General features: G+C 64.1%; 61 protein-coding genes (2 of these 61 running past the window's edge). 26 read left to right on the top strand and 35 right to left on the bottom strand.

Annotation, left to right across the window (positions count from 1 at the left end; all coding sequences use genetic code 11):
- The 4 genes from LB547_RS12370 to LB547_RS12355 all read right to left on the bottom strand — a co-directional run.
- Positions 1–248: the beginning of a histidine phosphatase family protein gene (locus LB547_RS12370; protein WP_140498047.1), read on the bottom strand. It extends 340 nt beyond the left edge of the window; 248 of the gene's 588 nt are visible here — the first part of the coding sequence; its start codon is at positions 246–248; the stop codon falls past the left edge of the window.
- A 51-nt stretch (positions 249–299) separates the two neighbouring features.
- A complete protein-coding gene (fabI, locus tag LB547_RS12365; RefSeq protein WP_140498045.1) occupies positions 300–1118 on the bottom strand; it encodes an enoyl-ACP reductase FabI in 819 nt (272 codons plus the stop codon).
- A 105-nt stretch (positions 1119–1223) separates the two neighbouring features.
- Positions 1224–2171: a DnaJ C-terminal domain-containing protein gene (locus LB547_RS12360; RefSeq protein WP_140498043.1), complete on the bottom strand. Its 948-nt coding sequence runs from the start codon at positions 2169–2171 to the stop codon at positions 1224–1226.
- A 99-nt stretch (positions 2172–2270) separates the two neighbouring features.
- Positions 2271–2732, bottom strand: coding sequence for an RT0821/Lpp0805 family surface protein (locus LB547_RS12355; protein ID WP_140498041.1), 462 nt, complete (start codon positions 2730–2732; stop codon positions 2271–2273).
- Positions 2733–2772: 40 nt separating this feature from the next.
- Between LB547_RS12355 and pdxH the strand changes: the two genes are divergently transcribed.
- Positions 2773–3390, top strand: a complete 618-nt coding sequence (pdxH, locus tag LB547_RS12350) for a pyridoxamine 5'-phosphate oxidase (protein ID WP_140498039.1) — start codon at positions 2773–2775, stop codon at positions 3388–3390.
- Between the two features lie 140 nt (positions 3391–3530).
- Here pdxH and LB547_RS12345 read toward each other — a convergent pair whose 3' ends face one another.
- Together LB547_RS12345 and LB547_RS12340 are read right to left on the bottom strand one after the other, a co-directional pair.
- Complete coding sequence (locus tag LB547_RS12345) at positions 3531–4280, bottom strand: crotonase/enoyl-CoA hydratase family protein (RefSeq protein ID WP_140762426.1); 750 nt, start codon at positions 4278–4280, stop codon at positions 3531–3533.
- A gap of 19 nt (positions 4281–4299) precedes the next feature.
- Positions 4300–6069 (bottom strand): acyl-CoA dehydrogenase, encoded by a 1770-nt coding sequence (locus tag LB547_RS12340; protein ID WP_140762429.1) that lies wholly within the window; start codon positions 6067–6069, stop codon positions 4300–4302.
- Positions 6070–6296: 227 nt separating this feature from the next.
- Between LB547_RS12340 and LB547_RS12335 the strand changes: the two genes are divergently transcribed.
- The 4 genes from LB547_RS12335 (at position 6297) to LB547_RS12320 (ending at position 8614) form a co-directional block, all read left to right on the top strand.
- The gene (locus LB547_RS12335) at positions 6297–6545 is read left to right on the top strand and encodes a hypothetical protein (RefSeq protein ID WP_140514793.1); all 249 of its coding nucleotides are present in this window, start codon (positions 6297–6299) and stop codon (positions 6543–6545) included.
- Between the two features lie 38 nt (positions 6546–6583).
- Entirely contained in the window at positions 6584–6871 is a 288-nt protein-coding gene (locus LB547_RS12330; protein WP_140762432.1) for a DUF1778 domain-containing protein, read from the top strand.
- A gap of 8 nt (positions 6872–6879) precedes the next feature.
- Positions 6880–7371: a GNAT family N-acetyltransferase gene (locus LB547_RS12325; RefSeq protein WP_224655918.1), complete on the top strand. Its 492-nt coding sequence runs from the start codon at positions 6880–6882 to the stop codon at positions 7369–7371.
- Between the two features lie 127 nt (positions 7372–7498).
- Positions 7499–8614, top strand: coding sequence for a glycoside hydrolase family 25 protein (locus LB547_RS12320; protein ID WP_140580949.1), 1116 nt, complete (start codon positions 7499–7501; stop codon positions 8612–8614).
- A gap of 24 nt (positions 8615–8638) precedes the next feature.
- On the opposite strand, the gene purD is transcribed toward LB547_RS12320, so the two are convergent.
- Both purD and LB547_RS12310 read right to left on the bottom strand, forming a co-directional pair.
- Complete coding sequence (purD, locus tag LB547_RS12315) at positions 8639–9922, bottom strand: phosphoribosylamine--glycine ligase (protein ID WP_140564271.1); 1284 nt, start codon at positions 9920–9922, stop codon at positions 8639–8641.
- Between the two features lie 159 nt (positions 9923–10081).
- On the bottom strand, positions 10082–10903 hold the full coding sequence (locus LB547_RS12310; RefSeq protein ID WP_140762440.1) for a phytanoyl-CoA dioxygenase family protein: 822 nt from the start codon (positions 10901–10903) through the stop codon (positions 10082–10084).
- A 91-nt stretch (positions 10904–10994) separates the two neighbouring features.
- On the opposite strand from LB547_RS12310, the gene LB547_RS12305 reads away from it, so the two are divergent.
- Positions 10995–11906: a LysR family transcriptional regulator gene (locus tag LB547_RS12305; RefSeq protein ID WP_140762443.1), complete on the top strand. Its 912-nt coding sequence runs from the start codon at positions 10995–10997 to the stop codon at positions 11904–11906.
- A 69-nt stretch (positions 11907–11975) separates the two neighbouring features.
- Complete coding sequence (gene ubiA / locus LB547_RS12300; protein WP_140558222.1) at positions 11976–12959, top strand: 4-hydroxybenzoate octaprenyltransferase; 984 nt, start codon at positions 11976–11978, stop codon at positions 12957–12959.
- A gap of 75 nt (positions 12960–13034) precedes the next feature.
- Here the strand turns inward: ubiA and LB547_RS12295 are convergent, their stop codons facing one another.
- From LB547_RS12295 to LB547_RS12285, 3 genes are all read right to left on the bottom strand, one after another.
- Positions 13035–13601 (bottom strand): DUF6101 family protein, encoded by a 567-nt coding sequence (locus LB547_RS12295; RefSeq protein ID WP_140498020.1) that lies wholly within the window; start codon positions 13599–13601, stop codon positions 13035–13037.
- A 182-nt stretch (positions 13602–13783) separates the two neighbouring features.
- Positions 13784–15214, bottom strand: coding sequence for an FAD-binding oxidoreductase (locus tag LB547_RS12290; RefSeq protein WP_140558224.1), 1431 nt, complete (start codon positions 15212–15214; stop codon positions 13784–13786).
- Positions 15215–15224: 10 nt separating this feature from the next.
- Complete coding sequence (locus tag LB547_RS12285; RefSeq protein ID WP_140762446.1) at positions 15225–16199, bottom strand: L-threonylcarbamoyladenylate synthase; 975 nt, start codon at positions 16197–16199, stop codon at positions 15225–15227.
- A 160-nt stretch (positions 16200–16359) separates the two neighbouring features.
- Between LB547_RS12285 and LB547_RS12280 the strand changes: the two genes are divergently transcribed.
- Positions 16360–16809, top strand: a complete 450-nt coding sequence (locus LB547_RS12280) for a hypothetical protein (RefSeq protein ID WP_140762448.1) — start codon at positions 16360–16362, stop codon at positions 16807–16809.
- Positions 16810–16897: 88 nt separating this feature from the next.
- Here the strand turns inward: LB547_RS12280 and glyS are convergent, their stop codons facing one another.
- From glyS to LB547_RS12265, 3 genes are all read right to left on the bottom strand, one after another.
- The gene (gene glyS / locus LB547_RS12275; RefSeq protein ID WP_140762451.1) at positions 16898–19198 is read right to left on the bottom strand and encodes a glycine--tRNA ligase subunit beta; all 2301 of its coding nucleotides are present in this window, start codon (positions 19196–19198) and stop codon (positions 16898–16900) included.
- A gap of 307 nt (positions 19199–19505) precedes the next feature.
- On the bottom strand, positions 19506–20186 hold the full coding sequence (locus LB547_RS32505) for an endonuclease domain-containing protein (RefSeq protein ID WP_224702906.1): 681 nt from the start codon (positions 20184–20186) through the stop codon (positions 19506–19508).
- A 129-nt stretch (positions 20187–20315) separates the two neighbouring features.
- Positions 20316–21236, bottom strand: coding sequence for a glycine--tRNA ligase subunit alpha (locus LB547_RS12265; protein WP_181165179.1), 921 nt, complete (start codon positions 21234–21236; stop codon positions 20316–20318).
- Positions 21237–21446: 210 nt separating this feature from the next.
- On the opposite strand from LB547_RS12265, the gene LB547_RS12260 reads away from it, so the two are divergent.
- A complete protein-coding gene (locus LB547_RS12260) occupies positions 21447–21908 on the top strand; it encodes a GNAT family N-acetyltransferase (RefSeq protein ID WP_140498002.1) in 462 nt (153 codons plus the stop codon).
- Between the two features lie 62 nt (positions 21909–21970).
- Here LB547_RS12260 and LB547_RS12255 read toward each other — a convergent pair whose 3' ends face one another.
- The 5 genes from LB547_RS12255 to LB547_RS12235 all read right to left on the bottom strand — a co-directional run bounded on the left by LB547_RS12255 (position 21971) and on the right by LB547_RS12235 (position 26857).
- Entirely contained in the window at positions 21971–23743 is a 1773-nt protein-coding gene (locus LB547_RS12255; RefSeq protein WP_140514774.1) for a tetratricopeptide repeat protein, read from the bottom strand.
- Positions 23744–23902: 159 nt separating this feature from the next.
- The gene (locus LB547_RS12250) at positions 23903–24370 is read right to left on the bottom strand and encodes a DUF1284 domain-containing protein (protein ID WP_140762457.1); all 468 of its coding nucleotides are present in this window, start codon (positions 24368–24370) and stop codon (positions 23903–23905) included.
- A gap of 8 nt (positions 24371–24378) precedes the next feature.
- Positions 24379–24960 carry a biotin transporter BioY gene (locus LB547_RS12245; protein WP_140497991.1) on the bottom strand — a complete coding sequence of 194 codons (582 nt, stop codon included), beginning with the start codon at positions 24958–24960 and terminating at the stop codon, positions 24379–24381.
- 105 nt (positions 24961–25065) lie between these two features.
- Positions 25066–25734: a GntR family transcriptional regulator gene (locus tag LB547_RS12240; protein WP_140497988.1), complete on the bottom strand. Its 669-nt coding sequence runs from the start codon at positions 25732–25734 to the stop codon at positions 25066–25068.
- Between the two features lie 106 nt (positions 25735–25840).
- Positions 25841–26857: a polyprenyl synthetase family protein gene (locus LB547_RS12235; protein ID WP_140497986.1), complete on the bottom strand. Its 1017-nt coding sequence runs from the start codon at positions 26855–26857 to the stop codon at positions 25841–25843.
- A 165-nt stretch (positions 26858–27022) separates the two neighbouring features.
- Here LB547_RS12235 and LB547_RS12230 point away from each other — a divergent pair, with 165 nt between their 5' ends.
- The 7 genes from LB547_RS12230 (at position 27023) to LB547_RS12200 (ending at position 31359) form a co-directional block, all read left to right on the top strand.
- Positions 27023–27247, top strand: coding sequence for a DUF2007 domain-containing protein (locus LB547_RS12230; protein ID WP_135901951.1), 225 nt, complete (start codon positions 27023–27025; stop codon positions 27245–27247).
- Entirely contained in the window at positions 27247–28047 is an 801-nt protein-coding gene (locus LB547_RS12225; protein ID WP_140520826.1) for a methyltransferase, read from the top strand. The genes LB547_RS12230 and LB547_RS12225 overlap by 1 nt, the downstream gene beginning before the upstream one ends.
- A gap of 87 nt (positions 28048–28134) precedes the next feature.
- Complete coding sequence (locus LB547_RS12220; protein WP_140629202.1) at positions 28135–28998, top strand: S49 family peptidase; 864 nt, start codon at positions 28135–28137, stop codon at positions 28996–28998.
- A 137-nt stretch (positions 28999–29135) separates the two neighbouring features.
- On the top strand, positions 29136–29321 hold the full coding sequence (locus tag LB547_RS12215) for a hypothetical protein (RefSeq protein WP_140497980.1): 186 nt from the start codon (positions 29136–29138) through the stop codon (positions 29319–29321).
- A 50-nt stretch (positions 29322–29371) separates the two neighbouring features.
- Complete coding sequence (locus LB547_RS12210) at positions 29372–30250, top strand: 4-(cytidine 5'-diphospho)-2-C-methyl-D-erythritol kinase (protein ID WP_140629199.1); 879 nt, start codon at positions 29372–29374, stop codon at positions 30248–30250.
- Positions 30237–30791, top strand: a complete 555-nt coding sequence (moaB, locus tag LB547_RS12205) for a molybdenum cofactor biosynthesis protein B (protein WP_140564282.1) — start codon at positions 30237–30239, stop codon at positions 30789–30791. Before LB547_RS12210 ends, moaB begins: the two co-directional genes overlap by 14 nt.
- 142 nt (positions 30792–30933) lie before the next feature.
- Positions 30934–31359 (top strand): GFA family protein, encoded by a 426-nt coding sequence (locus LB547_RS12200; RefSeq protein WP_140629197.1) that lies wholly within the window; start codon positions 30934–30936, stop codon positions 31357–31359.
- Between the two features lie 148 nt (positions 31360–31507).
- Here the strand turns inward: LB547_RS12200 and LB547_RS12195 are convergent, their stop codons facing one another.
- Positions 31508–32032 (bottom strand): glycosyltransferase, encoded by a 525-nt coding sequence (locus tag LB547_RS12195; protein ID WP_140514953.1) that lies wholly within the window; start codon positions 32030–32032, stop codon positions 31508–31510.
- 150 nt (positions 32033–32182) lie between these two features.
- On the opposite strand from LB547_RS12195, the gene LB547_RS12190 reads away from it, so the two are divergent.
- Together LB547_RS12190 and LB547_RS12185 are read left to right on the top strand one after the other, a co-directional pair.
- A complete protein-coding gene (locus tag LB547_RS12190; protein WP_140559479.1) occupies positions 32183–33337 on the top strand; it encodes a PA0069 family radical SAM protein in 1155 nt (384 codons plus the stop codon).
- 142 nt (positions 33338–33479) lie between these two features.
- Positions 33480–34175 (top strand): ribonuclease HII, encoded by a 696-nt coding sequence (locus LB547_RS12185; RefSeq protein ID WP_140497970.1) that lies wholly within the window; start codon positions 33480–33482, stop codon positions 34173–34175.
- A 291-nt stretch (positions 34176–34466) separates the two neighbouring features.
- On the opposite strand, the gene LB547_RS12180 is transcribed toward LB547_RS12185, so the two are convergent.
- From LB547_RS12180 to LB547_RS12150, 7 genes are all read right to left on the bottom strand, one after another.
- A complete protein-coding gene (locus LB547_RS12180) occupies positions 34467–34958 on the bottom strand; it encodes a F0F1 ATP synthase subunit B (RefSeq protein WP_140497968.1) in 492 nt (163 codons plus the stop codon).
- A 10-nt stretch (positions 34959–34968) separates the two neighbouring features.
- On the bottom strand, positions 34969–35568 hold the full coding sequence (locus LB547_RS12175; RefSeq protein WP_140497966.1) for a F0F1 ATP synthase subunit B: 600 nt from the start codon (positions 35566–35568) through the stop codon (positions 34969–34971).
- A 94-nt stretch (positions 35569–35662) separates the two neighbouring features.
- Positions 35663–35887, bottom strand: coding sequence for a F0F1 ATP synthase subunit C (locus LB547_RS12170; protein WP_140497964.1), 225 nt, complete (start codon positions 35885–35887; stop codon positions 35663–35665).
- A gap of 84 nt (positions 35888–35971) precedes the next feature.
- A complete protein-coding gene (locus LB547_RS12165; protein WP_140497962.1) occupies positions 35972–36730 on the bottom strand; it encodes a F0F1 ATP synthase subunit A in 759 nt (252 codons plus the stop codon).
- An 87-nt stretch (positions 36731–36817) separates the two neighbouring features.
- Positions 36818–37216 (bottom strand): AtpZ/AtpI family protein, encoded by a 399-nt coding sequence (locus LB547_RS12160; protein ID WP_140498124.1) that lies wholly within the window; start codon positions 37214–37216, stop codon positions 36818–36820.
- Between the two features lie 256 nt (positions 37217–37472).
- Positions 37473–38654: a cell wall hydrolase gene (locus tag LB547_RS12155; protein WP_140514754.1), complete on the bottom strand. Its 1182-nt coding sequence runs from the start codon at positions 38652–38654 to the stop codon at positions 37473–37475.
- Between the two features lie 100 nt (positions 38655–38754).
- The gene (locus LB547_RS12150) at positions 38755–40083 is read right to left on the bottom strand and encodes an MFS transporter (protein ID WP_140762460.1); all 1329 of its coding nucleotides are present in this window, start codon (positions 40081–40083) and stop codon (positions 38755–38757) included.
- A gap of 116 nt (positions 40084–40199) precedes the next feature.
- Between LB547_RS12150 and LB547_RS12145 the strand changes: the two genes are divergently transcribed.
- Positions 40200–41120, top strand: a complete 921-nt coding sequence (locus LB547_RS12145; RefSeq protein ID WP_140520833.1) for a LysR substrate-binding domain-containing protein — start codon at positions 40200–40202, stop codon at positions 41118–41120.
- A gap of 74 nt (positions 41121–41194) precedes the next feature.
- Here LB547_RS12145 and der read toward each other — a convergent pair whose 3' ends face one another.
- Complete coding sequence (gene der / locus LB547_RS12140; RefSeq protein ID WP_140520834.1) at positions 41195–42628, bottom strand: ribosome biogenesis GTPase Der; 1434 nt, start codon at positions 42626–42628, stop codon at positions 41195–41197.
- A gap of 3 nt (positions 42629–42631) precedes the next feature.
- Positions 42632–43297, bottom strand: coding sequence for a tetratricopeptide repeat protein (locus tag LB547_RS12135; protein WP_140514747.1), 666 nt, complete (start codon positions 43295–43297; stop codon positions 42632–42634).
- Positions 43298–43488: 191 nt separating this feature from the next.
- Between LB547_RS12135 and LB547_RS12130 the strand changes: the two genes are divergently transcribed.
- Complete coding sequence (locus LB547_RS12130; RefSeq protein WP_140514949.1) at positions 43489–44502, top strand: polysaccharide deacetylase family protein; 1014 nt, start codon at positions 43489–43491, stop codon at positions 44500–44502.
- A 36-nt stretch (positions 44503–44538) separates the two neighbouring features.
- Here LB547_RS12130 and sbmA read toward each other — a convergent pair whose 3' ends face one another.
- The 3 genes from sbmA to LB547_RS12115 form a co-directional block, all read right to left on the bottom strand.
- Positions 44539–45798 carry a peptide antibiotic transporter SbmA gene (gene sbmA, locus LB547_RS12125; protein ID WP_140497950.1) on the bottom strand — a complete coding sequence of 420 codons (1260 nt, stop codon included), beginning with the start codon at positions 45796–45798 and terminating at the stop codon, positions 44539–44541.
- Between the two features lie 115 nt (positions 45799–45913).
- Positions 45914–47074, bottom strand: coding sequence for a YbfB/YjiJ family MFS transporter (locus LB547_RS12120; RefSeq protein WP_140514745.1), 1161 nt, complete (start codon positions 47072–47074; stop codon positions 45914–45916).
- A 76-nt stretch (positions 47075–47150) separates the two neighbouring features.
- Positions 47151–47351 carry a hypothetical protein gene (locus tag LB547_RS12115; protein ID WP_140497946.1) on the bottom strand — a complete coding sequence of 67 codons (201 nt, stop codon included), beginning with the start codon at positions 47349–47351 and terminating at the stop codon, positions 47151–47153.
- 93 nt (positions 47352–47444) lie between these two features.
- Here LB547_RS12115 and LB547_RS12110 point away from each other — a divergent pair, with 93 nt between their 5' ends.
- From LB547_RS12110 to LB547_RS12100, 3 genes are read left to right on the top strand one after another with little or no spacing between them, the layout of a single operon-like run.
- Complete coding sequence (locus LB547_RS12110) at positions 47445–48437, top strand: LysR substrate-binding domain-containing protein (protein WP_140762462.1); 993 nt, start codon at positions 47445–47447, stop codon at positions 48435–48437.
- A complete protein-coding gene (locus LB547_RS12105; protein WP_140564288.1) occupies positions 48434–49690 on the top strand; it encodes an aminopeptidase in 1257 nt (418 codons plus the stop codon). The genes LB547_RS12110 and LB547_RS12105 overlap by 4 nt, the downstream gene beginning before the upstream one ends.
- Positions 49691–49713: 23 nt before the next feature.
- Positions 49714–50067 carry a DUF488 domain-containing protein gene (locus tag LB547_RS12100; protein ID WP_140564289.1) on the top strand — a complete coding sequence of 118 codons (354 nt, stop codon included), beginning with the start codon at positions 49714–49716 and terminating at the stop codon, positions 50065–50067.
- A 186-nt stretch (positions 50068–50253) separates the two neighbouring features.
- Here LB547_RS12100 and LB547_RS12095 read toward each other — a convergent pair whose 3' ends face one another.
- The 3 genes from LB547_RS12095 to LB547_RS12085 form a co-directional block, all read right to left on the bottom strand.
- On the bottom strand, positions 50254–50607 hold the full coding sequence (locus LB547_RS12095) for an ArsC family reductase (RefSeq protein ID WP_140629186.1): 354 nt from the start codon (positions 50605–50607) through the stop codon (positions 50254–50256).
- Between the two features lie 217 nt (positions 50608–50824).
- Positions 50825–51178 (bottom strand): nuclear transport factor 2 family protein, encoded by a 354-nt coding sequence (locus LB547_RS12090; protein ID WP_140497937.1) that lies wholly within the window; start codon positions 51176–51178, stop codon positions 50825–50827.
- A 131-nt stretch (positions 51179–51309) separates the two neighbouring features.
- Positions 51310–52089, bottom strand: coding sequence for a 2'-5' RNA ligase family protein (locus tag LB547_RS12085; protein ID WP_224655981.1), 780 nt, complete (start codon positions 52087–52089; stop codon positions 51310–51312).
- 127 nt (positions 52090–52216) lie between these two features.
- On the opposite strand from LB547_RS12085, the gene LB547_RS12080 reads away from it, so the two are divergent.
- The 3 genes from LB547_RS12080 to LB547_RS12070 form a co-directional block, all read left to right on the top strand.
- Entirely contained in the window at positions 52217–53374 is a 1158-nt protein-coding gene (locus LB547_RS12080) for a fumarylacetoacetate hydrolase family protein (RefSeq protein ID WP_140762465.1), read from the top strand.
- 272 nt (positions 53375–53646) lie between these two features.
- On the top strand, positions 53647–54582 hold the full coding sequence (locus LB547_RS12075; RefSeq protein WP_140497931.1) for a substrate-binding domain-containing protein: 936 nt from the start codon (positions 53647–53649) through the stop codon (positions 54580–54582).
- 119 nt (positions 54583–54701) lie between these two features.
- Positions 54702–55212, top strand: partial view of an ABC transporter permease gene (locus tag LB547_RS12070; RefSeq protein ID WP_140558252.1) — the 5' portion only. It continues 476 nt past the right edge of the window; the window shows 511 of its 987 coding nt (coding positions 1–511); it begins with the start codon at positions 54702–54704; the stop codon falls past the right edge of the window.

The raw sequence follows: 55212 nt of genomic DNA, 5'->3' as shown, positions 1-55212 counted from the left end.
CCATAGGCAGCCGGGTCGAGCTTCATGGCGGCGCGAATGCGCTCCATGGTCTCGCGCGTGCGCCGCATCGGGCTGGCGACGAAATCGAACTCTGCGGGATTGGAGATCAGGTCAGCCAGCCGATGCCCGTTTGCGCTCGCCTGCTCGCGGCCGAGCGCGTTGATGTCGGTATCGGCCTGCCCCTGAAGCCGGAATTCGGCGTTCCACGCGGTCTGGCCGTGGCGCACGATATAAACCAGCGGGTACATCAGGTCTTCCGGAGGTCGGGCCAGGGCCTGGGCGGAGGATAGGCGGAGGAGTTAATCCTTGACTGTCGAAATGTCAGGTGCGTCGACCGCCTTCATGCCGACGACGTGATAGCCGGAATCGACATGATGCACTTCGCCGGTGACGCCGCGCGACAGGTCGGACAGGAAATAGACGCCGGAATCGCCGACCTCTTCCTGGGTGACCGTCTGCTTCAGCGGCGAATTGTACTCGTTCCACTTCAGGATGTAGCGGAAGTCACCAATGCCGGAAGCGGCCAGCGTCTTGATCGGGCCCGCCGAGATCGCGTTGACGCGGATCTTCTTGGCGCCGAGATCGACGGCGAGGTAACGCACGCTGGCCTCGAGTGCGGCCTTGGCGACGCCCATGACGTTGTAATGCGGCATCACCTTTTCGGCGCCGTAATAGGTCAGCGTCAAAAGCGAACCGCCATCGGTCATCAGCGCCTCGGCGCGCTTGGCGATGGTGGTGAAGGAATAGACCGAAATATCCATCGTGCGCAGGAAATTATCGCGCGTCGTCTCGACATAGCGGCCGGTCAGTTCGTCCTTGTCGGAAAAAGCGATGGCATGGACGAGGAAGTCGAGCTTGCCCCAATGATTGGCGACATTGGCGAAAACCTCGTCGAGGCTCGCCGGATCGGTCACATCGCAATGGCCGGCGACAAAGGCGCCGAGTTCCGCAGCCAGTGGCTCGACCCGCTTCTTGAACGCTTCACCCTGATAGGTCAGCGCGATCTCGGCGCCGTGGTCGACGCATGCCTTGGCGATGCCGTAGGCAATCGACCTGTTGTTGGCGACGCCGAGGATCAGGCCGCGTTTGCCGGCCATCAGGCCCTGTCCACCCGCCATATGCGTGCTCTCCGCAAGATTTCTTATTTGTGGAGAGCCCTATCGCACAGGCACAGAGCCCCTTCAAGCGCTCAAACGGGACAGTTCGGGGACAAGAGCCGCCAATCAGCCTTTTTGGCTGCGCAACAGCCCTTCGAGCGCGCTGTCGCCGCCTTCTGGCAGCATGATGCGCACATGGGCGTAGAGATCACCGTGGCCGCCGGCCTTTTCCGGCAGGCCCCTGCCCTTCAGGCGCAGGACCTTGTCCGAACTCGACCAGGCGGGAACGTTGACCGCGAGCTTGCCGGTCGGCGTTTCGACGGCCACCTTGGCGCCAAGCACGGCATCGGCCAGCCCCACCGGCAAATCGGCATGCAGGTCGCGGCCCTCCAGGCGGTAGCGCGGATGCCGGCGGAAGCGGATCTTGACCAACGCGTCGCCGGGCTGGCCCGGCCCTTGCTCGCCCTGCCCCTTCAGCCGGATGGTCTGCCCGTCCTCGACATAGGCCGGCAGCTTGACCGCCACCTTGCGGCCGTCAGGGAACATCGCCGTGACCTTTTCAGCGTTCGCCGCTTCCTCGATGGTAATGTCGAGCGTGACATTGAGGTCGGCGGCGGTTGCCGGCTGGCGGCGGTCACCCATTCCTGCCCCGCTTTGGCCGGGGCCGCGCGAGCCGGAGAAGACGTCGCCAAAAATCTGGCTGAAGATATCGCTGTTGCCATCGAACGGATCGCCGCCAGGGCGTCCGGAGCGGAACTCGAATCGCGAACCGCCGGCTCCCTGCTGCTGGCGGCGAAAACCGCCGAAGGGGTCACCGCCACCGGGGGCGCCCTCGAAGCCCTGGAAACGCGGCTTGCCGTCGGCGTCGATCTCGCCGCGATCGAAAGCGGCACGGGTCTTCTCGTCGCCGACGATCTCATAGGCCTGATTGGCCGCGGCAAAACGGTCCTTCGCCTTGGGATCATTCGGATTCTGGTCCGGATGATGCTTCTTGGCGAGTTTGCGGTACGCCGATTTTATGTCCTTGGCCGATGCGTTCTTTGCAACGCCCAGCACCTCATAGGGGTCGCGCATGCTTCCTGCCCTGGAGAAAGAGTGAGTCCATAGTCGCCTCTTATATGCGCTCGCATAGGAAGAAATTCCAGTGCTGGACGTTATTTCAGAGGTGGAAGATCAAAGCGCCCTGAAGTCCTGCATACGCCAGCCGCCGGCGCTGGCCAGGCAAAGTTCGCCCGCGAACATGGCAACGCCGTCAAAGCTTTCGCGCGAAGCCTTGAAGCGGCGGCAGGTCTGACCCCCGTCCTTCAATTCCGCCAGTTCGGTGATGGAGCCGCGCGAACCCGTACCGGCATTGGCCCACGGCACGGCTTGACCGCCGAGCTGCTCGATGTCGGCGGAGGACACCGCGTTGCCGATCGTCGTCTGGTCGGAATCGCGGTCCGAATCGGCCGATGCGGCTGGAGCCGAAATGCTGCCGGTCAGGATCGAGCGATCGACCTCGGCTTTTTGCAGGCTGAAGCCGCCCGCGCCACATGCGGCAAGCGGCAAGGCAATCATCACGATCGCGGCTTTGGCGCTGGCTGAAGCAAATAGGCTGCCTTGCCTGCTGTCAAAAGCTTGCGCGATACGCGACAATCGGCAACCTCCCCTGTTTGATGAAAATTTGAGAAAAACTATGAGTGAGACTGAGTTAACAAGCGGTGACTTTACCGAGGCCGCCGAGCCGTTTCGCCTTTTTGCCGCATGGCTGGACGACGCCACCAAAAGCGAAATGAACGACCCCAACGGCGTGGCGTTGGCAACCGTCGATGCCGAGGGCATGCCGGATGTGCGGATGGTGCTGCTCAAGGGCTTCGATGAGAGCGGCTTTGTGTTCTACACGAATTTCGAAAGCGCCAAGGGCCGGGAGATCCTAGGCAGCATGAAGGCGGCGATGTGCTTCCACTGGAAATCGCTGCGCCGCCAGGTGCGCGTGCGCGGGCCGGTGGAGATCGTCAGCGATGCCGAGGCCGACGCCTATTACGCGACACGGCCGCGCGGCAGCCGCATCGGCGCCTGGGCCTCGAAACAGTCGCGGCCGCTGGAAAGCCGGTTCGCGCTGGAAAAGGCGGTGGCCGAATACACGGCCCGCTACGCCATCGGCGAGATTCCGCGCCCAAAACACTGGTCGGGTTTCCGCATCGTGCCGAAGACGATCGAGTTCTGGCACGACAGGCCGTTTCGGCTGCATGACCGCGTGGTGTTTTCGCGCAATGCCGGGGGCGGTTGGGAGAAGACGCGGCTTTATCCCTGAGTTTGTAAACTAGCGCCGACATCCTCACTGCGCCTAGCCCGGGCTGGCCAGTGGCGACCGAGGCACGCGGGATAGGTCGGCGCTCCACCCCACCCGACCCTGCGGGCCGACCTCCCCATCTAAGGGAGGCGGGGGCCGAACTATTTTTTTCTGGTCATGAATGCCGTCAGTGCAGCGCGGGCTTCGTCCGATTTCAGCCGCTCGCGAAAATGCTCGCTTTCCACGTTGATGCGGGCGACGAGGTCCTCGCGAGAGCCGCGCATCAGGTCGCGCGCGATCCTGAGCGCCTGCGGCGGCTTGGCGGCGATCTGGCCGGCGGCCGCCAGAACCGACGCCTCCAGCGCTCCTTCCTCGACAACTTCGTAGATCAGACCAGCGGCCTTGGCGCGTTCGGCCGAGAAGCCTTCGCCAAGGCCGAGCAGCGCGAACGCGCCCTGCTGGCCCAGGATGCGCGGCGCCAGCAGGCTCGATCCCGCTTCGGGCACAAGGCCGAGGTCGACGAAGGGTGTCCTGAACACGGTGCGCGGCGTGGCGAAGGTCAGGTCGCAGTGCAAATTGAGCGTGGTGCCGATGCCGACCGCGATGCCGTCGACACCGGAGACGATGGGTTTTGCGACCCTGGCCAGCGCCATCAGGAAATCCCAGACTTCCGTGCCGCCTTCGCCGCCAGTGGCGACGACCATGAAATCGGCGAGGTCGTTGCCGGAGGAGAAGGCACCGGGCACGCCGAGAAAGACATGGACGCGAATTGCCGGATCCGCATCCCCTTCGGCCAAGGTTTGCGACATCTTGGCGTACATGGCGCGCGTCAGCGCGTTCTTCTTGTCCGGGCGGTTTATGCGGATGATCTGCATGGCGCCCTGGCGCTCGACGAGGATATGGTCTGTCACGGTTCTTTCCTTGTGAACGTCAGGCGGAAATCAATGTCCTGCCGGCAGCGGCGAGGCTTGCGGCGCCGTCGACAACGCGCTCCTTCAAGGCACTTGTCTCGCCGAGCAGGTTTTCGGCGAAAAAGCGGCAAAGGGCGACGCGGCCGTGATCGGCAAGGGCGCCCCGCGCCAAGTAGGCGCCGCCGGCTGCAAGCGAGACCAGCCGGAGATAGGGTGTCGCGCCGGCAAGCGCCTCGCCAGTCCGGCCATCGGCCGACAGTCTTTGCAGGAAACATGTCGCTTGCGTCAGATCGTCGAGCCCGCGGTCGAGAGCATCGGCCGTATGGCCAAACCCTTCGAGATTCGATGTCCGCACGGCGCTGGCGACAGCGGCAAGCTCGGCGATGAAGCCGTGCACATGCTCGCCGCCGCCGAGCGGCAGTTTTCGGGTCACCAGATCGATCGCCTGGATGCCGTTGGTGCCCTCGTAGATCGGCGCGATGCGGGCGTCGCGATAGAGTGCCGCAGCCCCCGTCTCCTCGATGAAACCCATGCCGCCATGGACCTGGACGCCAAGCGAGGCGACCTCGACGCCGATATCGGTCGAAAAAGCCTTGGCAAGCGGCGTCAACAGGTTGGCCCGGTCGCGCCAATGCGCCGCCTGGTCACCAGACGATACGCGCGCCAGGTCGATGGCATGGGCACAGGAATAGCTGATCGCCCGCGCGATCTGCGTCAGCGCCTTCATGGTCAGGAGATTGCGCTGCACGTCGGGGTGATGGACGATCGGCGCCATGCCGGCGCCGGCGTAATCCGCCGCCTTGCCCTGGCGGCGCTCATTGGCATAGGCGATCGCCTTCTGGGTCGCGGCTTCCGCGACCGCCACGCCCTGCATCCCGACGGCGAGGCGGGCATTGTTCATCATGGTGAACATGCAGGCCAGCCCCTTGTTCTCCTCGCCGATCAGCCATCCGATGGCGCCGGGCTTGGCGCCCTGAAAACCGTCGCCATAGATCATGGTGCAGGTCGGCGAGGCATGGATGCCGAGCTTGTGCTCGAGGCCCGAACAGAAGACGTCGTTGCGTGCGCCAGGCGAGCCGTCCGCGCCGACCAGGAATTTCGGCACCAGGAAGAGCGAGATGCCGCGCGTGCCCGCAGGCGCGTCAGGCAGCCGCGCCAGTACCAGATGGACGATATTGTCGGTGAGATCATGCTCGCCATAGGTGATGAATATCTTCTGGCCGAAGATGCGGTAGGTGCCGTCGCGGGCCGGTTCGGCGCGCGTGCGCAAGGCAGCGAGGTCCGAGCCGGCCTGCGGCTCAGTCAGATTCATCGTGCCCATCCACTCGCCGGAGACGAGCTTTGCGAGATACTTGGCCTTGAGCTCTTCCGAAGCGTGCTTGTCGAGCGCCTCGACCGCACCCATGGTCAGCGTCGGGCCAATGCCGAAGGCCATGGCGGCGGAATTCCACATTTCGAGCGCGGCGACGCCGGGCATGGTCGGAAGCGCCTGCCCGCCATATCCTTCCGGGCCGGAGAGCGCGTTCCAGCCGCCGTCGATCCAGCGGCGATAAAGTTCCTTCCAGCCCGGCGGCATGGTCACTGCGGCGTCCTTCAGCACCGCGCCGTGCTCGTCGCCGATCTTGTAGAGCGGAGCGACCTCTTCGGTGGCGAAGCGGCCGGCCTCGCTAAGAACGGCGTCGACGAGATCCTCGCCGAGATCGCCGAACGTGCCGTCATCGAGGGCAGGCTTCAGGCCGGCCACATGCTTGAGGGTGAACGCGATGTCCTCGACCGGTGCCAGATACATGCCGCTCGCTCCTCCTGATGCATCGGCCAGGCTGATCCTAGGATCTGAGTGGGACCTGCTTGCCACACACCGTATTCGCCTTTGGGCGATCGCCCATCTTCTTTTTACGTAAACGTCAAATTTTGTCACGCTGATTTTGCAATCGCGCCGGCTCGTATTAAATGCGATGGACGCCGGGTCAAAATCGACCGGCAACAGACCAGAACCAGCCGACTGGAAACCAACTCATGCTTGCCAGACCTGACGCCTACCGTTGTATCGAGTGCGGCCTGCCCTACCGGGCGGCGGGGTTCTCATATTATCACGGTGAATTGGAAAACGGCGCCGCCTATTGGTCGGATCGCGGTATATTGTGCTCGCCGAAATGCTCGATCGCCCATCATCGCAAACGCGCGGCCGAAGGCACGCTGCCGCAACAGCCCGCGCCGGATCCGTTTGAAGTTCAGCCATTCGGCCGCGCTGACCGTCGCACTTGATATGTATTCCCGTACATACCGTGCTAGAGGTGATCGAAATGACAAACCAACTGACCCGTACCTCCCGTCTCGAAGCTCGGATATCCCCGGATATGCTGAGTGTGATGAAACGTGCCGCCGAAATCCAGGGCCGCAGCGTCAGCGACTTCCTGGTCTCCGCAGCGCAGGAAGCTGCACAACGCACCATTGAGGAGATCGCTATCATCCGCCTGTCCATCGAGGATCAGCTCGCTCTGGTAGAGGCCATTCTCAATCCGCCCGAACCTAATGAAGCGCTGCGCAAAGCCGCCGACGCCTACAAGCGAGTTGTCGTCGAATCCCGGTGAGTCTAGGCTTGATCATCGAGCCGCTGGGCGGATCGTATGATCGTAAGACATTCAGCTGTGGCGTGCTGGCACTCGACCAATATCTACACGAGCTGGCAAGCCAGGACGTCAAACGCCGAGTTAGAAACTGCTTTGTCGCCGCGGACCGTGATGTCGATCTCATTGCCGGATACTACACTCTTGCAGCGTCAAGTGTGCCCATCACTTCTCTGCCGGAAGACCTGACAAGACGCCTACCGCGTTACCCGGTCCTGCCCGCCATATTGATCGGAAGGTTGGCAGTCGATACCCGATATCAGGGACAAAGAGTAGGATCGATACTGATCGTGGATGCACTTCGGCGCTGCGCCCAAGCTGCTCCTGCTTCCTTCGCACTGATCGTCGACGCAAAGGACGACAAGGCCGCCGCCTTCTATTGCAAATATGGTTTCAGGCCATTTCAAGACCGGCGGTTGTCGCTGTTCCTATCGGTAGCGACGGCGTTGAAGCTGTTCGGCTGACGGACCGCATTGCCTTGAAAGCGAATCCTTAACCATAGCGGTCCAGGATTTGCCTTTGATCAACGGGGATTCCTGTTTGAAGAGAACGGCGCATCTTCTTCGCCGCCCAGCGATCGCTCTCGCGGCGATGATGGCGCTGACAACGGCGGCAAGGGTCTCGGATTTCTCCGAGCCGTGGAAAAGTGCCGACCGGGCGCTTGTCGTCGATGCTTACGAATACAATTCCATCGACTGGGCGCAGCTTGCCACGGACAAGCGCGTCGTCGGCTTCATCAACAAAGCCTCCGATGGCATGTCGCCGCCCTATTCCTGCTCCGGAGACGATACCGAGGTCAAACTCTGCAAGGCACTGTGGAAACGCCATGCGGTGACGCGCGAACTGTTCCAGACGCGCAAGGTGGTCGCCAAGGCGCTCGGCCTGAAATGGGGCGCCTATCACCTCGCCCGCCCCGGCAATCCGGTCGAGCAGGCCAATAATTTCCTCGATTTCGCCGATCCCGCGCCGGACGACCTCATGGCCCTCGACATCGAAGGCATTGATCCCGCGCAATGGATGTCGCTCGACGACGCCGAGGCGTTCGTGCGCCAGGTGCATCGGCGCATCGGCCGCTTCCCGGTACTCTACACCAATGGCAAGACCGCCCAGTATATCGCCGACAACAGCTACAAATACCGGCTGCTGTCGCGGCTGCCGCTCTGGTACGCGCGCTACAAGCCTGACATCGACGTGCATTTTCCCATCGGCAACTGGCAAGGCTATGCGCTCTGGCAGTTTTCGGCGCAGGCCAATTGCGGCCGCTTCCGGTGCCCCTACAGGGTAGCCGGCACGCCCGACGACATCGACGTCAACGTCGCGCCGACAGATGCCGCCACGCTGCGCCAGCAATGGCCGTTCGGCGGGCTGATCGACGTGCCCGCGGATTATCTCGCCAGCGTACCGGTGCCGCTCTCGCGCGAAGCCGCTTTGGCCGGCAAGACCACCCTCATCTACGCCGATGTGGCGACGCCGCCGAGTTTCGGGGAAATGGTCGCGGTGCTTGGTTCGCGCTGGTCGAAATTCCGCGACGGGTTCCGCATGCCTGTCGTGAAGACGGTGCCGCGGCGGCCGATCTTCGGCATCGTCCAATATGTCTCCTGGAAGCGCACCGGGCAGCGTACCCCAGCGCAACTCGACGCCGCCTTCGCTGCGGCGGCGGACCCGGTGAGCACCGCTTCTACCGAACCCGACCGCGGCAAACGCTGAATTTGTGCGACCGGATGCTTGCGGTCAGCTTGCTCCTGCCGCTTCGCGCGCCACGGCCTGCCAGCCAATGTCGCGGCGGCAGAAGCCCTGCGGCCAGTCGATACGGTCGAGCGCGGCATAGGCCTTCTCCTGCGCCTCGCCGACAGTCGCGCCGACCGCGGTGACGTTCAAGACGCGACCGCCATTGGCGACCAGCGCACCGCCATTGATGGCGGTGCCGGCATGGAAAATCTGGGCGCCCTGGCTGGCAGCCTCATCGAGCCCGCGAATGACCGAGCCTTTTTCGGGCGTCCCGGGATAGCCCCTCGCGGCCATGACGACGGTCAGTGCCGCCTCGTCGCTCCAGCGCGCCGATATGTGCGCGAGCTGGCCATCGACGGCGGCATTGAGCAGCACCAGCAGGTCGTCCTTCAGCCGCATCATCAGCACCTGGCATTCGGGGTCGCCGAAGCGGGTGTTGTATTCGATCAGCTTCGGCCCTTCGTCCGTTATCATCAGCCCGGCGAAGAGAATGCCGGCGAAGGAGGCACCCGTTAAAGCCATGCCGCGCATGGTCGGTTCGATGATCTCGCGCATGGTGCGCTCTACCATCTGCGGCGTCATTACCGGGGCCGGCGAATAGGCGCCCATGCCGCCGGTGTTGGGGCCGACATCACCGTCGCCGACGCGTTTGTGATCCTGCGCGGTGCCGAAGGGCAGTGCTGTAGTGCCGTCGCACAGGCAGAAGAAGCTGGCCTCCTCGCCGGTCAGAAACTCCTCGATCACCACTTCCGCGCCGGCCGTGCCGAAAGAGCCGTCGAAACAGGCGTCGAGCGCGGCCAGCGCCTCATCCATCGTCATTGCGACCGTGACGCCCTTGCCCGCGGCAAGGCCATCGGCCTTGATGACAATCGGCGTGCCCATCTTCTCGACATAGGCCTTGGCCGATGCCAGGTCTGAGAAACGGCCATAGGTGGCGGTGGGGATGTCATATCTGGCGCAGAGATCCTTGGTGAAGCCCTTCGATCCTTCGAGCCGCGCCGCCGCACGCGACGGGCCAAAGACGCGGATGCCCCAGCCACGCAGATCGTCTGATATGCCGGCGACCAGCGGCCCTTCCGGCCCAACCACGACGAGGTCGATCTGCTTGTCCTTGCAGAAGGCGGCGACAGCGGAATGATCGGCGATGTCGAGCTTGACCAGCTCCGCCTCGCGGCCGATGCCAGGATTGCCGGGCGCAGCATAGAGCTTGGTCAGCAACGGCGACGCGGCGATCTTCCAGGCGAGCGCATGTTCGCGGCCGCCGGAGCCGAGAAGAAGAACGTTCATGGCCACCTCTTGATGCCTGTAATCTTCCAGAGAACCCGCTATTGCTCTCTGGACGACGGGTCAAGGCATCCGGGCGCTTTGGTCGAAATTGCGCACGGGAACGTTACCCCTGCCCAAGAATCGGCGGCGGAGACCGTCGCCGATTTTCTGGCAAGCGCTTCAGCTCTGGAAAACGATCGGGAACCAGTCTTCGCGCAGCTTCTGCCCCGACTGCATGCCATGGCCATGATAGGGCGGGGAGGTGCGCCCCGGCCGTTCGACATAACGGGCGTCGTCACCAACCCAGCGCAGCGATAGCGCACGCCGCCGCGCCGCGGTCAGGTTGCCGCGCGCGCCATGCGCGGTCCTGAAATCGAACAGGATGGCATCGCCCGGCTCCATTTCCCATTCAAGCACCTCCAGCGAGGGGTCCGTGTCTGGATCCGGCACCGGCAGGTAGTCGCCCTCGTCGGCATAGAAATTGCTGTCGTCGAGCCAGCGCACCGGCAGGATCATCTTGTCCCATTTGTGCGAGCCGGCAATCAGCCGCAGCGTTGCCTCCTTTACAGGGTCGATAGGGATCCAGAAGCTCACCGTCTGCCGGCCGTCGACGAAATAATAGGGGATGTCCTGATGCCAGGGCGTCGGCTTCTGCGTGCCCGGTTCCTTGACAAGGACATGATCGTGGAAGAACTGCGCCGTGCGCGACCGCATCACCGCGGCCGCCAGTTCAGCCGCCGGCGATTCGCCCACCAGCTCGACGAATTCTGGAATGCGTTCCCAGTTGCAGTAGTCGTCGAAGAAGCTGCCTCGCCCATTGGCGATATCCGACGCGGTGGCGCTGCGGTTTTGCATGTTGCGCTCGATGCCGGCGGCGATCGTTTCGACCCAGTCCTTGAAAGCGCCGCGGATGCAGACAGCGCCGTCGCGCTGGTAATCCGCTATTGTCCGCGCATCGATCAAGCCTGTGTCGATCGCGCGAGGTGCGGTCTGGGAAGCCATGGCATTCTCCTTTCAGGGATCGATGCCACTATCGCAAGCCTCTTTCATTCAGTAAAATAATAACTTCTCATCTGTCACATAGTGCCACTCTATGAGTCTGACCCTAACGCAGCTGCGCTATCTGGTTGCCGTCGCTCGCCAGGGCAGCGTTACCGGCGCGGCCAGGTCGCTGAACGTCTCACAGCCGTCCATTTCGGTGGCGATCGACGCGGTCGAACAGGATTTCGGCCAGAAACTCTTCGTGCGCCAGCGCGGAAGCGGCGTTTCGCTGACATCCTTCGGCCGCGCCGTGGTGACCAAGGCGAAACAGGTCCTTGCCGAGACGGACGATCTCATCGGTCTCGGCTCGCGCAAGTCGGCGCTCGGGGGCGAACTGGTGCTCGGATGCTTCGAAGATCTGGCGCCTTATTTCGCGCCGGCCCTGATCCGCGCCTTCTCGGAACGCCATCCTGAGGTTGCAGTGATCGTGCGCGACGAGACCTTCGAGACGCTCGGGCGGCGCCTCGGCGATGCCGCCGTCGACCTCGGGCTCACCTATGATCTTGGGCTGCCTTCGCATTTCGCCCGCATCCTGCTGCATGAGCTCAGGCCGCACGCGCTTTTGCCGGCTGGACACGCGCTGGCGGATCGTCCCAATGTCAGCCTGGCCGATCTGGCCGCCTATCCGCTGATCACGACGGACCAGCCGCATAGCTGGCAGCACATGCTGGACCTGTTCCGCAGCCGTGGCCTGTCGCCGGTCGCCGACAGGCAGACAAGCTCGTTCGAACTCCAGCGCAGCATGGTGGCCAACGGCTTCGGCGTCGCCGTCAGTTACACGAGGCCGCATGGCGACCGCAGCTATGACGGCTTGCCTCTCGTCTGCAAGCCGCTTTCCGATCCGCTGCCCATGCAGCGCATCATCCTCACCCATGACACGCACCAGCGCCTGCCCAATGCCGTGCTGGCCTTCGTCGACGTGGCAAAGAGCTGGTTCTCCGCCCGCGACATCTTCGCCTCCTGAAGCGCTGACGAATGCCACTGCCCTGCTCGCCGCTTGACGGTTTGCGCGGCTGCTGCCACTCCATCGTTCATGGAAACGGTTCAGTCGAAAGCAGCCCAGGGCCGCGTCGCCGACGCGCCGAACGGCCATTGGGTGTACCGCGTGCTGCCGCGGCCGATATGGCCCTATGCGCAGCTTGCCCGATGGGACAGGCCGATCGGCTGGCAGTTGCTTCTGTGGCCGTGCTGGTGGTCCGCGGCTCTCGCGGCCAGCGCCTACCCGCGCCCGGGCGATCCGCTGCCTTCGCTGCTGCCGGCGCCCTTGTATCTCGTGCTGTTCCTGGCCGGCGCCATCGCCATGCGCGGCGCCGGTTGCACCTACAACGACCTGGCTGACGAAGACATCGACAATCAGGTCGAGCGCACGCGCTCGCGGCCGCTTCCGTCGGGCAAGGTCACGCGGCGGGGGGCATGGCTGTTTCTCATCCTGCAGGCACTGGTCGGACTTGCCGTGCTCTTGCAGTTCAACAGCTTCGCCGTCCTGCTCGGCGTCTGTTCGCTGGCCATCGTCGCCATCTATCCATTCATGAAACGGATCACCAACTGGCCTCAACTGGTTCTCGGCCTTGCCTTTTCCTGGGGCGCGCTGATGGGATGGGCGGTTGAGTTCGGCGACCTGGACGGGCCGGCCGTCATGCTCTATCTCGGCTCGATCCTGTGGGTGATCGGCTACGACACGATCTATGCGCACCAGGACAAGGAAGACGACGCCATCGTGGGCGTACGCTCGACCGCGCGCCTGTTCGGCGACAATACCAAATCGTGGCTGGCCGGGCTTTATGGCGGCGCGCTTGTCTGCTTCGCCATCGCCTTCGCTTCGGCGCAGGCCCCTGTCGTGGCTCTGGCCGGACTTATCGCCGCCGGCGCCCACATGGCGCGGCAGATCCTGGTGCTGGATATCGACAATCCGGATCAATGCCTGCGGCTGTTCAGGTCGAACAACCAGGTCGGCTGGCTGATCTTCCTCGGCCTCATCGGCGGCGCGCTGTGGGTGGCGCTGAAGCCGCTGGTATAGTTTTCTTTCCCTTCTCCCCGTTTACGGAGAGAAGGTGGCGGCAGCCGGCGCCAGCCTTCCAGACAGAATTTCAGCCTATTCGCGCGCGATGATCTCCTCGCCGCCGATCACCAGCCTGAGACCGAGGTCACCCGCCCTGCGGCGGGCGAGGAAGCGCGGGCGGCGCATGGTCGAAACGCGGCCCTTGCGGCGATCCTGCGGCGGCAGCGTCTTGATGGCCGCGCCGAGCGATTCCTCCAGCGTGCGGGCGATGCCGTCCGATTCGATCAACAGCATCGGCAGGCGATAGGCGTCGGCCCAGGCGCGCCAGTCGGCGGCGACGTCGTCGAGATCGTCGGCCACCAGCAGCGGCACCGACAGCATCGGATCATTGTGCAGGAGTTCCAAAGTCACCGTGACGTTACCTTCCGGGTCCTCCATCGCGCGGGCGGCAACGCCGCGGAACGCATTGGCGGGCAGAGCGATGATCGCCGGTACGCCGCTCATCTCGAGCAGGCGGCGGATCACGGCGCCACGGTGGTCGATGGTGAAGGTCACGTCGCCATAGTCGTCGCGCGTGGCGTAGCTTACCACCTGCGGCAGGCGGAATGGGTCGAGGCGCATGTTGCGTCCCGCCCAGACTGGCTTCAGTCCAGTGTTCATTGAATGCCTTCCTGTTTCTCCTGAGAGCCGGTGTCCGGTTCTCTCCGGGCCAGTTTTCCCGGCCTCGTTATGGGGAAACAGTAGCGCGGCCTCCTTACCGCCGCGCTTAAGAAAGTCGGTTAAATTTTGCTGATCACGGGGATGGTTATCGGAATGCGACCGAGCGCTTGAATCCGAAAGGATCAGATAACCTTACCAGGATTCATGATGCCGGCCGGGTCGAAGGCCTGCTTGACCCTGCGCATCAGGTCTATCGCCATCGGCGGGGCGGTGGCGATCAGTTCGTCCCGCTTCAACTGGCCGATGCCGTGCTCGGCCGAGATCGAGCCGTGGAAGGAGCGCACGACGTCGTGCACGGCCTTGTTCATGGGGTGGTAGAGATCGAGGAACGCCTGGTCGTCGCCGTCGACTGGCCGCGAGATGTTATAGTGGAGATTGCCGTCGCCCATATGGCCGAAGCAGACCACGCGCGCTCCGGGGCTGACCGAAGCCACCGCGCCGGCGGCCTCTTCGATGAAACGTGGGATCGATGCCACCGGGACCGAAATGTCATGCTTGATCGAGGCGCCCTCGGGCTTCTGCGCGTCGGGCAGCACCTCGCGAAAATTCCAGAAGGCATCGCCTTGCGCAAGGCTGGCCGCGATCACCGCATCGCCGACGACTTCCTGTTCCAGCCCGGCCCCGAGCACGTCCTCGATCAAGGCCCTGGCATCTTCCGGTGAACGGCCGGACGAGATCTGCATCAGCACATACCACGGCCAATCCTGCGCCAGCGGCCGCACCACGCCCTGGGCATGCGCCAGCGTGAAATCGTAGGGCCGCTTGCCGATCAGTTCGAAGGCGGTGAGCGCGGCGCCGGCGCGGTCCGTCGCCAGGCTGAACAGCGACAGCGCCGCCGCGGCCGACGGCAGGCCGACGAACGCGACCTCGCGACCTTTCGGCTTCGGGAACAGTTTCAGCACCGCGGCCGTGATGATGCCGAGCGTGCCTTCGGCGCCGACGAACAGGTTCTTGAGGTCGTAGCCGGTATTGTCCTTCTTCAGCTTGCGCAGATCGTCGAACACTTCGCCCGTCGGCAGCACCACCTCGACGCCAAGGCAAAGCTCGCGCGCATTGCCATAGGCCAGCACGCCGGTGCCGCCGGCATTGGAGGAAAGGTTGCCGCCGATCTGGCAGGAGCCCTGCGCGGCCAGCGACAGCGGAAACAGCCGGTCGGCGGCATCGGCCGCTTCCTGCAACGTCTGCAAGATGACGCCGGCCTCCGCCGTCACGGTGTTGGACAAGACATCGATCTCGCGGATGCGGTTCAGCCGCGACAGGGACAGCACGATCTCGCGGCCGGAGTTGTCCGGCACCTGGGCGCCGACCAGCCCGGTATTGCCGCTTTGCGGCACGACCGGCGTTGCCGTCTCGGTCGCCAGCCGCATGATCCGGCTGACCTCCTCCACACTGCCTGGCCGCAGCACAAGCGATGTCGCGCCATGCCACAGCCCGCGCCGTTCGGTGATGTAGGGTGCTATATCGCGCTGGTCGCGCAGCGCGTATTTCTCACCGACGATCGCCGCGAAGCGGTCGATGAGAGCGGTGTCGGGAATCTCGGCGATGTCGGTCATGTGCGCGAAACTATGTTGGCGGCAAGCTATTGTCACGCGGCGCGGCGGCCCGCGAAAGCCGATCGTTGATCGCTTCGCCGAGCCCGTCGAAGGGAACGGGTTCGACGGCGATGATCCGCGCGCCGCTGCGATCGAGTTCCTGCATGTAGGCGAAAAGATTGCTCGCCGCTTCGCGCAGGTCGCCAGCCTCGGACAGATTGAGGCAGGCGGCCGCGTTTTGCCAGCCTTCAGCGCGACGTTTGCCGAAGGCCAGCAGCGCCTCGCCTTCGCCGACGGTCCCGGCGTTGAGCCGCACCGCGGCGTCAGGCGCATAGTGCGAGGCAAGCATGCCCGGCGCCTCGACACCGGCGTCGGCGCCGCGCAACAACTCCATGCCGACGACCGCCTCGATTTCCTGGGCGGCAATCCCGCCGGGCCTCAGCAGACGCAATTTTCCCTCTTCGGCCTTGACGATGGTCGATTCCAGCCCGACCGGCGTCGCCCCGCCATCGACGACCAGCTTTATGCGTGCGCCGAGATCAGCCGCCACGGCTTGCGCCGTCGTCGCGCTGATCCTGCCGGAGGAATTGGCGCTGGGGGCCGCAAGCGGCCGGCCGAGCCTTGCAATCAGGTCGCCGCCAAAGCCCCTCGGCATGCGCAAGGCGATCGTGTCGAGCCCGGCGGTGACCAAAGGATGGGTGCCGTTGCCGGGCCGCTGCGGCAGCACCAGCGTCAAAGGACCTGGCCAGAACGCAAGCGCCAATTTCCTCGACAGCGGATCGAACACAGCGATGCGCTCGGCCATCTCCATATCGGCGATATGGGCGATCAGAGGGTTGAAGCGCGGCCGCCCCTTGGCCTCGAAGATGCGCGCCACGCCGATGCCGTTGGTGGCGTCGCCGGCGAGCCCATAGACGGTCTCGGTCGGGATGGCGACCACCTCGCCGCTTTCAAGCAGCGCCAATGCCCGTTCCATCGCCTCGCCGACGGCAAGAATTTCAGCCACTCTGGTCACCTCACGAATGCCGGCTGCGTAGTACGATGGCGTTCAAGGGGCAAGCCCGCCCCTGGCGATTTAACAATTCCTAAAATGCTACGGTTCCGCGAAAGCCGGCATCAATTCCGACCCGCTATCGTGCGGCTTCGGGTAATGGGGAGCTTTCATCGTGTCTGTGCGTATTTGGGGAACGCTGGGTGTAACTCTGGCGGCGATGGCCGGCGGGGCCCAGGCCTCGTCACTGGTCTTTCCTGGAGCGCCGTCCGCAACGCCGTCCATTGTCGCGCTGAAGGCAGCCGACGCTGCCCAGGCAGGCGATACGCCGTCTGTCACCGAGCTCGGCGACCCTGACGTCACCTATGAAAAGGTGGCGGCGATCCCGAACGCGCCTGAGGCGCGGCACGGCTTCCTGCAAAACCCGACGATCATTCGCGGCGGTATCGTCGGCAGCGCCTTCTCGACGCCCACGCAGGCCAAGGCGCCGGCCACTGCCCCTGCAACCGCCACCGCTTCGGCGGCACCAGCGGCGAATGGGCAGAAGATCCCGGCGACATCACCGGCAGCCGCGCCGGCGGCGGCAGCGCAGCAGCCCGTCCCTGGGGTCGGCAAGCTCAAGTAGCGGCTGTCTTGACGTCGGTCCGGCGCCCGGCACCATTGCCGGACGGCCGCTTTTGCGCCGTGGACGAGTGTCGCCGCCTGAAGTCTCTTTAGCCCGCGATCTTGGAGAAATCCACAACCTGGTCGGTGGCCGCGCGGATGCGGGCGAGCAGCGCCAATCGATTGGCGCGCACGGCCTGATCCTCATCATTCACGAGAACGCGTTCAAAGAATGAATCAACCGGTTCGCGCAAAACGCTAAGCGCCAGCATGGCGGCGGAAAAGTCTTCGTTTTGAATCGCTTCGCCGGCTTGCTTCTCGGCCTGATTCACCGCTGCGAACAGCGATTTCTCGGCATCCTCGCGGAACAGCGCGGGCTCGACGGTTTCAGCGATCGCCGTTTTCTTCTTCTCCTCGGCAGCCAAAATATTGGCCGCGCGCTTGGTGCCGGCAAGCAGGTTCTTGCCGTTCTCGGTGTCGAGGAAAGTGCCGAGCGCCTCGACGCGGCGTACGATCTGCAGCAGGTCATCCGACTGCGGCGTGATGACCGCGTCGATGAGGTCGTGGCGGGCGCCCTGATCGCGGAGGTAGACTTTCAGGCGGTCGTGGAAGAAGGCGAGAAGGTCTCGGACCTGATCTATGTTGCCAACCGTGTAGTTCGTGGAAGCGCTGCCGAAGATCGTCGTCAGCCCCAGTCGAATGCGGTTCTCGATCAAAATCCTCACGACGCCGAGCGCAGCGCGACGTAGCGCGTAAGGATCCTTCGAGCCTGTCGGCTTTTCATCGATGGCCCAGAAACCGACAAGCGTATCCAGCTTGTCGGCGAGCGCGACGGCGATCGACACCGGATCGCTCGGCACGTAATCGGACGGCCCCTGAGGTTTGTAGTGTTCCTCGATGGCCGCAGCCACGGACGGATGCTCACCCTGAAGCAGCGCGTATTTGCGGCCCATGGCGCCCTGCAATTCCGGGAACTCTCCGACGACTTCGGTGGTCAGATCGGCCTTTGCGAGAACCGCGGCGCGAGCGGCGAGCGCGGGATCGGCGCCGACGAGCGGCGCCAGTTCCTCCGCCAATCGCCTGATCCGCACCACGCGCGCGCCCTGCGTGCCAAGCTTGGCATGGAAGGTCACATTGAGGTGGTCGAGGCGCGCGGTGCGCTGGTCGAGAGGCTTCTTCAGGTCAAGCCCGAACTTTTTCGCCGACGCCTCGAGCTCGGCGAGATCGGGCAGATCGCCCTGGTCGGTCGTCCAGAAATAGAGCGCGTCGGAGAGGCGCGCGCGCACCACCTTGCCGTTGCCCTGGGCGATCTCCTTGCCGCCGTCGCTCGCCTCTATGTTGGCGGTGAGGATGAAGCGGTTGGAAAGTTCGCTGATCTCCCCCCTTGAGGGGGAGATGCCCGGCAGGGCAGAGGGGGTCGTCTCATGTGGAGCGCCGGCGTCCTCTGTGTGCGAAAGGGAGTCGCGTCCCGTCGTGCCGACCCCCTCTGTCGGCTTCGCCGACATCTCCCCCTCGAGGGGGGAGATTGGGCGCGATGTCACAAAGCACTTCTGGTTGGCGCGGATGGTCAGGCGGATCACCTCGGCCGGAATGGCCAGGAAAGCGTCTTCGAACGCGCCCATCAGCACGACAGGCCATTCCACCAGCCCGGACACCTCTTCCAGAAGCCCCTCGTCCTCGACCAGATCCAGCCCGTTGGCGAAAGCGAGGTTGCGGGCATCGGCAAGGATGATCTCCTTGCGCCGGTCGGCGTCGAGCACGACCTTGGCCGCTTCCAGCTTGCTTACATAATCGTCGAAGCGGCGCACGGTGATTTCGCCGGGCGCGTGAAAGCGGTGGCCGTAAGTGACATTGCCCGAACGGATGCCGTCGATCTCGAAATCGACCACGACCGGCTCCTCGGTTTCCGGACCGAAGGTGCACAGGATCGATTGCAGCGGCCGCACCCAGCGCAGCGAGCCGGGCTTGGCCGAGGCCGGCCCCCAACGCATCGATTTCGGCCACGGGAAATTGCGGATGATGTCAGGCACCAGTCCGGCGATGATCTCTTCCGCCGCCCTGCCCGGCTTCGAGACATGGGCGACGTAGAAATCGCCTTTCTTCGGGTCGGAATGGACGTGTGCCTCGGCGACCGAGGAAAGCCCGGCCTTGCGCAGGAAGCCCTGGACCGCCTGTTCCGGCGCCGTCGTCGACGGCCCCTTGATCTCCTCGCTGATGTCCTTCGAGCGCGCGGTCAGGCCCCTGATGTCGAGCGCCAGTCGCCGCGGTGTCCAGTACTCGCGCGCCGCCTCGTAGGTCAGCCCTGCCTCGACCAGGCCGTCGGTCAGCATCTTCCTCAGATCGCCAGCCGCCTTGCGCTGCATGCGGGCCGGGATTTCCTCGGAGCGAAGTTCGAGCAAAAGATCCGGCATCAGAGTGTCTCCGCCCGCATGCCATTTTCCTGTTCGCGCGTCCTCGCGCCTCCCGCGTTGCGGGCGCGCGGCTGGGCCGGGATTTCCTCGGAGCGAAGTTCGAGCAAAAAATCCGGCATCAGAGTGCCTCCGCCCGCATGCCATTTTCCTGTTCGCGCGTCCTCGCGCCTCCGGCGTTGCGGGCGCGCGGCTGGGCCGGGATTTCCTCGGAGCGAAGTTCTAGAAGCAGGTCAGGCATGGATAGCTCCTCACCCTCCCCTCGATGGGGAGGGTCGGCGCGTCAGCGCCGGGGTGGGGTGGCGGCGTCTCAATCTCTGGCGCCTTCGGCGTCTGGCGGGCGAAGGTCTGGTTTTCGTTCTTCCACCGCCGCATAGATCGTATCGAGCACGGAATCCAGTTCGTTTTTGATTTCGTGGTTCCAGAAACGGATGACACGATAGCCCTGACTTTCGAACCATTTTGTCCGAACTTCATCGTGTCGTTGCTGACGATCGAAACTGTGGTGAGCGCCGTCCACCTCGATGATCAGCTTCAGGCGGTGCGAGATGAAATCAGGGAAGTAAATACCGACCGTCGCCTGCTTGCGAAATGAGTGCCTTTCCACCGGGATGCGCCATAGGTGCCGCCACAAGATGCGTTCTTCGTCGGTCATCGCCGCACGAAGCCGTTGCACCGACCGCAGTTTGAACCGATCGAGTTTCGGCATGAGAAGTCGCGCTGTCACCCCCACCCGCCGCTTCGCGGCGACCTCCCCCATCCAGGGGGAGGTAAAGAGGCCATAGCAACTCGGCTGGCCGCTGTCACCCTTTCCAGAAATTTTGGGCGTCCTGTCGGGACGGGATGATCCCACCCGTCCTTGGATCAAAGATTTCCATGAACCGAACGCAGCGCTGAAGCGACCCACGCTCAGGCAGAGAGCTATTGGCTGAACGACCATGAAAACGGTATCCAGACTTTTGCAAATCCTGGCGCTCAGCGCCTGCTTCACCGCTCAGGCCCATGGCGCCTTCTCGATGCCGGGCGTGCGCCAAGCATTGCGCATTATGGCCGGCCCGAGCGGCCAGATTCTATCGCCGATCAACGCTTCCCTCGATTTGATGAGGGAGGGTGCCTGAGATCAGGCCGCCAATCCGCCGGCCTGCGTCTTCAAGAACGCCTCGCCACAGGCTTTCGCCAGATTGCGCACGCGCAGGATATAACTCTGCCGCTCGGTGACGGAGATCACGCCGCGCGCGTCGAGCAGGTTGAAGACGTGACTGGCCTTGATGCACTGGTCGTAGGCGGGAAACACCATGCGGTGCACAGGCAGATTGTCGTTCGATGCGGGCGCACCGGCATCGAGCAGTGCCTTGCATTCGGCCTCGGCATCGTCGAAGTGGCGCAGCAGCATCGTCGTGTCGGCGTATTCGAAATTGTGACGCGAATATTCCTGCTCGGCCTGCAGGAAGACATCGCCGTAGGTGACCTTGTCGGCGCCGTCGCGGCCGTTGAAATTGAGGTCGTAGACATTGTCGACGCCCTGCACATACATGGCCAGCCGTTCCAGACCATAAGTGAGCTCGCCCGCAACCGGCGCGCATTCGATGCCGCAGACCTGCTGGAAGTAGGTGAACTGCGACACCTCCATGCCGTCGCACCAGCATTCCCAGCCAAGGCCCCAGGCGCCCAGCGTCGGGCTTTCCCAATCGTCTTCGACAAAGCGGATGTCATGCAGCAGCGGGTCGATGCCGATCGCCGCCAAAGAGCCGAGATAGAGCTCCTGCAGATTGGGCGGATTGGGCTTCAGGATCACCTGATACTGGTAGTAGTGCTGCAGCCGGTTCGGATTCTCTCCGTAGCGGCCGTCCTTGGGGCGGCGCGAAGGCTGGACGTAGGCGGCGTTCCAGCGCCTCGGTCCAAGCGCCCGCAGCGTCGTGGCCGGATGGAAGGTGCCGGCACCGACCTCCATGTCGTAGGGCTGGAGGATCACGCAGCCATAGTCCGCCCAGTAATTGTGCAGAGTCAGGATCAGCCCCTGAAAGGAGCGGCTGGGATGCATATGGGCGGGGATTTCAATCGTCACGGTGGCCTCGGCTGCAAGGGCTGACTTGCGGCCCCGTCCTAGAGACACGGCGGCGAAGCGTCAAGCAAGGCGCGGGCGGCGCGAGGCATGTCGAAAGCTTTGCGAGCGGCTGGCCCATTGCCGGCCATGAGCGCGTGCCTTCTGGTGAACGCTCACAACTCCGCCTCGCCAGACAACAGGTCAGCCATGCCCAACTCCATCACCGTCCGCCCGGTCACGCGCCAGGATTTCGCGCAATGGCTGCCGCTGTGGGACGGCTATAACGCGTTTTACGGGCGCTCGGGCGAGACGGCGCTGGCAAGCGAGATCACCGCCATGACATGGTCGCGCTTCTTCGACGCCTATGAGCCGGTGCATGCGCTGGTTGCCGAAAGTGAAGGACGGCTCGTCGGCCTCGTGCACTACCTCTTCCACCGCAGCACCACGGCGGTCGCGCCGAACTGCTATCTGCAGGATCTTTTCACCGACGAGACCTTGCGCGGCAAGGGCATCGGCCGGGCTCTCATCGAGGGCGTCTACGAGCGGGCGCAGGCGGCCGGTTCGGGCCGGGTGTACTGGCTGACGCACGAGACCAATCACACCGCCATGAAGCTCTACGACAGGATCGGCGAACGCTCGGGCTTCGTCGTCTACCGCAAGCTGTTCTGACACGGCTGCCAACGAAAACGGGGCCCGACAAGGGCCCCGTTCGCGAGCAAGATCATTTCATCTTAGCCCTTCGGCGCGGCTGGCGCCGGCTTGACCTTGGGGGTTTCCTGCGCCGTGTTGGACTCGATCGGCGGCAGTCCCTTCATCAGCTTCTGCTGCAAGGCGGCAAGCACGTCGGGATCCGGCTTCAGGTCGCGCGCCTGGTTCCACTGGAAGGTGGCTTCCAGCTTGCGGCCGACGCGCCAATAGGCGTCGCCGAGATGGTCGTTCAGCACCGGATCTTCCGGCTTCAGCGACACCGCGCGTTCCATTTCGCGCACCGCGTCATCGTACCTGCCGAGGCGGAAATAGGCCCAGCCCAGCGAGTCGACGATGTAACCGTCGCTCGGCCTGAGATCGACGGCCTTCTGTATCATCGCCAGGCCTTCTTTCAGGTTCATATTCATGTCGACCCAGGAATAGCCGAGATAGTTCAGCACCTGCGGCTGGTCGGGCTGCAATTCCAACGCCTTGCGGAAATTCGGCTCGGCTTTCGGCCATTCCTTCAGCCGCTCATAGGCGATGCCGCGCTGGTAGAAGATATTCCAGTTGGCGGCGGTCGGCGTCTTCAGCGCCTCGACGGCCTTGTCGTAGAGATTGGCGGCGGAACGGAAATCCTCCTTCGACGAATAGACCCCACCAAGCGCCAGATAGGCGCGCATGTCGTTGGGATGCTTATCGACGAAGGCCTTCAGATGCGTGATCGCCTCGTCATGGCGATCGAGATCGGCCAGGTTGAGGCCAAGCTGTAAGTCCGAAAGCTCCTTCAGCGGCGAGGTATCCGGTATCCGTCGGTAGAGCGCGATGGCCCCCTCGCCGTCCTTCAGCTGTTCGGAAACGGCGGCAAGCTGCACCAGGGCGGCATCGCTGTCGGGTTTCAGCGCCAGCGCATATTGCAGATAGAGCCTGACGAAAGGCTCACCGCCGCCGCGATTGAGCGCGGTTGCCAGATCGAGCAATATCTCGGAGGCGCCGTCGGATGGGCCGGCTATGAAGGGCGGGATCTTGTCGCCCTTGCTGATCCTGTCGCGCAAGGCGACAATTTCCAGCTTGCCCGGCGAAAACGCCTCAGCCTGGTCGAGCACCGATACCGCCTTGGCCGTGTCGCCCTTGCGGGCCAGGAACGAGGCATAGGCCTGCGCATTGCGCATCCATGTTTCGGGAGCCGCGCTGCCGGCGGCGGTGTCCTGCATGGTCGCGGCATAGATCGCGTCGGCCTTCTCAGGCATGTTGGACGCGTCGGCGATCAGCGCGCGGTGGAAGGATTTGAACAGGCCGAACCAGTCCGGGCCCTGCAGCTTGTCGATGGATGCCATCGCCTCGCTGGGGTCGCCGGCGCCCTCTTGGGCCCAGCCGGACATGACGCCGGAGATCAGCCGGTCGAGATCGGATTCCAGCGACAGCTTCAACCAATACTGCGCCTTGGAAAAATCCTTCTTGTGGAAGGAATCGACCGCCAGCGCCAGGCGCGAGAACCGTTCGACGTCGGGAACTTCCTTGAGCTTGTCGGCATAGACAAGGGATTCGTCGAAGCGGCCTTGCGCGATCAGCGACAGCATCAGGCTCTGCTGCAGGCCCGTATCGCTTGGATCGAAGGCCAGGGCCTGCTTGTAGTAGGCAATGGCATTATCCAGGTCGTTGTCACCCTCGGCGATCCGGGCAGCCAGATAGGCTCCCGAGAAAGATGTGATCTTCACCGGTTCGGTGGTCTGCTTGGCATAGGCCGGCAGCGCCGAAATCGCCATGCCCGTCACAAGTGCCAGCCTTGTCAGCCAGCGCGCACGTCCCTGCTGCATCGTATCCCTTTCAGCCAGGCGCCATCTCCGCGTCAGCGGGATCGACGTAGTTTCGATCTTTCGGAGAAAAGCATGGCCTTTTTGGGGTCACGCTTCAATCCGCCTCGAATTCACAATCGGGTCACCCGATTAACAAATCATGCCGGCAAAGAACGGCTTTCAGCCCGAAACCGGCGCATCGGCGTCAGGAGTGCCCGGAAGACCGGAGGGCCGCAGGCGCGCGCCCTGATATCCGTCTGACGCCACCGCGCTGCACAGGCCGCTCCATTCACAGCCTCGGCAGGCCCCGCGCGTAAGGCCGGCCGAGAGGGCCTGTCGCATCCGCGCCAGCATGTCTGCACCGGGATCGAGGCGCGCGCCGGCCCGGATTGGCCGCCCGAGCAAGGCGCCGGCGTCCCGGGCGGCAAGCCGGTCCCGCTCGGCGGCGCTGTCCCGCAGGCAATGCGGCTCCGGCTCATCCAGCAACGGCGCGCAGATGTCGTCCGGGCCGGACACGATCAATATGTCCTCGCCGCCGCCAAGGCGCTGCACAATGCCGTCGTAGTTGGCCGTGAATGCGGGGCTGTATCCCTTGCCCACATAGGTGAGCAGGCAAAGGAGGTGATGAGCGCGCAACCTTACCGTCACGGCTGGCGCTATTTCGCCTTGCCGCGCGGGAGCGCCATCAGCGTGGCGGCGCCAAGCGCCGACTTGAGCAGGCCACCGAGGACAAACGGCAGGAAGCCGAAGGCAACAGCCTTCTCGGCGCCGATGATGACGGCGAGCCACGCCGTGCCAAGGGCTAGGCACAGCAGGTTGCCGAGCAGCATGGCGGCAAAGGCAAGCACGACCCTGCCGCCGTTCCAACCGCGCTCCGCCAGCCAGCCGACCAGTGCGCCGACAACCGGGAAGGCGAAGAGATAGCCGCCCGTCGGGCCAATAAAATGTTGTACGCCGGCAGCCCCGCCGGCCAGAACCGGGAAGCCGACCGCACCCTCGGCCAGCCAGGCGGCGATGGTGATCGCGCCCAGCCGCCAGCCGTAGAGCGCGCCGACCAGCGTCACGGCAAAGGTCTGCATCGTCACCGGAACCGGCACCATCGGCACCTCGATGTAGGAGGACAGCGCCAGGAACAGGGTGCCGAGCACGACGGCGCCCGCCTGCCAGCCGAGCGATCGCTCCTGAAGCCGGAGCGGGCTGAAGGACGGTTTTGCGGACGAGAACGCGATGTCGGTCATAGGGGCTCCCTTGGTCGATCCAAAATTATAGATAATTTTTGCCTTCGATCTATTATCGAAGCCACAATTTTCGGACGATGGCAAGGCACGCCTTGCGCAAGGCGGTTAGCCCACGATCGCGAAGGCCTCTCGCGTGGTGCCGGAGGCTGTCCTGACCGGCTTGCGGCCAATCCATTGCACGTGCCGCCCCAATGTCGCCGCGGCCGATTCGGTGTTGCCCTGCCGCAAGGCGGCCAATATCGCCCGGTGGTCCTGGTCGGTACGGGTCTCCCATTCCGAGCGCCATGCGGCGAACAGGAAACGGGCGCTTGCGGCGTGCAGGTCATCGATGGTGGCGAGAAGACGCGACATGCCGCATGGCGTCAGGATCAACCGGTGAAAGGCGCGGTTGGCTTCTTCCCACGACCTGACGTCCCGGGATTTGTCGCCGGCCTTGCTGGCCTCCTCGGCCCGATCGAGAATAGCGGAGGTCAGATGCGGCGCCGCGTGGCGCAGCGCCAGCACTTCGAGCGCCGCCCGCATTTCGGCGACCTCCTTGACCTCGCCGAGGTCGAAAGCCGCCACGCGCACGCCGCGGCGCGGTTCGCTGACGGCGAGGCCTTGCGCCTCGAGGCGGCGAAAGGCCTCGCGCACGGGCACATGGCTGGTATTAAACTCCTCGGCGACATGGTCCTGCCGCAACCGGGCGCCCGGCTCGATCGCGCCCGAGATGATGCGATCCGCCAGAACCTTGCCGATGCGCACCGCGATGGTGTCGTCCGTGCCCTTTGCCATGTTTTATAGATAATTTGCAGCCGGGCAGCTTGTCGAGGCGGCGGAGAAGGATTCACGGATTTCTCCCCAGCACGAGCCAGAGGAGAGCTGCGTGAAAGGCAGCGGCTCAGTTCACCCGGCTGATGCAGAAGTCGATGACGTCGATCAGCGCCGATTTCTGCGGCGTCGCCTCCAGCGGCGCCAGCGCGTCGCGGGCGATCTCGCCGAAATGACGGGCGCGCCCGATCGTGTCGGCGATCGCGCCGTGGTGGGTCATCAGCCCGATCGCCTTTCCGAGGCCGGCGTCATCGGTGACATTGTCCTCGATGGCCCGCTTCCAGAAGGTGCGCTCGGCCTTGCTGCCGCGCCGGTAGGCGAGAATGACCGGCAGCGTCACCTTGCCCTCGCGAAAATCGTCGCCGACATTCTTGCCCAGATCCTTGCTGGTGCCGCCATAGTCCAGCGCATCGTCGATCAGCTGGAAGGCGAGCCCGAGATTCATGCCGTAGGAGCGCAAGGCGGCGCGGTCGTTGCGCGTCGCCTGGGCGATGACGGGGCCGACCTCGGCGGCAGCCGAGAAAAGGGCCGCGGTCTTGGCCTTGATGACGGCGAAATGCTCGTCCTCGGTGGTCTCCAGGTTCTTGGCGGCGGCAAGCTGCATGACCTCGCCCTCGGCGATGATCGAGGCCGCGCTCGACAGGATGTCGAGCGCCTCCAGCGAACCGACATCGACCATCATGCGGAATGCCTGGCCAAGCAGGAAGTCGCCGACCAGCACGCTCGCCTGGTTGCCCCAGATCATGCGGGCCGTCTTCTTGCCGCGTCGCATGCCGCTCTCGTCGACGACGTCGTCGTGGAGCAGCGTCGCCGTGTGCATGAACTCGACCGATGTAGCGAGCTTGACGTGGCCCTCGCCGGCATAGCCGAACATCTGTGCGGCGGCGAGCGTCAGCATTGGCCTGAGCCGCTTGCCGCCCGACGAGATCAAGTGGTTGGCGACCTCCGGGATCATCTCGACATCGGATCCGGCCTTCGACAGGATCAATTCGTTGACGCGCCCCATGTCGGCCGCCGTCAGGTCGATCAGATCCTTGATGGAGGCGGGTTCCCGCTTTCCGTTTTCGATGTTGAGAACGACACCCACGACAAACTCTCCCGTCTGATGTAACGCGTGCGACGGCACCCTTAGTTCCGTTACGGACTCTAGGGCGGCGAACGCGGCCACGGCAAGTGGCGAATTGGCGCGGCTTCTCTGGTTTCGGGCCTCGCATGCGTTTACATGAACGCGGCAAACTGAGAGTTTCGTCCGATGATAGAGCTCATTCGCACCAACGACGCCGTCATCATCTCCTTCGTCGAATCGCTGATGCGCGATGCCGGCATCGGCTGCTTCGTGGCCGACCAGAATATGAGCGTGCTCGACGGCTCGCTCGGCATCCTGCCGCGGCGCGTCATGGTCGACGCCGACAAGGCCGACGCGGCGCGGCGCATCCTGACGGATGCCGGCATCGCCAACGAGATCCGCCAAAAATAATGTCCGCCGCGCCAGCCGCCCTCGCCCCGGACACGCCAGCCCACACGGTCGATGCCTTCCATCGCGGCCGGTTCTGGCTGGTGCAGCCCAAGCATGGCGGCCATCGCGCCGGCATGGACGCCATGATGCTGGCGGCTGCCGTGCCGTCCTCCTTCGGCGGGCGTCTCGCCGATTTCGGCGCCGGCGCCGGTGCCGCGGCACTTGCCGTTCTGGCGCGCTGCCCGACGGCCCGGGCCGTGCTGGTCGAACGCGCGCCGGAAATGGCGGCTTTCGCCGCGGCCACGCTCGCGCATCCCGGCAACGCTCACCTCGTCGACCGCGCTTCGGTGCTCGTCGCCAATGTCGCGCTTTCGGGCCGCGCCAGGACGGCGGCCGGCCTCGGCGACAATGATTTCGATTTCGTCATCATGAATCCGCCCTTCAACGCCGCGCAGGACCGCGCCACGCCCGAGCGCTTGAGAAAGGAAGCGCATGTCATGGAGGACGGGCTGTTAGAGGGCTGGATCCGCAGTGCCGCAGCGGTGGTCAGGCCGCGCGGCGGGCTTGCCATCATCGCGCGGCCCGAGCAACTCGGTTCGCTTCTCGATGCGATCGCGGGCCGTTTCGGCGACGCCAAGATGCTGGCCGTGCATCCCCGCCCCGATGCCGCGGCGATCCGCATCATCGTCAGGGCAACGCTCGGGGCGCGCGGCAAACTCGCTATCCGGCCGCCTTTGATGCTTCACGCGCAGACGGGCGACGGCCCGTCGGAACGGACGGAGATGATCAACAACGGCCTCGCCTCCTTGTTCGGAGATTGAACACAACCGGGCCGCGATGGCCGCGGCATTGCCGTTGGCCTTGAAATTCCTACATGCTGGCAACCCATCGAGCGGAGATCGACCTCAGTGAAACGCCTTTTCAACCGCCTGCTGCCGAAATCCTGGCGTTCCACGGTCGTCACCATTCCGGTTATCCGGTTGCACGGCACCATCCTGGCGGGCGGCGGCCCGTTCCGTCCCAGCCTGTCGCTTGCCTCCACCGCCGGGCTGATCGAAAAGGCGTTTTCCTTCGACGCGCCTGCCATCGCCATCTCCATCAATTCGCCCGGGGGCTCGCCGGTGCAGTCCCGGCTGATCTTCAAGCGTATCCGCGACCTCGCGATCGAGAAGAACAGAAAGGTGCTGGTCTTCGTCGAGGACGTCGCTGCCTCGGGCGGCTACATGATCGCGGTCGCCGGCGACGAGATTTTCGCCGATCCATCATCCATCGTCGGCTCGATCGGCGTGGTCTCGGCTTCGTTCGGCTTCCCGGAGCTGATGAAGAAGATCGGCGTCGAGCGCCGCGTCCATACGGCAGGGCAGAACAAGTCGGTGCTCGATCCGTTCAAGCCCGAGAAAAAGGAAGACATCGAACGGCTGAAGGCGCTGCAGCTCGAAGTGCACGAAACCTTCATCGATCTGGTCAAGGAGCGGCGCGGCACCAAGCTCAAGGACGATCCCGACCTGTTCACGGGCCTGTTCTGGACCGGCAAGCGCGGCCTGGAGCTTGGGCTTGTCGATGCGCTCGGCGACATGCGATCCGTGCTCAAGACGCGGTTCGGGGCGAAAACCCAACTCAAGCTGATCTCGGCGCCGCGCGGTTTGTTCGGCCGCTTCGGGCTGTTCGGCTCGAGCAAGGGCTTTTCGGCGCCCGATATTGCCGCCGCTGCCACCGGCGGCGTGCTCGATGCGGCGCAAGAGCGCGCTTTGTGGGCGCGCTTCGGGCTTTGAAAACCCGGCAAAACCGTCTAGCATGAACCTCGAAGTTCCATGCATGTCGTTTTTCTCCAGAAACCGCCTTTGGACGACATGCGCCAACCGACCCGACCGGCCGCCCTTCGCCGGCCCAGCGTGGGAGGAGTTTTGATATGCCGCAGATCATTTTCTTCGCCGTCGTCGGGATCGCCGCTTATTTTGGCTACCGCACCTTCATCCGCGAGGCCGAGCGCGTAACCGCCAAGGTGCGGCGCACCGAAAAGCAGACGGCAAACGGCGCGATGGGGACGCTGGTGAAGGATCCGAAGACCGGCGAGTACCGGCTGGCCAAGGACTGATCCTCATTTCACTCGCAATCGAGAGCCTGGAATCCGGCCGGCGCGTCCGGATGTGGCCGGCGCCCGCCAAGATAAACCTCGCTCTGCATGTCACCGGCAGGCGCGATGACGGGTATCATCTGATCGAAAGCCTGGCGGTGTTCACGCGCTTTGGTGACAGGATCGAGATCGCGCTTGCCGAGCGAGACGATTTCAGCGTGTCCGGCCGCTACGGTCCGGATGTTCCCGTCGACGGCAGCAATCTGGTGCTCAGGGCGCGTGACGCGCTGCGGCAGGCAGCCGGTCCTCGCGGCACGCCGCCGGTCGCCATCAAGCTCGAAAAGAACCTGCCCGTCGCTTCCGGCGTCGGCGGCGGGTCGAGCGATGCGGCAGCAGTTCTGCGCGGGCTTGCGGCAAGCTGGCAACTCGACATCGACGATGTCGCGCTGGCGCGGATCGGGCTTTCGCTCGGCGCCGACATTCCCATGTGCCTGGCGGCCAGGCCGCTGATTGCACGCGGCATCGGCGAGGAGCTGTCGATCGTGCCGGATTTCTCGGCGCTCGGATTGGTGCTGGTCAATCCCGGCAAGGCGGTCTCGACAGCCGACGTATTCAACGCGCTGTCGCGGCGCGACAATGAAGCGCTGCCGCCGCTGCCGCGCGTGGTCGACTTCCACAGCCTGCGCAACTGGTTGGAGATTACGCGCAACGACCTCGAGCCGGCGGCCCGCGCCATCGAGCCCGCCATCGGCAAGGCACTTTCTGTTCTGAACAAGGCCGGAGCCGGTTTTGCCCGCATGTCGGGTTCCGGCGCCACCTGCTTCGGCTTGTTCGAGACCGGCAACGTCGCCAAGCGCGCGGCCGCCGATATCCGTGCCCGGCAACCCGATTGGTTCGTCGCCGCGACGCGCAGCATGACGGCGGAGGCAGATGCCCATGGCCAGGACTGACGAGAGCCGTTCCTTCATTCCGGTCCGCATCGCGGTGCTGACCGTTTCCGACACGCGCAGCCTTGCCGACGACAGGTCCGGCCAGACGCTGGCCGACCGCATCGCGGAAGCCGGCCACATCCTTGCCGCCCGCGATATCGTCACCGACGATGGAGACAAGATCCGCAACAAGGTGCTCGGCTGGTCGAAGGATGATGGGATCGATGTGGTCATCACCACCGGCGGCACCGGCTTCACCGGGCGCGACGTGACGCCGGACGCGCTGGAGCCGATCTTCGAAAAGCGCATGGATGGTTTTTCCGAGGTGTTCCACCGCATTTCCTACGACAAGATCGGCACCTCCACGATCCAGAGCCGGGCGACCGGCGGCGTCGTCAACGCCACCTTCGTCTTTGTGCTGCCGGGCTCGCCCGGCGCCTGCAAGGATGCCTGGGACGGCATCTTGAAGGCGCAGCTCGACTACCGGCACATGCCCTGCAACTTCGTCGAGATCATGCCGCGCCTGGACGAGCACCTGCGGCGCGGCATGTCGGCTCCGTGAAAGCCGAGGCAAGGCGCTGGTTTCACGCCGCGTTTGCCAGGCAGAACACCGCCTTCGCCTTCGAAAGACCATTCCAAACCGGATGCGGCAGAACGTATCGTCTCGCGGCGGCGGCCATCGCCGTTGAAGACGGGCGGACGCGATGACAGTGCATAATGGCGGGTGCCATTGCGGCAACATACACCTTCGATTTTCAACCGAGCTCGATCCATCGACAATCGAGGTTCGCGCCTGCCAGTGCTCGTTCTGTACCAAGCATGGCTCGCGCGCCGTCGCCGATCCGGACGGCAGGCTGATCATCTCAGTCAAGGACATCCAGCGATTGAAGAAATACCGTTTTGGATTGGGGACGGCCGACTACCTGATCTGCGGTGAATGCGGTGTCTATACCGCCGCAATCGCCGGAGAGGACGATGCCAGGGCAATCGTCATCATCAACGCCCTGGACGATCAAAGGTCGTTCAGTCAGGAACCGATCCCGGTCGACTACGACGCGGAAAGCAAGGCAGAGCGTCAAGCCAGACGTCGTCTTCGCTGGATGCCTGTCGAGATGCGTTTTAGCGAATGACCGGCTCGCCGTGGAAGCACCGGCGCGAGGACCGCGAGACACCGAAACCACTTCCATCATCAGCCGCGGCCTGCGCGCCGGCACCCGCGTGATCGGAAACTGGCTGCGCGTCACATGTGCAACGCACGTAGACAGAGCAGCTGCAAAATCATTTGGACGGGCGGTGCTCTTGTTTTGCCGGAGCGGCCCAGATTTCGGCATCCAGCCGCTTGGTCGCCAGGCCGCGAGCGAGAGCCTCGGCGCTGCCGGCTCTTTTCGACAAGGATGTGGCCTGGCGCTTGCTGATCAGCAGCCCGTCGGCCAAGGCACGGTTTCCCGAGAAGATACGGGCCAGGAATGGCGCGCGGCCGGCGCGTGTGCGTGAAAACCGCGCCGCCATGGTTTGCCTCGCTGTATGCGCAACGACCTCGTCGATCCATCCGTCGACCAGCCGCGCGCCCGGTTCCAGCAGCAACAGCCAATCGCCTTTCGCGTGCCGGATGGCCGCCGCGACGCCGTCGGTCGCATACTGGCACCCGGCATGCTCGGCGACGCGATGGGTCTGGTCGGTGGAACCGGTGTCGCAAACGATGACCTCGCGCACCACGCCCTCGACCGCGCCGCCGATCAGCGTCGCCAGGGTGCGAGCGAGGCCCTCCTCGTCATTGTGGGTCTCTATGAGAACGGTGAGCATCATTTGCCGAATAGCGGAAAGCGGAACGCAGCGCCAGTTTTTGCGGCGCACCATAGAAAGTTCTTGCTTTGTTCTCGTTCGGCAAATAGGATTAAATTCATGAGCAGAGCGATTCGAAACAACATGGACAGTCCCTGGGAGCGGGCGAAGATGGAACCGATCATGCGCGCCGACATTGCCGCCTTCGGAGCAGGACGAGCCGAAATAGCCAATGCTATGATCGAGCAGAGCGGCATGCGCGTGCGTCCGGACCGCAACCGCGGCCGGTCGGCAGGCATCAACCCGTCCGGCCGGTTCGAGCCGGTCAGCCGGCATGTCTTCGACGATGGCTGGAACTCGCTGGAGGAACTGCCTCCCTTCAAGACCGAGGTGCAGGTCGAGAAGCCGCGTACCATAATCACCCGCAATGAATCGCCCGACATCTCCTTCGACCGCTCGATCAATCCCTATCGCGGCTGCGAGCATGGCTGCGTCTATTGCTTTGCGCGGCCGACGCACAGTTTCATGGGCCTGTCGCCGGGGCTGGATTTCGAATCCAAACTGTTCGCCAAGCCCGACGCGGCGCGCCTGCTCGACAAGGAACTGTCGAAGGACGGTTACCAGCCGCGAACCATCGCCATCGGCACCAATACCGATCCCTACCAGCCGATCGAGAAGCAGTACCGGATCATGCGCGAGATCCTCGAAGTGCTGGAGGCGCGCGGCCACCCGGTCGGCATCGTCACCAAATCCGCCCTGGTGACGCGCGATATCGACATCTTGTCACGCATGGCTGAACGGGGCCTCGCCAAGGTGGCGTTGTCGGTGACCACGCTCGACCGCATGCTGGCGCGCACCATGGAGCCACGGGCCTCGACGCCGGCCAAGCGGCTGGAGGCGATCAGGCAGCTTGCGGATGCCGGCATCCCTGCTTCGGTCATGGTCGCGCCGATCATCCCCGGGCTGACCGATCAGGAGATGGAACGCATCCTCGATTCGGCGCACCATGCCGGCGCACGCGAGGCGGGCTATGTCGTGCTGCGCCTGCCGCTCGAGGTCAGCCCGATCTTCAAGGACTGGCTGCTGCGCCACTATCCCGACCGCTATCGCCATGTGATGTCGCTGATCCGCTCGATGCGCGAGGGCAAGGATTACGATTCGGAATGGGGCAAGCGCATGAAGGGCGCGGGTCCTTACGCCTGGCAGATCGGCCGGCGCTTCGAAATCACCGCCAAGCGGCTCGGTCTCAATGCCGAGCGGCGCACGCTGCGGACCGACCAGTTCGTCGCCGCCGGCAAGGACCAGGAGCAGTTGATGCTGCTTTGAACGACCGCGGCTGTTTGCCGCCGTGGCGAAAAAATCCCGTCCGGCCTGCCCCGGCCTGCAGACGGTGCCCTCCCGGTCCGGCGCCCCACCCGACCCGGAGGGACTTGCGGAGAATCAGAGCCGATGCGAACCTCGCCGCAACATGGCTCGCGCGCGTTCTGATTCTCCGCCTCTCTTCGAAATCGTCGAGAAACCCGATTTCTCCTTCGAGACGAAGGCGATGGCCGAAGGCCTGTGGCCGGTCGCGGGGATGGACGAGGCCGGACGCGGCCCGCTGGCCGGACCGGTGGTGGCGGCTGCGGTCGTGCTCGACCCTGCCAACATCCCCGACGGCCTCGACGATTCCAAACGGCTCAGCCATTTGCAACGCGAGGCGCTGTTCGTGCGCATCATCGGCTCCGCGCTCGGCGTGTCGATGGCCTCGGTCAGCGCCGAGGGCATTGACGGCAGTAACATCCTCAAGGCGAGCCTGGAGGCGATGCGCCGTGCGGTCGCCGGCCTGCCGGTGCAGCCGAAGCTCGCGCTTGCCGATGGGCGCGACGTGCCGCCGGGCCTGCCTTGCACGGGGCGCGCGCTGATCAAGGGCGACCAGCGCTCGCAATCCATCGCCGCCGCCTCGATCGTCGCCAAGGTGATGCGCGACCGCATGATGTGCGGCTGCGGCAGCCATCACCAGCACTATGGCTTCGAAGTGCATATGGGCTATGCCACGGTCCGCCATCGCACCGCGATCGAGACGCACGGGCCGGTGGCGCGGCTGCACCGCGTGTCGTTCGCGCCATTCAGGCTTGAAGGTGCCGAGGTGGTGGAAGAAGAGAGCTTCGCCGGGCTGGAGTGAGCCGGCAGCGATATAGCTGATCTCCCCCCTCGTGGGGGAGATGTCCGGCAGGACAGAGGGGGGCGCGAAAGATCGCTACCTTCCAGAACTACTTCTACTCACGCAGAAGTCGCAAGGCAGCGCAGGGATTGTCTGAGGGATTGTCTGACAGGCTGGCGGGACAGCGCCCCCCTCTGCCCTGCCGGGCATCTCCCCCACGAGGGGGGAGATTGGCAGCTTCTGCGCACTGCTCCAACAAAAAAGCCGCCAGGTTGCCCAGGCGGCTTTTGATTGTTCTGCGTCGGTCAAGGCTCAGTTCAGCTTCGCCTTCACATCCTGGAGCGCGGATTTGAACAAATCCGCGCCGGCCTTGGCGTCGATCTTGCCGGCGAGCAGCGTGCGAGCGGCTTCGACGGCGATGTCGACGGCGCTGGCGCGCACTTCGCCGATCGCCTCGCGCTCGGCCTGGCCGATCTTCTGTTCGGCAAGAGCGGTGCGCCGCGCGACGTAGTCCTCGGTCTTCTTGTGCGCCTCGGCGGCGAGCAGTTCGGCTTCGCGCTTGGCCGCGGCGACGATGTCCGCGGCCTCCTGCTCGGCTTCCTTGCGCTTGCGCTGGTATTGGCCAAGCAACTGCTGGGCCTCCTCGCGCAGCCTGCGCGCCTCGTCAAGCTCGCTGCTGATCCTGGCGGCGCGGGCATCGAGCGCCTTGGCGATCAGGCGGGGCACCTTGATGTAGATGGCGATACCCAAAAAGATGACCAGGGCGATCGTGGCCCAGAGCGTTGCAAGAGATGTGGCGTCCATGATGCGCTCCTCACCCGGCCACGGACTTGACCGCGGCCGCAATCTCGGCCTTGCTGGCCTTGCCGCCGACCAGCGCCTCGACGATCGCCGAGGCAGTGTCCTCGGCGATGCTGCCGACTTCCTTCATGGCGTTGGCCTTGATGGAAGAAATGCGCGCCTCGGCCTCGCCGAGCTTCTCGTCGAGCGCGGCCTCGATCTTCTTGCGCGCGGTCTCGGCTTCCGCCTTGGCCGCGTCATTGGCCTGCTGGCCGATGGCGTTGGCGTTTTTCTTGGCTTCCGCCAGCTCCTGCTCGTAAGCAGCAACGGCGGCGTCGGCCTCGCCCTTCAACTTCGCGGCCTGATCGAGATCCTGGCTGATACGGTCGTTGCGGACATCGATGATGCCGCCGACGCGCGGCACCACCACCCTCTTCAGGAAGAGGTAGAAGAGCCCGAACGTGATCGCCAGCCAAAGAAGCTGCGACGGAAACGTCGCCGGATCGAATGGCGGAAACATGCCATGAGCCTCGGCAGGCACGCTGGTGCCGGAATGCGTGTCGCCTTCCGTCGCAGCGTGGCCAGCCTCGGTGGCAGGCGCGGACTCTTGCGCAAAGGCAGATGTCACGAACATGGACTATCCCCTGATATCAGACCCGCCGCTCTCGCGGCCGGCCTGTCCAATCTTCCCATAGCTTAGCCAAATAGCGGCTCAGCCAAACAGGGGCTCAGCCGAACAGGGCCAGCAGCGCGATGAGAAGCGAGAAGATGCCCAGAGCTTCGGTCACGGCGAAGCCGAAGATCAGACGGCCGAACTGGCCATCGGCGGCCGACGGGTTGCGCAGCGCGCCCGAGAGATAGCTGCCGAAGATGTTGCCGAGGCCAATGCCCGCGCCGCCCATGCCGAGGCAAGCGATGCCGGCGCCGATGTACTTTGCTGCTTCTACGTCCATTTGTTCAACTCCTTTGGATCTGAAATTCCGTTGCGATTCCATTCCGGCGGCAATGTTGAAAACTCTTGCGCCGGAAATTTTTTATCAGTGCCCCGGGTGCAGGGCGTCGTTGAGGTACATGCAGGTCAGCACCGCGAAGACATAGGCCTGAAGGAAGGCGACCAGCAGTTCGAGCGCGGTCAACGCCACGGCCATCGCCAGCGGCAGCACCGATCCAGCGACGCCGACCGCGCCCAGCGCCGAGAGGCTGACCACGAAGCCGGAGAAGACCTTCAGCGTGATGTGCCCGGCGAGCATGTTGGCGAACAGACGAACCGAGAGGCTGACAGGGCGCGAGACGAAGGAGATCACTTCGATCAGCACCACCAGCGGCAGCAGGAACACCGGCACGCCTTGCGGCACGAACAGCTTGAGGAAACCAAGGCCGTGCTTGCCGAAACCGTAGACAATCACGGTGCCGATAACCAAGACGGCGAGGCCGAAGGTGACGATGATGTGGCTGGTGACGGTGAAGAAATACGGGAACAGGCCAAGCAGGTTGGCGACCAGCACGAACATGAACAGGGAAAACACGAAGGGAAAGAACTTCATGCCCTGCGTGCCGGCGGCGTCGCGCAACATGTTGCCGACGAATTCATAGGCCATTTCGGAGATCGATTGCAGCCGGCCGGGAACGAGGCTGCGGCTCGACGTCGTCAGAAACAGGAATGCCGCGGCAACGACCACGGTCGCGACCATGAACAGCGCCGAATTGGTAAAGGACAAGTCGTAGCCGCCGATATCGATCGGTATCAGCTTGTTGATATGGAACTGGTGGATCGGATCGACCTTGTCAGCTGCCACGTTCAAACCCCGTCAGTGCCGCATGCGGCCTTGTTACCATGCCGCCCGTCGAAAGGCGGCTATTTCCAAATGCCGCCTGAAGAGCGGTCACTTGCTGTCGTCGCGGCCAGAGCGCGATTTGTCGCCCTGTCCGAATTCCGCCACAACGCCTGCCGAACGCATGACATTGAGCACGCCCGCGCCAAAACCAAGCAGCAGAAACACGATCAGACCCCATGGCGATGTCCCCGCCAGACGGTCGATGATCCAGCCGATGGCGGCACCGACCACCACCCCGGCGATGAACTCGCTGGACAGCTTGAGTGCCTGACCGTACCCGGTCACTGGTTTCGCGTCTTTCCCCTCGAGCCGGTCCGGCCGTCTTGTCGCAAGCGATGCTTCAAGTTCACGCCGGCGGCGCTCAAGTTCGTCGTCGCGGATGGCGGCTTCGTGCTGCTTGCCGCGGCCGGTTTCTCCGGTTCCGCCTGGCCCAGTTTCATCGGCCATCGCAACCCCCCTGCCCGGGCAGACCGTCACCGTCCGTCCGCTTCTAAAGTCGCCGGCAACATAGTTAGAGGGTTTGCGCCCGTCAAGCCACGGGCGGAAGTTCGTTACCATGTATTTTATACAATGAAATCAATATAATAGAGAGGTGCGACATCGTGCCCGCCATGGCGGCGCGGACGCCTTGAGCGAATCCTCCGCGCGACGGCTCTTCGAGAGACCGCGCAGCCGCGCAAAAATATGGACGCCTATCGGGCGTTCAGCTCCAGCCGCCGCCATAGGTGCGGTAGAAGATATGCAGGCCGATCTTGGTCATCTTCTGCATCGTACGCGCCCAGTTGGGATGGACGTAATTGGCATAGTAATGGGTCGACGATCCGACTTCGGGAATGAAGACCTTGCCGGCGGTCACCGCCATGCCGACGTCCTGCGCAGTCTTGTAGGCGACCGGGTTGTCGATGCGCTTCTTCCTGCCGTCGCAGGCGAAGGAGAACTGGCAACGGTTGAACCAGCTGTCGTTCTGGTAGACGACGCCGCAGATCGAATTGGGATAGGCCGGATTGCGGACACGGTTGAGGATGACCTGGGCGACGGCGGCCTGGCCGCGCACGGATTCGCCCCGCGCCTCGAAATAGATGCCGTTGGCCAGGCATTTCTGCTCGGGCTTGGAGAAGACGCTCGCCGGAAGTGGATTCTGGATCCACGAATGGTCGCCCTTGGCCATCGGCGGGATGAAACGGCCGTTGTTGGGCTCCTCGTCCTGGAGCAGGGCCTCGAAGGGCGACGCCTTGGCATAATCGGGCGCGGCCTGCGCATAGGCCGTCGCCAGCACATCCGGATGATCGTTGTTGACCAGGGCGGCAAGCATGGGCGACACGCCGGGATCCGGCTTCTTGTCCTCACGCGCGTGGAATGCCGCGGCGATCTGGATTTCCTTGCCTTTGATCTGGGGTTTGGCGAAAGCCATCTTCAGGCCGCTGTCCATGCTGGGCCGCAGCAGGGATGAGGTGCGCTCGAAGATCGAGCCGGCGTTGAAGTTCTTCGGCGGGGCGACGGGAGAGATCTGGACGATGCGGCCCTTCTTGTCGGCGCGCACGATGCGGTCCTCATCGGGCGTAGTGCTGACCTTGCCGCCCTTGCCGCGAAAGGAGACGGCGCCGACGCCGGGCAGGCGCACCCCCGATCCGGAGAGCGAACCCGTCACAGCGTCGTCGACAAACGGCATCTCGGCGGCATGGACCGATCCGGCGACGGATTTCTCGACATAGGAATTCCAGCGGGTCGGCGCCTCGAGGCCGGAAACGAGGCTCGTCATATCCTGGTAGGCGGAAACCGTCGGAAATCCGATCCAGATGCCGAGGCCGACGATGAAAGGTGCCACGAGGCTGCGTTTCTTCTCACCGGCGACGGCAACAAGGCGCGTCAAGACACGTCGATGCACGGAACTCTCTCCAGGAACGCTACTGACCCCACTGGAGAGCAAAATGATGCATTAACCTTGATGGGACGTTAACAGCTTCGATCGGGTTTTCCCGGTCGGCTCAGGCTCGTGGTTGCGAAGTGGGGCGGTTTTGCGGCGGGACGGACATGGAGGCCGGCCGCAGGAAGATGGGCCACGCGATCAACGCGCACGCCGCCGCCGACAACCAAACGCCGGGCCAGGACCAGAGATGCAAGAGCCCCGGAATGGCCACCGGAACCAGGAAGAAACCTATGAAAACGAAGCTGTTGGCCAGGCTGAGCGCGGTGCCGACATGGCCAGCGCCGGCAAGCGTGGCAAGCTCGGTGTAGGCGACGCCATGCCAGGCGGAGACCAGGATGCCTGCGACAATCAGCATCACGGGAAGCGTGGCCATCAGGACGGGTTGGCCGCCCGATATGGTCGGGCCGGCCAGGACCAGCAGCCAGAGCAGCGTGAAGGCAAGCGCGCTGAGCGCACTGCACAGGCGCAGGAACGGCCTGCGGTTGCCGTGGCGGTCGGTGAAGCGCCCGCTCCAGACGCGCATCACCATGGCGCCGGTCTGGACGGCGGCGAGACTTGCGCTGGTGGCCAGGGTCCCCATGCCGGCGAAGTCGTGCAGGAAGACGGAAGCGAAGGTGAGTACGGCCACTTGCGGAAAACACAGCAGGCCGATGGCTGCTGCGATGCGCCAGACCTCGACATTGCGCAGCGGCGGCGGCCCGGCCAGAACGGCCGGCGCGGCCGAACCCTGCGTCGGCGGTTCATGCAGCCAGCACCAGGCGAAGAAGGCGGAGATGACGGAGAAGACGGCGAGCAGGCCATAGACCGCCGCGAAGCCATGCGTGGCGGCGAGCGAGGGCAGGACAAGAGCGCCCAGCCCGCCGCCAAGCGGCACCGCCGTCTGCCGGATGCTCATGGCGAAGCCGCGCTCGCCTTCGCGGAACCAGCCCATGATGGCGCGGCCGCTCGAACCGTTGACGCTGCCGCCGAGCAGGCCGGTGACGAGCAAGGCGGCCGCCAGGACGTGCACGCCCGGCACGCCGGACGAGGATGGAACGATGAGCAACGCCATCAGGAACAGCCACGCCGCCGTGGCGCCGAGCCCGGTCAAAAGCACACGGCGGTCGCCCCAGCGATCGGTGAGCAGGCCCCAGGGCAGTTCGCTGAGCGCAACGCCCAGGCCGAGAAGGCCAAGCGCCAGGCCGAGCTGAGCATTGCCGAGATGATAGCCCTGCCGCATCAGCACCGCGGTTGCCGGTATGCCGGAGAAAGTAGCGGAAAAACCGGCATTGGCGGCGACGCCGATGCCCAGCACCTTCCAGCGGTGGTTGGGCGCGAAGGTTCTGGAGCCGGAGCCTTCGGCCCGTGGCGTCGACTGACAATCGGTGCGGGTGACGATGGCGGACATGGTTTCATTCCCGTTTGCGGCCCGGTGACCGGCCTTGACGGCGCATGTCTATCGCCATAGCTTTGTCCATAAAATCAGGAAGTTTTTGACGCACAATCCTAAAAAACGGGATTATCATGCGACGCGTGACATTCGACCTCGACGTCCTCAGAAGCTTCGTCACCGGAATGGAGCTTGGCAGCTTCGCCAAGGCGGCCGACCGGCTTGGCCGCTCGACCTCGGCGGTCAGCGCGCAGTTGAAGAAACTGGAGGAGCAGGCGGCGACGCCTATCTTCCGCAAGTCGGGACGCGGGCTGGCACTGACGGAAGCCGGCGAGACCATGCTCGGCTATGCGCGGCGGCTGGTCGAGCTCAATGACGAGGCGGCCGCCGCCATCCATGATGTCGAGCTGGAAGGCTGGGTGCGGCTCGGCCTGCAGGAGGATTTTGGCGAGGCGGTGCTACCTGACGTGCTCGGCCGCTTCGCCCGTGCCCATCCCAAAGTCAAGATCGAGGCCCGCATCGCGCGCAGCCATGAGCTCGCGGAGCGGATCATCTCGGGCAGCCTGGACATCGCACTTGCCTGGCACAGCGGCGCGACGCTGCCATACAGCCAGCATGTCGCCGACGTGCGGATGCGCTGGATCGGCCCGGCAAAGCGCATCGAGACCAGCCTGCGCCATGGCGAGCCGCTGCCGCTGGTGGCGCTGGAAGCACCTTGCCTGTTGCGCACGGTCGCAACCGAAACGCTCGACCGCGCCGGCCTGCCCTGGCGCATGGCCTTCTCCAGCCCGAGCCTTGGTGGCATCTGGGCGGCTGTTGCAGCCGGGCTCGGGCTGACGATCCGCACCGACATCGGCCTGCCGGCCAGCGTCAGCGCGATGACGCCGGAGATTGCCGGTCTGCCGGCGCTGCCCAGGATGGCGCTGTTCCTGCACCGCAGGGATGCCGAACCCGAACCGGTGGCCGCCCGCCTCGCCGATATCCTGCTGGAAGCGGCGCGGCAGGCGCTACCGGAGGGCGCGCGGACGGATGAGAACCTGCTGAAGGTCGCCTAGGCCCTGGTCGCAACCCCTCTTCGTCATTCTGGGGTCTACACCGCGTCGAAGGGTTGGCACCCTTCCCCCGGACGTCAGCGCTTCTTGGCCCTGCCGGCAAAGGGATTGTCCGAAGTCCTCAACGCCATGCGGATCGGTACGCCCGGCATGTCGAAGGCTTCGCGCAGGCTGTTGGTGAGATAGCGGACATAGGATTGCGGCATCGCATCCGGGCGCGAGCACGAGACGACGAAGCCCGGCGGGCGCGTCTTGGCCTGCGTGACATATTTGACCTTCAGCCGGCGACCGGCAACCGCGGGCGGCGGATGATGCGCAAGAATGCCTTCCAGCCAGCGATTGAGCCTGCCGGTCGAGACGCGGCTGTTCCAGACCTTGTGCGTGCGGATGACGGCTTCCATGAGCTTGTCGAGGCCCCGTCCGGTCTCGGCCGAAACCGTCACCGCCTGCATGCCGCGCGCCTGCGGCAAAAGCCGTTCGGTTTTCTCGCGCAGTTCTGCCAACAGTTCCTGCGGATTGTCGATCAGGTCCCATTTGTTGAAGGCGATCACCGGCGCGCGGCCCTCGCGGATGATCAGGTCGGCAATCTGGAGATCCTGCTTCTCGAAAGGGATGGTGGCGTCGAGCACGATGATGACGATCTCGGCGAAGCGGATGGCGCGCAGGCCATCCTGCACCGACATGACCTCGAGCTTTTCATGGATCCTGGCCTTGCGGCGCATGCCGGCGGTGTCGAACAATTTTATGCGGCGGCCGCGCCAGTCCCAATCGACCGAGATGGAATCGCGGGTGATGCCGGCTTCCGGTCCGGTCAAAAGCCGCTCCTCGCCGATCAGTGCGTTGATCAGCGTCGACTTGCCGGCATTGGGGCGGCCGACGACGGCAATGCGCATCGGCTTGGTGTCGTCATAGGCCGGCACCTCGTCGGCGTCGGGATCGGCGATATCCTCGCCGATCAGCACCTCGCTGGAGGCGATCTCCTCGTCGTCGTCCTCATCTTGGCCAAAGGCTCTCGCCTCGCCAAGTGCGGCGATCACCGCGTCGCGCAGGTCGGGCATGCCTTGGCCGTGTTCGGCCGAGACCGGAACCGGCTCGCCAAGCCCGAGCTCCCAGGCCTCCAGCATGCCGCCCTGCGCGCCCTTCGCCTCGGCCTTGTTGGCGACCAGCACGACCGGCTTGCCGGATTTGCGCACGATCTCGGCAAAGGTCCGGTCGTCCGGCAACAGGCCGGATTTGGCGTCGACGGTGAAGAAGATCAGGTCGGCCTCACGGATAGCGATCTCGGTCTGCGCACGCATGCGGCCGGGCAGCGTCGAGGCGGCGGCGTCCTCGAAACCCGCAGTGTCGATGACGTCGAAATGCAGGTCGTAAAGCTTTGCCGCATGGACGCGGCGGTCGCGGGTGACGCCCGGCGTGTCATCGACAAGCGCCAGCTTCCTTCCCACCAGCCGATTGAAAAGAGTCGATTTGCCGACGTTAGGCCGGCCAATGATGGCGACTTTGAAGCTCATATGTCACGACGCGCTGCCCGAGCCGCGGATCAGCTCGGACATCAGGGTCGCCCGTTCACGGGTGTTGCGCGGGGCACCGTCATCGGCGGCGATCTGGTCGAACAGCTTCAGCGCATCCTGGGTCTTGCCTTCCTTCCAGGCGGCCAGCCCGAGCGCCTCGCGCGCGGTGTGGCGCAGCGTGTTGGTGTCCGAGGTCAGGGCCTCGACGCGGCTCGACACATCGGCGAAGGAGCCGTGATCGACCAGCAGCAGCGCCGCCCTCAACCGCGCCATGTCGCGAATGCCCTGGGGAATGGCGGCGTCGGCCGCCACCTCGTCGAAATCCTTGACGGCGGCATCGACGTCGCCCTTGTCGGCCTTGACGGTGGCAGCGCGCATGCGGGCGAGCAGCGGATAGGCGCCGTAGCCATCCTTCTCCAATTGATCGAGCGCGGCCAGCGCCTCGTCGTTCTTGCCGTCATTGGCCAGCTTCAACGCTTGCGAGAAGGCATCGCCCGAACGGTTGGCGCGGGTCTCGTCCCAGTAGCGGTAGCCGACGAAGGCGGCGGTGCCGAGCACGACCAGCACCGCGACCACAAGCAGGGCCGGGCCGAAACGGTCCCACAGCTTCTGCGCCTGTTCGCGACGGATCTCGTCGTTGACTTCACGGATAAAACTGTCGTCGGACATCAATAAAACCATTCCTGCCCCGGGCCGGAGCGTTCGCGAGCCCGCGTTTTAGCGAAATTTTGTCGGCATGGAAGGGGTTCGACCGGAAAATCACCTATTCGCGGGGCAAACGGACGAAAAGGCCACCGCACCCACGCCACATTTGCGCTATAGCGGGGCCAAAACCGCCCCGGGGTCAGTAGCTGTTGCCAATATCCTTTTCGTCTCGCGTTGCCGCGTTCTGTCTCGCTTCGCTTGCCACGGCCGGTGCGGCTTTCGCCGATCCACCCGGCTCGCGGGCGCCTTTGCCGGCAAGGCCGAAGCAGGTCGTCATCATCTCCTTCGACAGCGCCCGCGACATCTCGCAATGGAAGCGCAGCCGGGCGCTGGCGAAGCGCACCGGAGCGCATTTCACCTATTTCCTCTCCTGTGTCTTCCTGCTGTCACCCGAAACGCGCAGCCAATACACCGCGCCGGGCAAGACATCGGGCAAATCCAACATCGGCTTCGCCGCCTCGACGCAGGAAGTGAGCCAGCGGCTGGAGCAGATCGGGCTTGCGGCATCGGAAGGCCATGACATCGCCAGTCATGGCTGCGGCCATTTCGACGGCAAGGACTGGAGCAAGGCCGACTGGCTGAAGGAGTTCGCCTCGTTCGAGCACATCCTCGAAAACGCCTATGCGATCAACGGCATCGAGCCCGAGCCGACCGGCTGGCGCGATTTCGCGCGGCATGCGGTGGTTGGCTTCCGCGCGCCCTATCTGTCGACGAGCAAGGCGCTCTACGAGGCGCTGCCCGCCGCCGGTTACCGGTTCGACGCCAGCGGCGTCTCGCGCGGCCCGGTCCAGCCGCCGACCACCGCCGGCCTCGCGCGCTTTTCACTGCCGCAGATCCCGGAAGGACCGAAATCGCGGCCGGTGATCGCCATGGACTACAATCTCTATGTCAGGCATTCCGGCGGCTTCGAGCGGCCGAGCAAGGCAGGCGAGTTCGCGGACCGCACCTACCAGGCTTTCCGCGCCGCCTTCGAGGATCAATACCGGGGCAAGCGCGTTCCGCTGCAACTCGGCTTCCATTTCGCGCTGATGAATGACGGCGCCTACTGGAACGCGCTGGAGCGTTTTGCCGGCGAGGTCTGCGTCAAATCAGACGTCGAATGCATCAGTTTTCGCGATTACATCTCGCGGCAGGGTTCTGGCCAGAAGCAGGCTTCCGTGGGCGGCTGAGCCGCCGACCCGTTTCGCACCCAGGTCTTTCCTGACTTAAGCGGGATCCTCGGCGCCTTGCCGCGCCAGATAGCGCTGGTCGATTTCCGGCAGCGGCTCGCCCTGCAGCGTCGCCTCGAAGGCGCGCAGGCGCTTATGCACCGATTGCAGTTCGACGATGGTCGACCAGGAGGTGAGCAGGAACTGCAAGGAACCTGTCACCTTGCCGAATGCATTCGAAATCTGGTTCAGCGCGCCGAACGTTATCTTGTGGGCGACCAGCGACGGCCCGAGGATCAGCAGCGAGAAAATATTGTCGGCCTGCAGGTAGGTGTACCGGACGACATTGAAATAGATGTAGTGGAAATACAGCCGGAAATAATTGTGGCGAACATTGGCGAACAGCGCGGCGGTGGTGGCGGGCTGGGCCCGGTCGGCATGATCCTCGCCGTAAACGAGCTCCTTGCGGTAGGCCGCCTCCACGCGCTGGTTGCGGAACTGCAGCCCTGGAAGCTTCATGCCGGCAATCATGACCGAAATCGTTCCGAACAGACACCAGGCCAGTGCCGCGACCACCAATGGCTGGGGGATCGCGCCGATGATCGGCAACTCGGTTATATGGGCCTGCAACTGGATCATGACCGGCAGGAAGGCGATCAGCGTCATGATCGACTGGACGAAGCTGGAACCCAGATCTTCCATGATCTGGGAAAACCGCATCGTGTCCTCCTGGATACGTTGCGAGGCGCCCTCGATGTGGCGCAGCCTGCCCCAGTTCTCGACGAAATAGTTGTTCATCGCCGTGCGCCAGCGGAAGATCCAATGGCTGACGATGAAGGCGTTGACCACCTGCACGTTCATGCCGACCAGCGCAAGCCACGAGAAATCGGCCAGCCCAATGTAGAATTCGGCGTTGGTCGATTTTCCGGTGCCCGACATCAGCCCCTGCACATAGTCGAAGAAGGGCCCGTACCAGGCGTTGACGGCGACGCTGACCTGCACATTGAAATAGATGAAGAACAGGATGACCGCCGTCATCAGGATCGACCAGCGTTGCCACGGATGCGGCGAATACCAGCTCCAGAACGCATAGAAAGCGACCACGCAGAACGCGAAGTAGATGTAGAACCAGAGAAACGGCTTCGAGACGAGGACGGCGATGCCGATAATGGGCGGTGCACCGGCTGCTGCCGGCGGCAGGCCGAAGACGGCGCCCAGTTGCTCACCCCCGAAAAACCAGAACAGGATCGCCGCAAGGCTCCAGACGGCGGCCGAAGAGAAAAACAGCTTCGGCTGCGGGAAGAAGGATACGAACACTGTGGCGAATTCCTCGATTTTTGCGCAAATCAGCTGGGTTCAGCAGGCATAAAGTCACACATTAGGGGGAAAGAAAATGCCCATGCCCGATGCCCGGCACCGAGCAAACCCACAATCATGGCGATTTTGGCGCGGCCGACCATATGATGACGCCGGAGGCGACCAGAACGGCCGCGGCGGCGATCGAGGCAAGGAAGAAATCGCCCGACGCCTGCGCCAGGAGCCCGGCGGCAATCGGGCCGATGATCTGGCCAAGACCGAACGAAGCCGTCATCAAGGCGAAGGTCCGCCGGGGGGCCTGTGGCGCCAGTTGCCGCGCGGTCTGCAGGCCAAGCGCGGTGATGGCGATGAACGTGCCGCCAACGAGCAGGCCGCCGAGCAGCGGCCCGGTGCGCCCGCCCACCGCGACGCTTGCGACAATGCCGACGACCTCGACGAAACATCCCAGCGCATAGGTCGCGTATAGGCCGATCCGCGCCGATATCTTCTGCCAGAGCCAGACCGAGGGAAAGCCGGCAAGACCGGTGACCATCCAGACCACCGCCTCGAACACGCGTCCGCCGCCGCCTTGCCGGACAATGGCGACAAGGAAGGTAGCCGTTACCACGTAGCCGAAGCCGAACAAGCCGTAAGCGACGATCACCTTGGTCAGCGAGCGGTCTTTTGGCAGCGCCGGCTCGCGGCCGGTATCGCCGCTGGCCAGCGGACCGCTGTCCACCAACAGCGCCACGACGACGAAGCCACAAGCCGAGATCGCCGCCGACCACAGCCAGCCCGCCGCCCAGCCGGCATGTTCGCTGACCAGGGCCGCCATCAGCACCGAGGACAGGGCGATGCCGAGGCCGACGCCGCCGAAATGCCACGCCTGCAGATCGCTGCGGCCGGCCGCGGCAAGATGGCTGAAAACAATGCTGGCCAGGAACACCATGACAAAGGCGCTGGCCAGGCCTGCAAGAAAGCGGATGACGAGAAACGCGGCGATCGTATCCGACAGCCCCATCAGCGCGGCAAGCAAGGCGCTGGCGCCGAGGCCGGCCAGCATCAGCAGGCGCTCGCGCCCATGCGCCCAGCCGCCCGCCGCGGCAAAGGCGCCGGCGAGGTAGCCGAGATAATTGGCCGACGCGATCCAGCCCGCATCGGCCGCCGACAGATGGAGTTCTTCCATCATGCCGGGCAGGATCGGCGTATAGACGAAACGACCAATGCCCATGGCGACAGCCATGGCGATCATGCCGGCGAAAGCGAACCGCAGCGCTGTTGAGGTGGCGGATGTCATCGCGGTGCACAATAAGTGCGAAGACCGGCGACACAACGTGCTTGCGTTGGGCCAGGCGCCGGACCGTCAGCACCAATCAGCGGCAGCCCGCTTGCGCCGTCTCGTGGGCGGTGCGTCGCGCCGTCAGCCGGAACGGTATGTCGCCGAGCTCACGCTCCGACATGGCGTCGAGCACGGGATGCGCAAGCGGATCGGCCAGCCAGGCGACCGCTTCGCCACCGTATGGCGGCTCGTGCACAGGGAATACTATCTTGAGCGACGATAACAGCCTCAACATGTCAGCCTCCGCAGGCCTGTCCCGTGAATAAAGTCTGCGTTTTCGGCATCACTTTCAATTGAGATTTCAGCCCCGCTGGTTTAGAAAAACTCAATGGCCATGCTCAACCGCGTCCACCTCAACGGCCTTCGCGCCGTGGAGACCGTCGCCCGTCTCGGCTCGCTCGCCGCGGCCGCCGGCGAACTCAACGTTTCGGCCAGCGCCGTTAGCCAGCAGATAAAGCGCGTGGAGCAGCAGCTCGGCCAGGCCGTGTTCGAGCGAACGACCAAGGGGCTGGTCCTGACCGAATTCGGCGCCATGTTCGCGATGCGCCTCGGCGCGGGTTTCCGCGAGCTCACCCAGGCCGTGGCGCTGGCCGACGAGGCGCGACAATGCACGCTGGTGGTTTCCGTGGCGCCGGCATTCGCCTCGAAATGGCTGCTGCCGCGGCTGTCGCATCACTTCACCCGGCATCCCAACGTGCTGTTGCGCATCGACGCCTCGGTGCGGCTGGCCGACCTCGACCATTCCGATATCGATATCGCCATCCGGCTTGGCGACGGCACATGGCCGGGCGGCAAGGCGGAGTTGCTTTTGGCACAAGAGGTGTTCCCGGTCTGCGCGCCCTCGATAGCGAAGAAACTGAAATCGATCGAAGACCTTGCCCAGACCTGCGCGATCACCGACGAACGGGCGATGATCAACTGGGAAAGCTGGTTCGACGCTGCCGGTGTCGAACCCGTCACCTTCCTGAAGGGCGCGCGCTTCACCGATCCGATGCTTTGCCTGGAATCGGCGATTGCCGGCCATGGCGTGATGCTGGGCTGGCAGTTGCTCGCCGCCGACGCGCTGGCCGACGGGCGGCTCGTCGCGCCGTTCGGGATCCGCGCCCAGAGCGGGCTTGGCTATTGGCTGGTGACCTCCGCCGCCAAGGCCGAAAGCCGCAAGGTCCGGGATTTCAAGCTCTGGATCAGGGAAGAGATCGAGGCGACGATGGCGCGGTTCGGCTCCGCGAAGACGGGCACGACCGATGCGATCACGGTGGAAAGCACCGTGGCGCCGGTCTATGTAGAGTCCGACATCAAACTACGGCAGGCAGGATCATGACCACACATTCGCGCGGCGTTTCCGCAACGATCGACCCGGTGAAGCTCGACAGGCTGGCGGAAGTCGCCATCAAGGTGGGGCTGCAATTGCAGCCCGGGCAGGACCTGGTGCTGACCTCCTCCATCGCCGCGCTGCCGCTGACCCGGCGCATCGTCGAGCATGCCTACAAGGCCGGCGCGGGGCTGGTGACGCCGATCTTCAACGATGACGAGATCACGCTGGCGCGCTTTCGCTATGGCGCCGACGCCGGCTTCGACCGCGCCGCCGGCTGGCTCTATGAAGGCATGGCCAAAGCCTTCTCCAACAATGCGGCGCGACTTGCCGTGCGCGGCGAAGATCCCTCGCTCCTGTCGGCGCAGGACCCGGCGAACGTGGCGCGCGCCAACAAGGCCAATTCGATGGCCTACCAGCCGGCGCTGGAAAAGATCACCGGCTTCGACATCAACTGGAACATCGTCGCCTATCCCGATCTCGCCTGGGCCAAGCAGGTCTTCCCCGATGATGCCGACGACGTTGCGGTGGCCAAGCTCGCCGACGCCATCTTTGCCGCCTCGCGGGTGGACGTGGAAGATCCGATCGGCAACTGGAAGGCGCACAATGCCGCCCTTCGCAGCCGCACCGAATGGCTCAACGGCCATGCTTTCCATGCGCTTCATTTCACCGGGCCGGGCACCGACCTGACGGTCGGGCTGGCCGACGGCCATGAATGGATGGGCGGCGCCTCCACCGCCAAGAACGGCGTCACCTGCAATCCCAACATCCCGACCGAGGAGGTCTTCACCACGCCGCATGCACGGCGGGTGGAAGGCCATGTTTCATCGACCAAGCCGCTCTCCTACCAGGGCACGCTGATCGACGAGATCTCGGTGCGTTTCGAGGGCGGCAGGATCGTCGAGGCGAAGGCTTCGAAGGGCGAGGACGTGCTGAAGAAAGTGCTGGACACCGACGAGGGCGCACGCCGGCTTGGCGAAGTGGCGCTGGTGCCGCATTCCTCGCCGATCTCGGCGAGCGGCCTGTTGTTCTTCAACACGCTGTTCGACGAAAACGCCGCCTGCCACATCGCGCTCGGCCAGTGCTATTCGAAGTGCTTCGTCGACGGCGCCTCGCTCAGCCAGGCCGAGATCGCGGAGCGCGGCGGCAACAAGAGCTTCATCCACATCGACTGGATGATCGGCTCGGACAAGATCGATATAGACGGCGTCGGCAAGGATGGCAGCCGCGTGCCGGTCATGCGCAAGGGCGAGTGGGCCTGACGGGAGCGCACGAAGGAGAGCTGATGGCCTTCGAGATCGCGGTCAAGCGGGTGTACGAACCACCCTCGCCCGATGACGGGCAGCGGGTCCTGGTCGATCGTGTCTGGCCACGTGGCGTCAGCAAGGAGCATGCCGCGCTGGCGCTATGGCTCAAGGACATCGCGCCGAGCACCGACTTGCGCAAGTGGTTCGGGCACGAGCCCGAACGATGGGCCGAGTTCCAGAAGCGCTATCGTGCCGAACTGGAAGGCAATGGCGAGGCCGTGGCGCAACTGCGCGCCCTGCTCCGCGACGGCAAGGTGACGCTGCTCTACGGCGCCCATGACGCGGCGCACAACAATGCCGTGGCACTGGCGGGGTATCTGAGAGGACAGTGACCTGTCCCTTCGTCATCCTCGGGCTTGACCCGAGGATCCATGCCGTGACGTCCGTCCGGAAATGCAACGGAGCAGAATCTGCACGGCTGCGACGCCCAAAAGTCACGGCATGGATCCTAGGGTCTGCGCCGCGTCGCTTCGCTCCTTGCTCCGCCCTAGGATGACGAACTGAGAGTGTACCGCGCCCTACTTCCCGACCACCGCCGCCTCATAAACATCCGGCTTGAACCCGACCAGGATGCGGTCGCCAACCTCGAGCACAGGCCGTTTGATCATCGTCGGCTTGGCCAGCATCAGTGCCTTGGCCTTCTTTTCATCCAGGCTCTGCTTATCCTTGTCCGGCAACTCGCGGAACGTCGTGCTGCCCTTATTGAGCAGCTTTTCCCAGCCGACCTTGCGGACCCAGCCATCCAGCCTGCCCGCCTCGATGCCTTCCGCCCGATAGTCGTGGAACCGATAAGCCACTGTATGGCCCTCCAGCCAGACGCGGGCCTTCCTGATCGTGTCGCAGGTGGTGATGCCGTACATGGTGATCGTCAAAACAGGTGCCTTTCGGACTTCGAATCTGGCCGCAGATTAAGCAGCCCCCGCGCGCTTTGCCAGCGGCCCGGCAGAACCATCGAGGAGCAAGTTTCTTCACTAGCGGGCGCGCGGTCGCCGATCCGTGACGACGACGTCCATAGAGTCGGATAGCGGCCAGGACATGATCCTGGCCGCTAGGATGCGGCGAAATGTGCCGCCAGCCGGGAAACCCGCCTCAATAATAGAAGCGCTCTTCGGCAATCTTGCCGTTCTTGACCGTGTACAGGCCAACCTCATCCATGGTGACACGCTGGCCCGTGGCCTTGGGCGTTATGTCAAATGTAAAGCGTACGGCGAACTGGTCGCCGTTGACATAAGGGCCCTCGACCGAGCCGCCATGGACTTCGTTGTTTTCCTGCCACCACTGGCCTTTCTGCTTGACGGCGTCCTTGCCGCGGCAGACGGCCATCGGCCCCTCCATGGCCTCATAGCTGACGATGTCGTCGGCATTGTATTTCTCGGCAGCACTTTCGTAGTCACCGCGCTTGAGAAGCTCCGTGAAATCCTTGGCAATTTCCGTGTTGGTCATGTGTTCCTCCTGTTCAGACGCATTGCAAATAGGGAAAGGTTGGCGGCCTGCCATCGTCGTGCCGTCTGGTAGCTGACATGCCATGTCAGGATGATGGACCGCGCGGACTATGCGAGGACGATTCCAGGCTCTCACATGGCGGGCAGTGCATCGTCCTGGCCGGTCAGCCGCCAACGTCCGGGCTGCTTGTAGGCGCCCTTCCCAATGAGACTGTGGATCAGCACAAAATCCCGGACAGTCCAGCCGATCGGATCGATCGACCGCTCGCGAATGCTGGGAACGCCCACTTCATCACGAAGCAATGTAACATGCGGTTCGATGGACCTGGTGAGAAAGGGTTTTAGCGGGCTGTCCGAGATCACCGCCGTCAGGTCACGCCAGAACTTCTGCAGCGGCGGATTGCCATCGCTGCCGCGCAGGACCAGTGCACCACCGCCAAAAGCCGACAGGCGATCGAACGAGACCTCGAAGGGCTTTGCAACGATCATCGATCCGATATGACAGGCGGCCTCTGCCAACTCTTGCGGATACTCCTCATGGTCGCCGAGGCCGACAAGCGAGATGTGGATGTGATTTTCCGGAACCAGCCAGCCTTGCAATCCGAACTCACGGTTCAAGGCAATGGCCTTTCGCGCGAGACGACCAGCAATCGCGCTGCCGACGAGGATGGCAAAGAACAGCCGGTGGAAATGCTTCCCGGCCTGTTCCCATCGGAAAAAGGCCTGGCCGTTCTTCGCGGTTCCGAATGCGGGTTGCCCACTCATACTGATCTCGTCCGCCAATTGACTCAGGGCGAGCATATTAGAACAAAACGAGAACAAGCGCAAGCCGAAAAATGATGCAGGCGTTGGGGCTCCCGCACCGCCGCATGCATCCAACCCCTGAAGGAGTGCTTCCTTGCGGTACGCCAATCACCGACGACGCCGGCAGACATGGCGCCTGGCTCACCACAAACGGGATAGACCTTTGACAGGAATCCGGTGAAAGTGCCGCGCCGAACCAGCAAGCCGCATTTTTGATGATCAGAGGACCGCACGCATGACAAACCCGATGCATCTGCCCGCCGAAGGCCTTTTTGTCGGGCGCGCCAGAAGCAGCGACGCCTCGCATCCCCTGGTGGTCACGGTGCGTGATGGCACCGTCTTCGACATCACGTCGAGCACGGCGCCGACCGTGCGCGGTATCTGCGAGATGGCCGATCCGGCAGGATACGTGCGCTCGGCCAAGGGCAAGCCGATCGGCTCGCTCGATGACATCGCGGCCAACAGTTTCGAGGCCGCGCGTGATCCGGCAAGGCCCTATCTCATCTCCCCCGTCGACCTGCAGGCGATCAAGGCCTCGGGCGTCACCTTCGTCGTCAGCCTGCTGGAACGTGTCATCGAGGAACAGGCGCGCGGTTCGGCGGAAAAGGCCGACGCCATCCGCGCCGACATTGCCGGGCTGATCGGCCACGATCTGTCCAAGCTCAAGCCCGGTTCGCCGGAAGCGATGGAGATCAAGGCCAAGCTCATCGCGCGCGGCGCCTGGTCGCAATATCTGGAAGTGGGCATCGGCCCCGATGCCGAGATCTTCACCAAATGCCAGCCGATGGCCTCGGTCGGTTTCGGCGCCGATGTCGGCCTGCATCCCGTCTCGACCTGGAACAATCCGGAGCCGGAGATCGCCGTGATCGCCGCCTCAAGCGGCAGGATCGTCGGCGCCACCATCGGCAACGACGTAAATCTGCGCGATGTCGAAGGGCGCTCCGCGCTGCTGCTCGGCAAGGCCAAGGACAACAACGCCTCCGCCTCGCTCGGCCCCTTCATCCGCCTGTTCGACGGCACGTTCTCCATCGACGACGTAAAGCGGGCCGTGGTCCGGCTGAAAGTGGAAGGTGAGGACGGGTTCTCGCTGGAGGGCGCGAGCTCGATGGCCGAGATCAGCCGCTCTCCCGAAGAGCTCGTAGCGGCTGCCATGGGCGCGCATCACCAGTACCCGGACGGCCTGGCGCTCTATCTCGGCACCATGTTCGTGCCTTCGAAGGACCGCGGCGAGAAGGGCAAGGGGTTTACCCATAAGGTCGGCGACATCGTCACCATCTCGTCGGAGAAATTCGGCGCGCTGGTCAACCGGGTGCGACTGTCGCCGGACTGCCCGCACTGGACCTACGGCGCCAGCCATCTGATGCGCGATCTTGCCAGGGCCGGCCTCCTCTAGCTCTGGGTTCACCCGAGGGCGGTCAATCATCGCTCCGGCGACCCTCGAGGCCGGTATCACCTGCCGCGAAAAATCATCCGAACTGATGCAATCTGATGGGACCGCTGATGGCGCCCCGTCAGGCGCCGACTACGACTGACAGGCGGAGGCTTGCCATTTGTCGAAAAAGAGGATGCTCTGATCATCCAACACGACGTTGGCGGGGAGGACGCGGTCTTGCCCGATCAAGAGGGCGGTTTCGAACTGATCAGTTTCAAACGGGAGGAAATCAAATGCTGACACGGCTAAGAGTGGTTCTATACGGCCTGCTGGTCGCGCTGACGGTCATTCCGGCGGCGGCGCAGGCCAAGACGTTCTACTGGATTTCACATGGCGGCCCGGCCGATCCGGTCTGGACATACTTCCTTGCCGGCGCCAAGCAATGGGCCAAGGACACCGGCAATACCGTCAACACCTCGTTCCACAATGGCGACGTCGCCTCGCAGCAGGAGGCGGTGCGGGCCGCGATCTCGGCCAAGGCCGACGGCATCACCACCACCAGCCCCGATCCGGGCAGCCTTGTCGAGATCGTCAAGGAAGCCCGCGCGGCCAACATTCCGATCATCAATTTCAACACGCCCGATCCCAAGGCCAATTTCAACGCCTATGTCGGCGGCGACAATGTCACCTTCGGCAAGCACTGGGCGCAGTATCTGGTCGACAAGGGCCTGGTGAAGAAGGGCGACTTCGTCTGGATGCCTGTCGAGATTCCCGGCGCCACCTATGGCGTGCAGGAAGAGGAAGGCATCAAGAGCGTGTTCGAGCCGCTCGGCATCACCTATGAGGTGACCGAGGCGACGCTCGACCAGGCCGAGGTGATCAACCGCATGGTCGACTATCTCACCGCTAACAAGGCCAAGGTGAAGGCGATCATCGGCCTTGGCGACCTCGTCACCGGCTCGATCAAACGCGTGTTCGACCAGGTCGGCGTCAAGCCCGGCGAAATCCCCGTCGTCGGCTGGGGCAACTCGCTCGACACCACCCAGGAAGTGCTGAACGGCTACGTCAATGCCGGCCAGTGGCAGGATCCGCAGGCGACCAGTTATGTCGCGCTGTCGCTCGCCAACATGGCCGCCAGCGGCATTCCCCCGGGCTTCAACGTCATCACCGGCGCGCTCTATGAGAAAGATACCGCCGAGATCTACGACAAAATCCTGTCCGGCAAATAGCCCCTGATCTCCAGCGCCGCGCGTCCACCGGGCGTGCGGCGTCCCGCCCTTTCGCCTGGTATCGAGCCGTTTGATGCGGCCCGATGGTCCGGCCCATTCCAACCAGTCGCGGGTTACACGTGGAAAATCGTTCGCTTGTCCAAGGCCTGATCGCGCGGCCGGAATTCGGCCCCTTCGTGCTGCTCGTCGTCGAGATCGCCGTCTTCTGGGGTTTCAACCACGACTTCCTGTCACCCCAGAACATCTCCAACACGTTGGCCTTCACGGTCGAGCTCGGGCTGATCGCGCTGGCGATGACGTTGCTGATGACGTCGGGCGAATTCGACCTTTCCGTCGGCTCGCTGTTCGGCTTCTCGCCGGTGCTGATGTGGACGCTGTTCAACAGCGGCCTCACCTCGCTGGAGATGGGCTTCGTTGTCGCGCTGCTGGTCGCCGCCTTCATCGGCCTGGTCAATGGCTGGTTCGTCACGCAGCTCAAGATCCCGTCCTTTCTGGTCACGCTCGGCATGCTCCTGGTGGTGCGCGGCACCGCGCTGTTCGTCACCGACGGCTTTCCGCAGCGCACCTGGAGCGCCGAGGGCAGTTGGCTGGCGGAGGCGCTGGTCGGCGATTTCTTCATCGGCCCGTTCC

The sequence above is a fragment of the Mesorhizobium sp. B264B1B genome (assembly GCF_020165765.1).
GTDB lineage: Bacteria > Pseudomonadota > Alphaproteobacteria > Rhizobiales > Rhizobiaceae > Mesorhizobium.
This window is presented reverse-complemented; position numbering and strand designations above follow the sequence as displayed.

Bases quoted from the DNA above. Each gene is read 5' to 3' on its own strand.
- der (WP_140520834.1), bottom strand. From the start codon at position 42,628: ATGAGCTTCAAAGTCGCCATCATTGGCCGGCCTAACGTCGGCAAATCG.
- LB547_RS12190 (WP_140559479.1), top strand. From the start codon at position 32,183: ATGGAACCGATCATGCGCGCCGACATTGCCGCCTTCGGAGCAGGACGA.
- LB547_RS12245 (WP_140497991.1), bottom strand. From the start codon at position 24,960: ATGACCGACATCGCGTTCTCGTCCGCAAAACCGTCCTTCAGCCCGCTC.
- LB547_RS12150 (WP_140762460.1), bottom strand. From the start codon at position 40,083: ATGTCCGCCATCGTCACCCGCACCGATTGTCAGTCGACGCCACGGGCC.
- LB547_RS12260 (WP_140498002.1), top strand. From the start codon at position 21,447: ATGCCCAACTCCATCACCGTCCGCCCGGTCACGCGCCAGGATTTCGCG.
- LB547_RS12320 (WP_140580949.1), top strand. From the start codon at position 7,499: ATGATGGCGCTGACAACGGCGGCAAGGGTCTCGGATTTCTCCGAGCCG.
- LB547_RS12160 (WP_140498124.1), bottom strand. From the start codon at position 37,216: ATGGCCGATGAAACTGGGCCAGGCGGAACCGGAGAAACCGGCCGCGGC.
- LB547_RS12290 (WP_140558224.1), bottom strand. From the start codon at position 15,214: ATGACCGACATCGCCGAGATTCCCGACACCGCTCTCATCGACCGCTTC.
- pdxH (WP_140498039.1), top strand. From the start codon at position 2,773: ATGAGTGAGACTGAGTTAACAAGCGGTGACTTTACCGAGGCCGCCGAG.
- LB547_RS12310 (WP_140762440.1), bottom strand. From the start codon at position 10,903: ATGGCTTCCCAGACCGCACCTCGCGCGATCGACACAGGCTTGATCGAT.
- LB547_RS12075 (WP_140497931.1), top strand. From the start codon at position 53,647: ATGCTGACACGGCTAAGAGTGGTTCTATACGGCCTGCTGGTCGCGCTG.
- LB547_RS12210 (WP_140629199.1), top strand. From the start codon at position 29,372: ATGTGGCCGGCGCCCGCCAAGATAAACCTCGCTCTGCATGTCACCGGC.
- LB547_RS12360 (WP_140498043.1), bottom strand. From the start codon at position 2,171: ATGCGCGACCCCTATGAGGTGCTGGGCGTTGCAAAGAACGCATCGGCC.
- LB547_RS12105 (WP_140564288.1), top strand. From the start codon at position 48,434: ATGACCACACATTCGCGCGGCGTTTCCGCAACGATCGACCCGGTGAAG.
- LB547_RS12265 (WP_181165179.1), bottom strand. From the start codon at position 21,236: ATGCATCCCAGCCGCTCCTTTCAGGGGCTGATCCTGACTCTGCACAAT.
- LB547_RS12175 (WP_140497966.1), bottom strand. From the start codon at position 35,568: ATGTTCGTGACATCTGCCTTTGCGCAAGAGTCCGCGCCTGCCACCGAG.
- LB547_RS12195 (WP_140514953.1), bottom strand. From the start codon at position 32,032: ATGCTCACCGTTCTCATAGAGACCCACAATGACGAGGAGGGCCTCGCT.
- LB547_RS12080 (WP_140762465.1), top strand. From the start codon at position 52,217: ATGACAAACCCGATGCATCTGCCCGCCGAAGGCCTTTTTGTCGGGCGC.
- LB547_RS12225 (WP_140520826.1), top strand. From the start codon at position 27,247: ATGTCCGCCGCGCCAGCCGCCCTCGCCCCGGACACGCCAGCCCACACG.
- LB547_RS12240 (WP_140497988.1), bottom strand. From the start codon at position 25,734: ATGGCAAAGGGCACGGACGACACCATCGCGGTGCGCATCGGCAAGGTT.
- ubiA (WP_140558222.1), top strand. From the start codon at position 11,976: ATGGAAACGGTTCAGTCGAAAGCAGCCCAGGGCCGCGTCGCCGACGCG.
- LB547_RS12215 (WP_140497980.1), top strand. From the start codon at position 29,136: ATGCCGCAGATCATTTTCTTCGCCGTCGTCGGGATCGCCGCTTATTTT.
- LB547_RS12340 (WP_140762429.1), bottom strand. From the start codon at position 6,069: ATGTATCTGGCACCGGTCGAGGACATCGCGTTCACCCTCAAGCATGTG.
- LB547_RS12335 (WP_140514793.1), top strand. From the start codon at position 6,297: ATGCTTGCCAGACCTGACGCCTACCGTTGTATCGAGTGCGGCCTGCCC.
- LB547_RS12295 (WP_140498020.1), bottom strand. From the start codon at position 13,601: ATGAACACTGGACTGAAGCCAGTCTGGGCGGGACGCAACATGCGCCTC.
- LB547_RS12305 (WP_140762443.1), top strand. From the start codon at position 10,995: ATGAGTCTGACCCTAACGCAGCTGCGCTATCTGGTTGCCGTCGCTCGC.
- LB547_RS12185 (WP_140497970.1), top strand. From the start codon at position 33,480: ATGGCTCGCGCGCGTTCTGATTCTCCGCCTCTCTTCGAAATCGTCGAG.
- LB547_RS12120 (WP_140514745.1), bottom strand. From the start codon at position 47,074: ATGACATCCGCCACCTCAACAGCGCTGCGGTTCGCTTTCGCCGGCATG.
- LB547_RS12180 (WP_140497968.1), bottom strand. From the start codon at position 34,958: ATGGACGCCACATCTCTTGCAACGCTCTGGGCCACGATCGCCCTGGTC.
- LB547_RS12115 (WP_140497946.1), bottom strand. From the start codon at position 47,351: ATGTTGAGGCTGTTATCGTCGCTCAAGATAGTATTCCCTGTGCACGAG.
- LB547_RS12170 (WP_140497964.1), bottom strand. From the start codon at position 35,887: ATGGACGTAGAAGCAGCAAAGTACATCGGCGCCGGCATCGCTTGCCTC.
- glyS (WP_140762451.1), bottom strand. From the start codon at position 19,198: ATGCCGGATCTTTTGCTCGAACTTCGCTCCGAGGAAATCCCGGCCCGC.
- LB547_RS12255 (WP_140514774.1), bottom strand. From the start codon at position 23,743: ATGCAGCAGGGACGTGCGCGCTGGCTGACAAGGCTGGCACTTGTGACG.
- LB547_RS12145 (WP_140520833.1), top strand. From the start codon at position 40,200: ATGCGACGCGTGACATTCGACCTCGACGTCCTCAGAAGCTTCGTCACC.
- LB547_RS12330 (WP_140762432.1), top strand. From the start codon at position 6,584: ATGACAAACCAACTGACCCGTACCTCCCGTCTCGAAGCTCGGATATCC.
- LB547_RS12110 (WP_140762462.1), top strand. From the start codon at position 47,445: ATGGCCATGCTCAACCGCGTCCACCTCAACGGCCTTCGCGCCGTGGAG.
- fabI (WP_140498045.1), bottom strand. From the start codon at position 1,118: ATGGCGGGTGGACAGGGCCTGATGGCCGGCAAACGCGGCCTGATCCTC.
- LB547_RS12200 (WP_140629197.1), top strand. From the start codon at position 30,934: ATGACAGTGCATAATGGCGGGTGCCATTGCGGCAACATACACCTTCGA.
- moaB (WP_140564282.1), top strand. From the start codon at position 30,237: ATGGCCAGGACTGACGAGAGCCGTTCCTTCATTCCGGTCCGCATCGCG.
- LB547_RS12230 (WP_135901951.1), top strand. From the start codon at position 27,023: ATGATAGAGCTCATTCGCACCAACGACGCCGTCATCATCTCCTTCGTC.
- LB547_RS12100 (WP_140564289.1), top strand. From the start codon at position 49,714: ATGGCCTTCGAGATCGCGGTCAAGCGGGTGTACGAACCACCCTCGCCC.
- LB547_RS12135 (WP_140514747.1), bottom strand. From the start codon at position 43,297: ATGTCCGACGACAGTTTTATCCGTGAAGTCAACGACGAGATCCGTCGC.
- LB547_RS12090 (WP_140497937.1), bottom strand. From the start codon at position 51,178: ATGACCAACACGGAAATTGCCAAGGATTTCACGGAGCTTCTCAAGCGC.
- purD (WP_140564271.1), bottom strand. From the start codon at position 9,922: ATGAACGTTCTTCTTCTCGGCTCCGGCGGCCGCGAACATGCGCTCGCC.